A 56,027-nucleotide genomic window follows, 5' to 3' on the forward strand; every position below is an offset into this window, starting at 1 on the left:
GCGTTGACAGCATCCCGGCCAAAGGCAATAGCGAAGACCACGTCTCCAATTCGACCTGGTGCGCACGCAAGGCGGCAACGGTGGTCGCCAACACGCAATACATCATCGGTGTGGAAATGCTGCTGGCAGCACAAGCACTGACAATGACCGAAGACTTGTTACCGGGTGTGGTGCTGGGTCAGGGGACGCAGGCTGCCTATACTGAAATCCGCAAACAGATCCCAGCCTGCCTCGATGGTGATCGCTGGTTCCACAACGATATCGCGGTAGCGCAATCGTTTGTGGTCAGCGGTTCGGTGCGGAATGCGGTGATCAAGAAGATAGGCGAGTTCGTCTAAGCTGGTTTCGCCTGATGGTCGGAAGATGGAGTGCGTTTAGCGGCGCTTGATGCATTCTATGTAAGCCGCTCCGTCAGGCGGCAAACCACTGCGCTGCGAAGTCCAGATCATTTCTCCCAGGCATTCCATGATGTGATGGTGTGCTTCATGCTCGGAATCCAGGCGGCGCGCCAGTCCGGTATAGGCGGCGCGTATGCCGGGCGGCTGGTCGATCGAAATCTGTTCAGCGATCGATAAATGCATGGACAGGTGCAAGAACGGATTGGCCTGGCCAGATTCCACCGTGTAATCCTGTGCCAGCGCTGCTTCGACGTCTGTCAACGCATCCGCGTATTCCGGGTGCTGAATGATCCAGTCACGGGCGATAGCTTCCAGCGGAGTGAGGATTTCATTCGCACGTTGCTTGCGGAAAGTTTCGCAGAAAAAGCGACGTACGTCGTGTTGTGAAGGTGTAAACATGGATTCAGAAGCTGCTCAAGGTTGCATAAAAAGCTGCATAAAAGAGCCGGACATTAGGCACAGACCGACATTGTACGTGGCTTGGCGCTGAACTGCTGGCCTGGTTTCGGATACCATAGCGGCTATTGTCACCGATTTAGCCCCGATTGCAGTCCGTCAGGGCATGCCTTTTGAAACTTTGAAAATGAAAGTCGCCATGTTGAACCAGGAAGCGCTCGATACCCTCTTTACCAAAGCCCATACCAATACCGTCTGGACCGACAAACCGGTGACCAATGGTCAGTTGCGTGAGATCTACGAATTGATGAAGTGGGCGCCGACCTCGATGAATTCGCAACCGGCCCGTATCGCCTTCATCAAGTCGCCGGAAGCCAAAGCAAAACTGGCAGCCTGCGTCTCCGCTGGTAATGTGCAGAAAGTATTGACCGCACCTATCACCGCCATCATCGGCATGGATATGGCCTTTCCGCGCAAGATGCCGCAATTGTTCCCGCACATGGATGCGCAATCACTGTTCAATGCAGATGAAAAGCTGACTGCAGACACCGCCTTCCGTAACTCTTCATTGCAAGGTGCTTACTTCATCATGGCAGCACGCGCTATCGGCCTGGATTGCGGTCCGATGTCGGGCTTTGATGCAGCGAAAGTGAACGAGGCTTTCTTCGTCGGTACTAAAGTACAGGCCAATTTTATTTGCAGCATCGGCTATGGCGACCACGAAAAAATCAAACCGCGTTTGCCACGCCTGACCTTTGAAGCGGCTTGCGCGATCGTGCTGTAAGCAGGGATAAAGCCAGGGGCTTATACGCCCTTGGCAGGCAGCGGTGTCTTGGACTTGTATTCACACAAGTCCGAAATCACACAATTCCAGCATTTAGGCGTGCGCGCGATACAGGTGTAACGTCCGTGCAGGATGAGCCAGTGATGCGCATCTTGCTGGAATTCCGGTGCGACAAATTTCATCAGCTTTTGCTCGACAATGTCGACGTTCTTGCCCGGCGCCAGGCCGGTGCGATTCGAGACGCGGAAGATGTGTGTATCGACCGCGATGGTCGGTTCACCAAAAGCCGTATTCATCACCACGTTCGCAGTCTTGCGACCCACCCCCGGTAATGCCTCCAGTGCTTCGCGTGTGCGCGGCACTTCGCCGCCATGTTCGGCAATCAGGATGCGGCAGGTTTCAATGACGTTCTTCGCCTTGGTGCGATACAAGCCTATGGTCTGGATGTAAGGGATCAGGCCTTCGACGCCGAGCGCATAGATTTTTTTCGGTGTTCCTGCATGCGGATACAGTTTGCGCGTTGCCTTGTTGACGGAAACGTCGGTGGCTTGTGCCGACAGCAGCACGGCGATCAGTAACTGGAACGGGGTTTGGTATTCAAGTTCGGTAGTCGGGTGCGGATTGGCAGCGCGGAGTCGGGTAAATATCTCGCGTCGTTTTTCTGCGTTCATTTACTTGGCGTCCTTTTCCGCTTGTTCTTTTTTCAGGCGGGCGCGTTCTATCGCGGCCTGGATGATGGCTTTCTTGCGTGCCTGTTCGGCTTTTTCTTCTTCCGAGATCGGCGTTTCAGCTTGCACGGCCTGCAGTTTGGAGGCGGCCTTGGCGGCCAGCCGTGCGTCGTTTTCTTCTTTTTCGCGCTTCAGGCGCTGCGTGCGGAAATCGTGGCGTGCACGTGCGTCGTCAGCCTGCGCCTGTGACCATGCATCCCAACCCGTCCTGCCAGGGGTGACGTCGACCATTGCGATGCAATCGACCGGGCACGGTGCGACGCACAGGTCGCAGCCGGTACACAGGTCATTGACGATGGTGTGCATTTGTTTGGCAGCACCGACTATCGCATCCACCGGACACGCCTGTATGCACAGCGTGCAGCCTATGCACAGGCTTTCGTCGATGACGGCGACCGGGCGCGGGCGCTCATGGCCATTGACCGGATTGATGGGGATGACAGGCTTGCCGAGCAATTTCGCCATACGCGCCACGCCTTCTATACCACCAGGCGGGCATTGGTTGTAGTTGGCGCTACCGTCGGCTATCGCTTCCGCATACGGACGGCATGCGGGATAGCCACATTTCGTACATTGCGTTTGGGGCAGCAGATCTTCAAGCTGATCGGCGAGCGATTTTTGGCTAGGTGGAGACACAGCAGTCGTGTAAGGGATAAAACAAGATTATCGTCTTATCCGGGCGACTGCGCCAAATAGAAAAGGGCGGGAAGGGGTTTGCAGCCCGATTTTTTTGCCTCGGGCTGCGCTAATTAAGAATGCTTCGCAATAAAGTCGCTAATTTGCGGGCAAATGATCTCGCGCCATTTGCGACCCGAGAAAATACCGTAATGCCCACACTGCGGTGCGGTGAATTGCTGCTTGTTGGCTTTGGGGATAGACGAGCACAATTCCTGCGCCGCATGGGTCTGGCCCAGGCCGGAAATGTCATCGCGCTCACCTTCGATGGTGAACAGCGCAACAGTCTTGATATCTTGCGGCTTGACCAGCTTGCCTTCCACTTCCCAGGTACCTAGCGGCAAGCGATGTTCCTGGAACACGGTCTTGATGGTTTCGAGGTAGTACTCGGCAGGCATATCCAGCACCGCGTTGTACTCATCGTAAAACTTGCGATGTTCTTCCGCTGATTCGTTGTCGCCTTCGCGCAAGTGCATATAGAAGTCCCAGTGACTTTGTGCATGACGACCCGGATTCATCGCGATGAAGCCGGCGTGCTGCAGGAAGCCCGGATAGACCTTGCGGCCAAAGCCTGGATAGCTGGCAGGCACGCTGTGTATGACCTGGTTCTCAAACCACGAATATGGTTTCTCGGTAGCGAGGTTGTTGACTTGCGTCGGCGATTTGCGCGGGTCGATAGGGCCGCCCATCATGGTCATCGACTTGGGCAGGTGCGGATCACGTTCGCTCGCCATCAGTGAAATCGCAGCCAGTACCGGTACGGTAGGCTGGCACACTGAAATCACATGCAGGTTGGGTCCGAGTTGACGGATGAAATCCTGGATGTAATAGATGTAATCGTGCAGGTGGAACGGGCCTTCAGTCAGCGGCACCATGCGCGCATCGCGCCAGTCGGTGATGTAGACATCATGCTCGACCAGCAGGCTGCGTACGGTATCGCGCAGCAAGGTAGCGTGGTGGCCGGACAATGGTGCGACCAGTAATATGGTGGGTTGCTTGAGTGCGGCAAATGCCTTCGCGCTCAAATCCTTCTTGAAATGCAGCAGCGTGCAGAAGGATTTTTCTTCTGCCACTTCTTCAATAATCTTGACGTCCTTGCCCTTGACGCTGACCGAGCTGATACCGAAATGCGGCTTCTCGTAATCCTTGCCAAGGCGATACATCAATTCGTAACCAGCCGCGATAGGCTGGGCAAAAGGTGTATAGGCTAAAGGGGAAACGGGATCGCTAAACAGTTTGGACGATGCTTCCGCCCATTGGATCAGCGGATTGAGCAGGCTGCGGTTGAGCTCATGCAATTGATAAAGCATAGAGACTTCTTTCGTTGACAGTGGTCAATTGATTGTCGGGACAAAGCCATTATATTGCAATGCACCATTGATAACTATTCTACGTTAAACAACGTTTATCGGATGTAAAGCAGCATTATGTTGTTGCCAAGACAATAATTTTTGTTGCCAGGCCACACAAGAAAAAACGCCCTGTGGCGAACCAGAGGGCGTTTTTATCGGATAGCGGTAGCTTAGCGTTCCAGGTACTGCAGCTTGTCTGTTTTGTCTTTCCACTCTTCGGCTTCAGCCATAGGTGGTTTGGTTTTGGTGATCGATGGCCATGCGCGCGACAACTCGACGTTGAGCTGGATGAAGTGCTGCTGGTCAGCCGGCACATCTTCTTCTGCATAGATCGCGTTGACAGGGCATTCAGCTACGCATACTGCGCAATCGATACATTCATCCGGATCGATAGACAGGAAATTCGGGCCTTCGCGGAAGCAATCAACCGGACACACATCTACGCAGTCTGTGTAACGGCAAAGAATGCAGGAATCGGTTACTACGTGGGTCATACCAGTCCTAACTGTAAATATTTGAATTAAGCATCGGCTGCCTGGTCATGACAGCAGGTATTTAAGACCCGCCTTATTGCAGCCGCAAAGCGTTGTATTTTAAGGCAAATCGCTATTTCCCACAAACCACTCTTATACCGATTCCGAATAAGCAAATGCGTTGAGCGTCTTATGTCGCGGCACGGCGCGCGTTTTTTCCGGATCGCTGCGGCTGCAGCCTGGCCCGGGATTGCCGGGTGGACATGATTTTTCTGGGCTAAAATGGCATCCCCTCAATACGGAGTCCCCATGCGCGCAAATTTCCTCGTCGGCATGCTTGCCCTGAGCCCAGCCCTGTGCGGCGCGGCAGAGTTAAATGGTAATGGCCTGTCAGTTTTGTGGGGGATACCCTTTGCTGGACTACTGCTCTCCATCGCACTTTGTCCTTTGTTGACGCCTGCTTTCTGGCATCACCATTTCGGTAAACTGACGGCCGCCTGGTCACTGGCCTTTTTGTTGCCATGCGCTTATTTCTTTGGTGCGTCGACTGCGGTACATGGTGCAGTACATGCGTTTGTCGCTGAATTCTTTCCTTTCCTGATCCTGATTACTTCGCTGTTTGTGGTAGCGGGCGGGATATGCGTACGCGGTAATTTGCACGGTACGCCAGCGCTGAATACCGGCTTGCTGGCGATAGGCACTGTCCTCGCCAGCTTCATGGGTACCACCGGCGCGGCAATGCTCTTGATCCGCCCGCTGATACGCGCCAACGATAATCGCAAGCACGCAGCGCACATCGTGATTTTCTTTATTTTCCTGGTAGCGAATGCTGGCGGTGCGCTGACGCCGCTGGGCGATCCGCCACTGTTTCTCGGCTTCCTGAAAGGGGTCGATTTTTTCTGGACGGTTAAACATCTGTTCGCGCCCACCATCTTCCTGTGTGTAGCCTTGCTGATTATTTTTTACCTGCTGGATAGTCACTACTATCACAAGCGCGAAGAAGTGAAGCCGCCTGAACTGGACCCGACACCGGATTCAGCGATCCGTTTCGAGGGCAAGATCAATTTCGTTTTGCTGGGCATCATCGTCGTGATGGTATTGCTGAGTGGCTTCTGGAAGCCCGGTGTTTCCTATGTGCTGTTCGGTAATACGCTGGAACTGCAAAACCTGTTGCGCGACGGCGCATTGATCGCGGTGATTTTCCTGTCGCTGGCAGTGACGCCCAAGGGTGCGCGCAGTGGCAATGAATTTTCCTGGGGGCCGATACAGGAAGTCGGCAAGCTGTTTGCCGGTATCTTCATCACCATCATTCCGGTGATTGCGATGCTGCGTGCCGGCGAAGCGGGTGCTTTTTCCAGCATCGTGCGCGCCGTTACCGATGGCAGTGGCCAGCCTATCAATGCCATGTATTTTTGGGCGACCGGCATCCTGTCTTCTTTCCTCGATAATGCGCCAACCTATCTGGTTTTCTTCAACACTGCCGGTGGTGATGCGCAGATCCTGATGACGACTATGGCCGCCACGCTGGCTGCGATTTCTGCCGGTGCGGTGTTCATGGGTGCCAATAGTTATATCGGGAATGCACCGAATATGATGGTCAAGGCAATAGCCGAAGAACGCGGCATCAAGATGCCGTCCTTCTTTGGCTATATGGCCTGGTCGTGTGCGATTCTGATTCCCCTGTTTGTTTTAATGACGTTCATTTTTTTCACCTGAGGAGAGATATATGAAGGCGAAAGTACTCGTCGCGCGCGCAACGTTTCCCGACGTGATTGAACGCTTGCAGCAGAAGTTTGAAGTTGAATCGAATCAGGAAGACAAGATTTTTTCTCCTGCCGAGTTGCTGCAAAAAATGCAGGGCAAGGATGCTGTGGTGATCACCGCCAGCGAAAAAATGACGGCAGAAGTGATTGCCGCCAATCCGCAATTGAAAGCCATCTGTAACGTCGCCGTCGGTTATAACAATATCGATGTGGCAGCAGCAACCGCCGCCGGTGTGATGGTAACGAATACACCGGATGTACTGAACGAAACCACCGCTGATTATGCGTGGACGCTGTTGATGTCGAATGCGCGCCGTGTTTGCGAATCCGAGCATTGGCTGCGTGCTGGTCACTGGAAGCACTGGCGTTTCGACAGCTTCCTCGGTGCGGATATCCACGGCGCGACGCTGGGTATTCTTGGCATGGGTCGCATCGGGCAGGCGATCGCACGTCGATCGATGGGCTTTGATATGAACGTGATTTATCACAACCGCTCGCGCGCGACGCCAGAGCAGGAAGCCTATGCTAACAACGCACGTTATGTCAGCAAGGAAGAATTGCTGCGCGGTGCTGATCACCTGATCCTGGTCTTGCCATACTCGCCGCAAACGCATCACATCATAGGCGCGGCCGAATTGGCGCTGATGAAGCCGACCGCAACGCTGGTGAATATTGCACGTGGCGGCATCGTCGATGATGTAGCGCTGATCGCTGCCTTGCGTGAGAACCGCATCGCATCGGCGGGGCTGGATGTGTTTGAAAACGAGCCAGCCTTGCACCCTGATTTCCTGACCTTGTCGAATGTGGTGCTGACACCGCACATAGGCAGCGGCTCGGAAAAAACCCGCCGGGCGATGGCGGATTGCGCTTCGGCCAATCTGGCAGCAGCCATGAGCGGCCAGCAACCACCGAATTTACTCAACCCGGAAGTGAAAGCGAAGAAGTAAGCACATGGCAGATATCAGTATCACGCAGGAGCATCAGCTCCCGCTGCAACAGGCAAAAGACGCGGCCCAGAAAGTCGCGGACAGGATGGCGGCAGAATTCGATATGACCACGCAATGGGAGGGCGACACCCTGTCGTTCAAGCGCAGTGGTGTGGCCGGTACGCTGGCCTTGCGCGAGAAAGAAGCGCAAATCGATATCACGCTGGATTTCTTGTTCAAGGCTTTTGCCGGCCCGCTGCAGGAAAAAGTGGCGCGCAATATGAAGAAGTATTTTGCCGAAGCTGCCTGAGTATTTACTTGGTTCCAAATAAAAAAGCCCCGTCGTGACGGGGCTTTTTGTTGTGGTGGCAGATCAGCCTTTCAGATCATTTACCAGGTCTATGTACTGCTGCTTGGCATCGTCTTGCGACGTGCCTTGCAGATTGTTCCACGCATCCCATTTGGCACGAGCCACGAAGTCTGTCATCGCTGGCTGTTCGCCAGTTGCATCGCCACTGCTGGCCTGTTTGAACAAACCGTAGATTTTCAGCAGCGTCAGGTTGTCCGGACGCTCCGGCAAAGTCTTGGAGTCGGCTAATGCTTGCTCGAATTGCTCTTGCAGGCTCATATCTGTTCCTTTAAGAAAGTTGACAGGTGTATCCGTGGTGGAGCGTAGCGGAACGAGTCTTAAACGCCCAGCAATTCCACTTCAAAAATCAGGGTAGCGTGCGGAGGAATTACACCACCAGCACCGCGTGCGCCGTAGCCGAGCGACGATGGGATGATCAGGGTACGGGTACCGCCGATTTTCATGCCTTGTACGCCTTCGTCCCAGCCTTTGATCACATGACCAGCGCCGAGTGGGAATTGGAACGGATCGCCACGATCCTTGCTCGAATCGAATTTGGCGCCTGCGCTGCCGTCGTCGTTTTGCAGCCAGCCGGTGTAATGTACGGTCACGTGCGCGCCTGCAGTTGCTTCAGCGCCGTCGCCTACTACTTTGTCTTCGTATTGCAGGCCGGAGGAGGTCGAGGTGGTAGCCATGTGGTTCCTTTAAAAATGTAGTCAGAAAGTGGAGCAGATTGTAGCAGGTGGATTTGGTTTTAACAGTAGCTGGCCCGGCGCAGGCGCGCCGCAGGCCGACACGGTAAAATGGCTGACCCGTACGGTGTGGGCTTTTCCTGCCGCGGCAGGTCGGTACGGAATAGATTTTTCTAAGGATATTTTCATCATGCGCCCGGTATTCACTTCTTTCGGACGAGCACTTTTATCGCAATTGCATTTCAGGATGCTGATGCTGAGCGTGATTCCGTTCGTGCTGTCGATTATCGTCTGGGGTATAGGTTTGTGGCTGTACCTGCAAACCATGATTGACTGGCTGCAAAATTACTTTGTGGAAAATGACGGCTTCCGCGTCACCAACGAGTTACTGATGTGGCTGGGCATGGGAGCGCTCAAGACAGTGGTGGTGCCGCTGATTGCGATGTGGATTTTGTTGCCGCTGATGATACTGACGGCGCTGATCTTTGTCGGTGTGATGGCGATGCCGGCCATCGTTAAGCATGTAGGCAGTCGGCGTTACAAGGACCTGGAAGCACGCAAGGGCGGTACCTTCTTCGGCAGCCTGTGGATGTCGACTTCATCCTTCACCGTCTTCCTCGTGCTGTGGCTGATCACTTTGCCGCTTTCGCTGATACCGCCGCTGACCTTTGTGATCCAGCCGTTGCTGTGGGGCTGGCTGACGTATCGCGTAATGGCTTACGACGCACTGGCCGATCATGCTGATCCGGCAGAACGCAAAATCATCCTGCGCATACACCGCTGGCAATTGCTGGTGATAGGCGCGATCACTGGCGCGATGGGTGCTGCGCCCACTTTGCTGTGGCTGGGTGGCGCTTTGTCGGTGATCTTTTTCCCGGTGTTGGCAGCGGGTGCGATCTGGCTGTATGTGCTGGTCTTTATCTTCAGTGGCTTGTGGTTCCAGCATTACTGCATGGATGCACTGACCCAGTATCGCGCCGAACAGGCTGCGGCGGAGCAAGCGAAGGCAGCGACAGTAAGCGTGATCGCCTTGCCCGCATCTGAAAACACCGACCCTACAAATACACCTCATCCCTGACGCAAGAAGGAAGAACATGGCATTCGGACTCATCATCATCGGCGACGAAATCCTCTCCGGCAAACGCAGTGACAAGCATTTCCCCAAAGTGGTGGAGTTGCTGGCAGCACGTGGCCTGTCCTTGTCCTGGGCGGAAGTGGTGGGTGATGACCGCGCGCGTATTACCGCGACCCTGAAGCGTACCTTTGCCAGCGACGATATTGTTTTCAGTTGTGGCGGCATAGGTGCGACGCCGGATGACCATACACGCCAGTGCGCGGCCGCCGCGCTAGGTGTGCCTGTCGAATTACATCCGGAAGCCAAACAAAAAATCCAGGAACGCATGCTGGAGATGGCGCAGGAAGCGAACGTGCCGTTTGATCTGAATAAACCGGAAAACCTGCATCGCCTGAAGATGGGCGAGTTCCCGCAAGGTGCCGAGATCGTGCCTAACCCGTATAACAAAATCCCGGGTTTCTCTATCCAGCACGGCAAGGGCGGTGCGCATTACTTCATGCCGGGTTTCCCGGTAATGGCATGGCCGATGATAGAGTGGATACTGGATACCCACTATCCGCATCTGTTCCACCAGTTCGCACACTTCGAAAAATCGGTATTGGTCTATCAGGCGATGGAGTCTGCACTGACGCCATTGATGGAAGAGATAGAGAGCGAATTCCCACAGGTGAAAGTATTCAGCCTGCCTAGCGTCGGTGATGCGAATACGCGCCGACACATAGAGCTGGGCGTGAAAGGTGATGCAGAGCAGGGCGCGCTGGCCTTTGACAAACTGCTGGCAGAGCTGAAACAGCGCAAGCTGGAATTACAGCACGTCTAATCAAGCGCGGGCGAGCCTAGTCTTGCCGCGGGAAGGTCACAACGTGGTCGGCTTCGACGCGTATGCCTATGTGTTCACCCAATGCATGGTCATGATGTGACGGCACCAGCGCCAGTAATTGCTGGCCGCTAGGCAGGCGCAAGGTGTAGAGGAATTCTGCGCCGCGGAAAGCCTTGCGTATCACTTCGGCCTTGAGCGGACTGCTGTCATCGTGTATCACATCATCAGCGCGTAGCAAGACATCCACTTCTCCCTGTTCGTCGACCTCACAAACCGGCAAGCCCTGGCATAGCGGCAAGGTTCCGAGTTCTATTGCAACATCCAGCTGATTCACGGTGCCGGGTACGAATACGCCTTGTCCGATAAAATCAGCGACGAAGCGGCTGGCCGGTCTGTGGTAGAGGTTATAAGCCTGGTCCCATTGCACGATGACGCCGTCTTGCATCACACCGATCTGGTCGGCGATGGCAAATGCTTCATGCTGATCATGCGTCACCAGTACCGCAGTGGTACCGACTTCTTTCAGGATGTCGCGTACTTCGCTGGCGAGTCGTTCGCGCAAGTCCACATCGAGGTTGGAGAAGGGTTCATCCAGCAGCAAGAGATCAGGTTGCGGTGCGAGTGCGCGTGCCAGCGCCACGCGTTGTTGCTGGCCACCGGATAGCTCATGCGGGAATTTTTTGTCCTGCACCTGCAAGCCTACCAGTTTCAGTAATTTCTTAATCCGCACATTGCGTTCGCTGGTCGCCAGTTTGCGCAAGCCGAAGCCTATGTTGTCGCTCACCGACAGATGGGGGAACAGTGCGTAGTCCTGGAATACCACGCCGACATGACGCGCTTCCGGCACGGTGGTGTGCTGTGCGTTGCTGAGTTCCTTGCCGCCCAGTGCGATGCGGCCTGCAATCAGTGATTCAAATCCCGCAATCGCGCGCAGCACCGTCGTTTTGCCACAACCCGATTGGCCAAGCAGGCAGCCGATCTCACCACGTTGCAAGGCGAAGGACAAGCTGTGCACGATCTCATGCATCTGGGCACCGAGCTGGTAGCCCACGCGGATAGACTCAACTTGCAAATGCGCTGACGGAATAGGAATGGCTGACATGAGACGCAGGGTTCCGGAAATAATTGGCTGGGTGAAATGGGCTATTGATTATAATTCTCGTTTCGCTCATCGCGGCGTATTCATGCGTTTTTATATATAGGGCTATTTGCGTGCTTAAAGGACAAAGCGGATCACTGCATCCCTTGCTGCTGGTTACGCTTGTGATTGCGGTGCTGGTCGGCATGCCGGTCGCCGGTGTGCTGTCGAATCTGCTGTCCGGCGGCGCGGGCGCGGAGCTCAGTACCTTTGCGCATCTGTGGTCGACGGTATTGCCGGAGTACGTAGGCAATAGTGTGTTACTGGCCCTGATCGTGACGGTGCTGACTGCCGTGCTGGGTATAGGCTGTGCCTGGCTGGTCGCTGTCTTCAAATTCCCCGGTAAAAAATTCTTTGAGTGGGCGCTAATCCTGCCACTGGCGATGCCCGCTTATGTGGTCGCGTATGCGTACACCGATTTCCTGCAGTTCACTGGTCCCGTGCAAAGCGGCTTGCGAGCCTTGTTTGGCTGGCAGGGGCCGACTTACTGGTTCCCGCAGATACGCTCGGTCGGCGGTGCCGGTTTGCTGTTCGCCTTTGTCCTGTATCCGTATGTCTATCTGTTGGCACGCAATGCTTTCATAGAACGCAGTCCGCGCATGTGGGATGCGGCACGCACGCTGGGTGCGAGTCCGTGGCAAGCCTTCTTCCAGGTGAGCTTGCCTTTGGCGCGACCTGCTGCGGTGGCCGGGATTGCGCTGGCGCTGATGGAAACGCTGGCTGATTACGGTGCGGTCGCTTACTTCGGTGTGCCGACCCTGACGACTGGCATATACAAATCCTGGTACATCTTTTCTGATCGCAATGCGGCGGCGCAAATCGCGGGCGTGCTGTTGCTGGCAGTGATGGCATTGATGCTGATGGAGCAAAAGAGTCGCGGTCGCGCACGTTACTATGCGGTAGGTGCGCGTAGCGCGGCGCAAAGATTGACGACGCTGCAAGGTCGGCAGGGCTGGGCCGCGACGGCATTCTGCGCCTTGCCTGTGGTGCTGGGTTTCTTTGCGCCGCTGGCCATCCTGTTGCATCTGTTGTGGCAGGAAGAAGTCATCAGCTTTAGCGCACGCTATATCGGCTGGTTAAAAAACACCGTTGTCCTCGGCGGCATCACCGCCTTGCTCGCCGTCGCGATTTGCGTTTTGCTCGCATATGCAGCGCGCGTATCCAACAGCAAGGTACAAGCGCTCTGCAATCGTATCGTCAGCATGGGTTATGCAATTCCGGGTGCGGTGATCGCAGTCGGTATCCTGATTCCCTTGTCCTATCTCGATAACTGGAATGCACAACACGGCGTGACACTGGTTCTCAGTGGCAGCGTAATTGCATTGGTGTATGCCTACCTGGTGCGCTTCCTCGCGGTTTCTTTCCAGACCGTACAAGCGGGTTTGCTGAAGATCACACCAGCGATGGATGCGAGTGCGCGCAGCCTGGGCGAAGGACTGGGCGCGATGCTGATGCGCATCCATGTGCCTTTGCTGTGGCGCAGTGTGTTGACGGCTGGTTTGCTGGTCTTTGTCGATGTGGTGAAAGAATTACCTGCGACGCTGACGATACGCCCGTTCAATTTCGATACGCTGGCCGTGATTACCCATCAGCTGGCATCCGATGAGCGCTTGGGTGAAGCAGCGCTACCTGCTTTGACTATCGTGATGATCGCTATCGTGCCGGTCATCATCCTGGCGCGTGCGATTGCTGTCGGCAGGCGTTGATTCGCACAAAAAGCAGGATAAAAAAATGCCCCGCAGAAGGGGGCATAAACATGGCGCTGCAGTGTGAGTCTGCGGCCAGTGAGGAGACTCGGTGACGTATTACGATTTGCGTGAGCGTGTAGTGGTTTTTTCTGCTGCGCTGACAAACTGATTTGCCGCAGCATTCAAATTGCCTTCCAATGCTTCTACCGCTTGCTTGGTGGTTTTCGACAGTTGTTCGTAACCGGCGTTGGCATTGCCGATTGCCGACTTCAGGATAGAGATAGCGTTTTCCGAACCAGCTGGAGCGTTCTTGCTCAGCTCGTCGATCAGCGACAAGACCTTGCGATTGGTTTCAGCGATTTGTGTTTCTGCTGCCTTGGTAAATTCAGCCTGGGTGCTGGTCGCGATGCTGGCCAGGTGACGACCATATGCCAGTGCTTTTTCAGCATTCGGCTGTGCGTGCGAAGCGCTCAGCGAAAAGAATTCTTGTGGGTCTTTGGCGGTAGCCAGTTTTTGCGCAGTCGCGCTGGATTCCTGCAAAGAGGTTTTTGCCGCGTTCAGGTTAAGGTCGACGATTTTCTGTACGCTGTCGAAAGTGGTGCTGGCCAGCGAGTTCAGGATCGCGAGCTGTGCTTCAAACTGATGTTTGGTGGCCGCCGAAAATTGCTCAGGGATAGTAAACATGGGCTACTCCTTTATATGAAGGGCATATCTAACTACATGGGTTAAAATTCTGTTGTGCGTCGCAACATGAACTCATTTTTAGTCATTGCAAACGGCATGTCAAGCACTTTTTGTTGCGTTGCACAAAATAAATATCCAGCCTGGAAAACAAAGGTTTCAGCTGCAGTAAGGCCGTTTTCCCGGTAGGGGACGGCACCAAAGATAATGCAGGCGCACATAGACGCCGCACAGAAAGCAGAAATGTCCACAGAAGCACGCAGTACCCCTAGTCCCTGGCTCGCCGCCATGCCGTTTTTCTTCGTACTGATCTGGAGTACGGGCTTCATCGTGGCGAAATTCGGCCTGCCTTATGCGCCGCCGCTGACCTTCCTCGCCTTGCGCTTCATAGGCGTACTCATCATCCTGCTGCCGCTGGTCTTGCTGCTGCGTGCGCCGTGGCCGGTCGGCAGCATGCGGCACATTGCGGTGGCCGGCATCCTGGTGCAGGCGGGTTACCTGGCAGGCGTCTGGTGTGCGATCAAACTCGGCATGCCGGCCGGTTTATCGGCGCTGATCGTCGGCATGCAACCAGTACTGACGGCGTTTGCTGCGCCGCTGATCGGTGAGAAGGTGCGGCCGCGCCAGTGGATAGGCCTGATCTTCGGCCTGTGCGGTGTGGCGCTGGTGGTGGCTAACAAGATCACCGTGATTGGCCTGACCTGGGGCAGCATCGCACTGTGTGTGATGGCACTGCTGTCGATCACGATAGGTACCATGTACCAGAAGCGTTATTGCCCGCATTTCGATCTGCGTACCGGTACGATTATTCAATTCGCGGCGTCTTGCGCCGTGGTGGTACCGCTGGCAATGATCTTCGAGGATTTCTCGCCTGCCTTGCAGACCGTAGAGTGGACCCCCAGCTTCATCGGCGCCTTGCTCTGGTCTGTGGTTGCGCTTTCCATAGGCGCGATCTTCCTGTTGTTTGCCTTGATACGTAAAAGCGCAGCGACCCAAGTCACCAGCCTCCTGTATTTGACGCCGCCGACCACAGCCTTGATGGCTTGGGCGGCGTTTGGCGAGGTTTTCAGCCTGATCGGCATCGCAGGCATGTTGCTTGCTGTGATAGGGGTGGCTTTTGTAGTGAAAAAGTAGGTTTTTTCAGGCGTTTCTCCTATGAAATTCGTTGTTTCAAGGAAACTAATTTTTATCGAAAATCAGCTTATTTCTCATAAAAAATGCACCAAATGTGTGAAAAAAAAGATATCGATAGTTAGAAAATAGATTAATGAAAACAGCTAACTATCTAATTCTCTTGCACATTTTTAGAGATTTGCTAAACTGCAAGCCATATTTCATCGTACGTTTTGGGGAGTCGCAGATGCTTAAGTCCGCGCTGGGGATACTTTTTTCATCATTTATCGTTTTCAACGCCCCCACGGCGCTGGCTAAAGAGCCGAGTTCTGCTGCGACTAAAAAGTCTGCTGCCAAGAAGGCGGCACCAGCTAAAACAGCTTCCAAAGCGCCTGCTAAGACCGCATCCAAAAAGACCGCAGCGAGTAGCAAATCCGCAGCCAGCAGCAAAAAAACTGCAGCGCCAAAAAGTACTGCCAAAGCCAGCAGCAAAAACACCAAACAAGCACGCAACACCACTTCGCTTAACAGCAATGAAAAGCTGGTAAAGAAAGAAGTCGTCGTGCGAGGCAAAAAGAAAGTCATCTACCAACGCGTAGCGAAACCAGTCATGACCGTAGTGCCACCAGTGCTGACAGCTGGCGACATCGCTGGTCTCAACATGACGCGTGATTCCCTGGCACTCGCATCGAACGTAGCGCTGGTACTGGATCAATCGACATCGGCAGTATTGTTTGAAAAAAATGCGAACGTGACTTTGCCGATTGCATCGATCACCAAACTGATGACCGGCCTGGTCGTGGTTGAAGCACAGCAGGATATGAATGAAATCCTGGAAGTGACGGACGAAGATATCGATCGCGAAAAAAATAGCTCGTCGCGCCTGCGCGTAGGTTCGCAATTGTCACGTGCAAACATGCTGCACATTGCATTGATGAGCTCGGAAAACCGTGCTGCATCGGCACTCGGTCGTCACTACCCGGGCGGCATCCGCGCTTTCGTCGCAGCGATGAATGCAAAAGCACGTGCGCTCGGCATGAGCGGTACGCATTATGTGGATTCGACCGGCCTCTCCAGCAACAACGTGGCAAGCGCTGCCGACCTGGCCAAGCTGGTGATCGCAGCTTCCAATCACTCGATACTGCGCCAGTATTCGACCGATACCAAATATGTAGTCGAACCAGGTGGCCGTGCCCTGCAATACGCAAACTCGAATCGTCTGGTCAATAATCCTGATTGGGAAATCGGTATCCAGAAGACCGGCTACATCTCTGAAGCAGGTCGCTGCCTCGTGATGCAAGCCAACATCAATGGTCGTCCTATCGTCATGATCTTCCTGGATTCCAAAGGCAAGCTCTCCCGTCTGGGTGACGCAGCGCGCATACGCAAATGGCTGGAAACCCAGCATCCGCAACCGCAAAATATTGCGGGCAAGCGCAGAGCGGTTGAGAGCTGATTTTTGAATTAAAGAACTAGCTGATTTTTCTAACGGCAGGATTCGATTTCGGATCTTGCCGTTTTTACTTTTTGGGCGATTAAATGGAATTCAGTGCAGGCTATTGGGTTGTGCTGTTTGTGGGATTTATTGCGGTTGTGGTGCCGTCTGCTGTCGTTGCCATCCGCTTCTGGTCCGCGAGCAGGGCTAGTCGCGTTTGCGTACTTATTGGCATGTTGGTTGTACTGGTGCAGGGGGTACTCATGGTCTTCGCTGAAAGCGATTCATCTCCTTCTGATATACCACCATTTTCATTTGAGGTAGGGTCACTGGTATTTCTTCTCTTTTGGGGAGTTTGGTTTTATATGGCCATGTTTGTATATGGCGTAGTGCAGGGAGGCAAAGCTCTGATGCGAAGAAAGCTTGATTGAGCCTGACGTTTGATTAATAAAAAAGGCGAACTACGGTTCGCCTTTTTTTATTTGCCGCTCAATTCGCTGCGGTCTTTAGTTCGCTTCGCTATAGCCCAGTGCTGCTGAAATCTGCTTCGCAGTTTCCATCAGGTCAGCCAGCCATTCTTCCTGCAAGCGATCGGCCGGAGCAGAGATGGAGAGACCTGCGATCAGCCTGCCAGTGTCGTCATGGATGCCTGCCGCCATACAGCGCACGCCCAGCTCCAGCTCTTCATTGTCGCGTGCATAGCCGTGCAGACGTACCTGATTGAGTTCGCCTTCCAGCTTCTTCAGGTCGGTAATCGAGTTTTTGTTGTGACCGGCGAGACCGGTGCGGGTCGCATAGGCTTGCACCATGCGTGGCTCATCGATAGACAGGAAGAGCTTGCCGGTCGAGGTCAGGTGCAAAGGGGCACGTCCGCCGACTGCACGTACCACCTGCATGCCGGAACGCTCGGAGAAGGCACGGTCGATGTAGATGATTTCATCGTTCTGCCGTACCGACAGGTTCACGGTTTGATTGGTTTTGCGATGCAGGTGACGCATCAGGTCGAGTGCAGCTTCGCGCACATCGAGGCGACTTTTGACGATATTGCCCAGCTCAAGCAAACGCATACCGAGCCGGTAGGTGCCGGGCTCGGAACGATCGACAAAGCGTTTGATAACCAGGTCGTTGAGGATGCGATGCGCAGTGGAAGGATGCAAGCCAGTCACGCTGGAAAGCTCTTTCAGGCTGACTGGGTCCGGGTACAGTGCCAGGGCATCCAGTAGCGCCACCATGCGTTCTATGACTTGAATCGAGGTTTTGTCTGTCTCTGCATTAATTGCTGTTTTCATGTTCTGGTTTGTGCATTGCAGTCCAGACTTTATATCACATTGTGAAAGATGACAAAAGTCTACTTTCATTTAATTGCGTGGTAACAAGCTTGCTTAACGCCATGTTCACGTCCAGGCGGTGACAATTGACAACTTTGCGGCGCTTGTGCCCAATCTGGCTTGCACCGATAATCGCTGCAGTCTATTGCGCTGCATTATTCCGCCGCCTGGGCGTTTTTCCACCTACACCGTGTATCGCATGATCAATCAAGAACCACCAGTTAGTGAATTCAAAAGCAAAAGCGGCCTGAAGCGAATTTTTTCCGCGTTCGGCTATTCGATCGCTGGATTCAAGACTGCATGGAAGGGCGAGCATGCATTCCGCCAGGAGCTGATCGTCGTGGTGATCGCAACGATAGCAGCATTGCTGTTGCCGGTGTCCGCATTACAGAAGCTGGTGCTGATAGGTGTATTCGTGCTGGTGTTGATAGTTGAATTATTGAATTCGGCGATAGAGGCCGTCGTGGATCGCGTCTCGCTGGAGCGCAATCCTTTATCGAAGAATGCCAAGGATCTGGGCAGTGCTGCGGTGATGCTGGCCTTGTTGCTGGCGTGTGCAACCTGGCTGGTGATTTTGTGGCCGGTATTCGTTGGCGCATGAAGCGATTTTAAGCAGCCCCCCAATAAAAAACGGCGTAACGAGGCATCTGCCTTGTTACGCCGTTTTCAGTTTACGTATCAAATATTGCGTTCTATCCAGAGATCAAAAGCGATCAGGAATTTTTTCAGGAATTCAGCGGTCGAGGGCTCGGTGATATCACCTTTGTCGTCGAAGAGCTTGCCGCCGTTACCAATGTAGGCTTCTGGCTGCGGCATGGTTGGTACATTGACAGATGCCAGTACCTGACGCAAATGATGGTTGGCACCAAAGCCACCGACTGCACCCGGCGAGACGCTGACCACAGCACCGGGTTTGCCGGTCCACGCACTTTGACCATAAGGACGTGAGCCGGTGTCTATCGCGTTCTTTAGCACGCCAGGTACCGAGCGATTGTATTCAGGCGTTACGAACAACACGGCATTCGCCGATTTGATCTTGTTCTTGAAATCACTGACGGCTGGTGTAGGTGTGCCTTCATGATCCTGATTGAAAAGCGGCAGATCGCCGATTTCCACTATGGTCAGTTTCAATGATTCTGGTGCCAGCTTGGCGAGTGCCTGCGCCATCTTGCGATTCATCGAATCCTTGCGCAGGCTGCCGACAACAACAGCGACGTTATAAGTTTTGCTCATGACCTTCCTTTCGTGGGAGAAGTACTGCGTTGACTTATTTACTCATGCATGTCCGATATCATGCTGCGGGATTGGCATGTCGGTTATGAATTTCTTCGATACCGTCCAGTACTGCTGCATTGAGTTCGAGATTGATGCTATCCAGATTGCTTTGCAATTGCTGCAGCGTGGTTGCACCGATAATCGTACTCGTTAAAAACGGTCGTGTGTTGACATATGCCAGTGCCATCTGCGCCGGGTCCAGACCATGTTTGTGCGCCAGTGCGACGTAGGCTGCCACCGCGGTTTCCACTTGCGGTGCCTTGTAGCGCACGAAGCGCTCAAACAGGGTGATGCGGCCATCAGCAGGGCGTGCACCGTTCAGGTACTTGCCAGACAGCACACCGAACGCGAGTGGCGAGTAGGCGAGCAAGCCTATCTGTTCCTGATGCGAGAACTCCGACAGGGCGATTTCAAAGTAACGATTCACCAGGCTGTACGGATTTTGGATGCTGACTATGCGTGGCAAGTTCAATTGTTCCGATGCGCGCAGAAATTGCGCGAGTCCCCACGGTGTTTCATTCGAGACGCCGATGTAACGTATTTTCCCTTGTTTAACGAAGTCAGCCAGCACTGACAGCGTCTCGGCAATCGGTACCGTGTCTTCATCCGGGTGGTGTGTGTAATTCTGCCGACCAAAAATATTCACAGTGCGATCCGGCCAGTGCAGCTGATACAGGTCGATGTAATCCGTTTGCAGGCGTTCCAGGTTGCCGTGCAAGGCTTCGGTCAGGCTGGTACGGTCAAAACTGTTTTGGCCATTGCGTACATGTTGTGGCTGGTGGGGCAGTCGGGCAGGGCCAGCGGCTTTGGTGGCGATGATCAATTGATCACGCTTGCCGGATTTCTTGAGCCAGCTACCGAGATAGCGTTCGGTCAGGCCCTGTGTTTCCGGCTTGGGCGGCACCGGATACATTTCTGCGGCATCGATCAGGTTGACGCCAGCAGCGATTGCCATATCCAGTTGCGCGTGGGCTTCTGCTTCGGTGTTCTGTTCGCCCCAGGTCATGGTGCCTAGTGCGATATTGCTTACTTTGATATCTGTTTTTCCAAGTTGCTGATACTTCATTGCGTGCATTCCTTTCAGGGTGGTCTTTTTTAGTCTAGCAACAAATGAAGAATGGGGTGCAAGCTGGAAAAGACGGGATTCTTCAGCAGAAGGCGAGATATTCCTTATGCATAAAACGCATAAGGAACGAAGAAACAATTCGTTTTGTTTTTGTCGGCAGCAATTTAATCTTCAATCTCCAGAAACGAAATCGCTCAAGGGGAAGAAAATGTTGCTGAAGAAATTGCTAGGAACCGCATTCGCAATCGCGCTGGTTGCGCCTAGCGTACATGCTGCTGAAGTGTCGTTGTTGAACGTTTCGTACGATCCGACGCGTGAACTGTATCAAGAGTTTAACAAAGCTTTCGCCAAAGAGTGGAAAGCCAAGGCCGGTGACGACCTCAAACTGAAAGCGTCGCATGGTGGTTCGGGCAAACAGGGCCGTGCGGTGATCGATGGTCTGGAAGCGGACGTAGTCACCCTGGCGCTGGCATATGACATCGATGCGATTGCAGAGCACGGCTTGCTGGCCAAAGACTGGCAAAAACGCCTGCCGCACAATAGCTCACCTTACACTTCGACCATCGTGTTCCTGGTTCGCAAAGGCAATCCTAAAGGCATCAAGGACTGGAACGATCTGGTCAAACCAGGCGTATCAGTGATCACACCAAATCCAAAAACATCGGGCGGCGCACGCTGGAATCACCTGGCAGCATGGCTGTATGCATTGAAACAACCAGGCGGCACTGAAGCAACTGCGACCGACTTCATCTCGAAGCTGTACAAAAACGTACCAGTGCTGGATTCCGGTGCACGCGGTTCGACCACTACTTTCGTTGAACGCGGTATCGGCGACGTGCTGCTGGCATGGGAAAACGAAGCCATCCTGGCAATCAAGGAACTCGGCCCGGACAAGGTGGAAATCGTTGCTCCGTCTGCCAGTATCCTGGCTGAACCACCAGTTGCAGTTGTCGACAAAGTGGTCGATCGTCGTGGCACACGCAAAGTTGCTGAAGCTTACCTGAAGTACTTGTACTCGACCGAAGGTCAGGAAATCGCAGCGCAAAACTACTATCGTCCTATCGATGAAAAAGTAGCGAAGAAATATGCAGCGCAATTCCCGAAACTGAAGTTGTACACGATTGCGGACGTAGGCGGCTGGACAGCAGCACAGAAGAAACACTTCTCTGATGGCGGCGTGTTCGACCAGATCTATCAACCAGGTAAAAAATAATCTGCATCATTCTTTGGAACAGAAATGAATATTTTGTTGCTCGCGGGTAGTCCTTCAACACCATCACGTTCTACCCGCTTGCTGCATCACGTAGGCGAAAGACTGGCACTGCTGGGACATCGTTATGTGAAGCTGCATGTACGTGATTTGCCTGCCCAGGCACTGGTGCATGCAGATTTCAATGATGAGTTGTTGCGGGTGGCACGGGAACAAGTCGCGCAGGCGGATGCAGTTGTGATTGCTACGCCGGTCTACAAGGCGGCGTATAGCGGAATACTGAAAGCCTTCCTCGACTTGCTGCCACAGGATGGCTTGCGTGGAAAGCTGGTCTTGCCCCTGGCGACAGGTGGCAGCCAGTCTCATATGCTGGCCCTCGATTACGGTTTGCGTCCTGTGTTGTCGGCGCTGGATGCCAAGCATGTATTGCCGAGCATTTATGCGACAGACCTGCAGATCAACTGGTCTGCAGAGCAGGGCTTGACTCTGGACCCGGCGATAGCCAAGCGCGTAAGCGATGGCATAGAGAACCTCTCTGCCAGCTTGTCTGCGCTGAATGAAGTAGCACTCAACGAGTTCGACTCGATTCCTTTCTCCAGCGTGCGTTGCAGTGTTTGATCGAGCGTTAGTTTGAACGCTGCTGCGCAGTTAGCCAAAGCAGCAGTTTAGCCGCACAAATATCTATCCGGTAGTTTGAAAAAAATCGGTGCTACGGCACCGATGGGGAACTTTTTTCTCAAAATTTTGCATAACAAGGAAAACGACATGAGCAATGCGAACGATAAGCGTCAGGCCAAGCGGCGCACCCTGGGATATTTGTCGGCGGCAGCAGTAGGTGCACTCAGCATCGGTTTGCCTAACTTCGCGGGTGCACAAAACAAAACTGTGCTGCGCATCGGTTACCAGAAGTACGGCACGCTGGTCATCCTGAAAGGTCGCGGCTCGCTCGAGAAGCGCCTGGCAGCAGAAAACATAGAAGTGAAATGGACAGAATTCCCGGCCGGCCCTGTCTTGCTGGAAGGCCTGAATGTAGGCAGCATCGACTTCGGTACCGTCGGTGAAGCGCCACCTATCTTTGCCCAGGCTGCAGGTGCGGACCTGGTGTATGTCGGCAATGAGCCGCCTTCGCCTACCAGCGAAGCCATCATCGTGCCGAAGAACTCGACACTGAAAACCGTGGCCGATCTCAAAGGTAAAAAGGTCGCATTGAACAAAGGTTCGAACGTGCATTACCTGCTGGTCAAGGCACTGGAAAAAGCAGGTCTCGATTACAAGGATATCGAAACCATTTTCCTCGCTCCGGCCGATGCACGTGCAGCGTTTGAGCGCGGCAGCGTCGATGCATGGGTGATCTGGGATCCGTTCCTGGCCGCAGCAGAAAAGCAAATCGGCGCACGCGTACTGGCTGACGGTAGCGGCATCGTTGCGAATCACCAGTTCTTCCTGGCATCGCGTGGCTACGCAGAGAAGAACCCCCAAATTATCTCCATCTTGCTGCATGAGCTGGATCAAGTAGACCAGTGGAGCAGCAAGAACCTGAAAGAAGTCACGAATATCCTGGCAGCCCAGACCGGCCTCGACCAGCCTAGTGTGGAACTGGCAGCGAAACGTTATTCATATGGCGTAAAACCGGTAACCGCAGAAGTCATCGCCGAACAGCAAAAGATTGCCGATGTATTCAGCAATCTGAAACTGATCCCGAAAAAAATCACAGTCAAGGATGCGCTGGTTTCGGCCAAGCGTTAAGTAATGCAGCACGGCGCTAGCGCCAGTTTGTTTGAAGGAATGAGATCATGAGTTTGAATGTATTTTGGTTTTTGCCGACACATGGCGATAGTCGTTATCTGGGTACCTCCAAAGGTGCGCGTCAGGTTGATTTCGATTATTTGAAACAGGTCGCTGTATCGGCAGATACGCTGGGTTACGACGGCGTATTGCTGCCGACCGGTCGTTCGTGCGAAGACGCATGGGTGGCCGCATCGAGCCTGATCGGAGTAACCAAACAATTGAAATTCCTGGTCGCGGTACGCCCGGGTTTGAGTACACCAGGTCTGGCCGTGCGCATGGCCGCTACTTTCGATCGTTTGTCGAAAGGCCGTTTGTTGATCAATGTCGTGACCGGCGGTGATCAGGCTGAACTGGAAGCTGATGGCCTGCATGCGAGCCATTCCGAGCGTTACGAAATCACCGATGAATTCCTGAAAGTATGGCGCGCCTCCCTGTCTGGTGAGGGCGGTGATGCAGGCTACAATTTCGCCGGCAAGCATATACAGGTCAAGGGCGCGAAGACCTTGTACCCGCCAGTACAAAAACCATATCCGCCGCTGTACTTCGGCGGCTCGTCACCAGCAGCGCATGAATTGGCTGCAGAACAGGTGGATGTCTACCTGACCTGGGGTGAACCACCGGCTGCCGTGGCGGAAAAAATTGCCGACATGCGTGCACGTGCCGCTAAACACGGTCGTACCTTGAAGTTCGGCATACGCCTGCACGTGATCGTGCGCGAAACCAATGAAGAGGCATGGAAAGCCGCCGATGAATTGATCAAGTACGTCGATGACGATCTGATCGCGCGGGCACAGGCTTCGTTCAACAAGATGGATTCGGAAGGCCAGCGCCGCATGGCGGCATTGCATGGCGGTAAAAAGGACAAGCTCGAAGTATCACCTAATCTGTGGGCCGGGGTCGGACTGGTACGTGGTGGCGCAGGTACCGCCTTGGTGGGTGACCCGGAAACGGTCGCCGCACGTATGCAGGAATATGCCGATCTCGGTATCGAAACCTTCATCCTGTCCGGCTATCCGCATTTGGAGGAGTCATATCGCTTTGCCGAACTGGTATTCCCATTGCTGGGCAAAGGCAAGGCGCGTTCGGGGGAAGCGGTCTTGACCGGTCCATTCGGCGAAGTCATTTCCAATGACATCCTGCCTAAAATTTCACAGAGCTAAGGAATCCTGATGAGTGCCGTTCTCCCTAATCTCGCTACCGGCAGCACTGCCGCAGCCAGGACGCCATCAAGCTGGCGTGCCAGCGGTCTGAAAAAGCTGGTGCCGTGGATAGTGCCTGTACTGTTGATCAGTGTGTGGCAATTTGCTTCGCAAATCGGCTGGCTCTCCAGCCGCATCTTGCCGGAGCCGTTTGCAGTAGCGAAAGCAGCATGGGAGCTGGCACTGTCCGGCGAGTTGTGGACCCACGTCAAGGTTAGCTTGTGGCGTGCCACTACCAGCTTCGCGGTCGGTGGCGGACTGGGTTTGTTGCTGGGTTTGCTGACCGGTACCTTCAAGACGGCAGAGACATTGCTGGATACCACCTTGCAGATGATACGCAATATTCCGGCGCTGGCTTTGATACCACTGGTCATCCTGTGGTTCGGCATAGAAGAAACCTCGAAGATTTTCCTGGTCGCAGTGGGAGTGTTCTTTCCGGTGTATCTGAATACCTTCCACGGCATACGCTCGGTCGATAAAGGCTTGATCGAGATGGCCAAGAGTTATGGCTTGTCAGGCTGGTCGTTGTATCGCGATGTGATTCTGCCAGGTGCCTTGCCTTCGATCCTGGTTGGCGTGCGCTTCTCGCTGGGTCTGGTGTGGGTATTGCTGATCGTGGCAGAAACCATCTCGGCGCAATCCGGCATCGGTTACATGACGATGAATGCGCGTGAGTTCCTGCAAACCGACATCGTGCTGGTAGGCATCCTGCTGTATGCCTTGCTGGGCAAGCTGGCTGACGTGGTATCGCGCGCGCTGGAAGGTTACTGGTTGCGTTGGCATCCTGGTTACCGTCATTAAGAATGAGACAGCTTATGCAAATTAATCAAACAGAACAGCAGGCATTGTCCGCTGCGCCGGACACGCGACGTGGCATCCGCGTTGCGGTTGAGAGCCTGTACAAATCCTATGGCGGTCGTGAAGTACTGAAAGCGATCGAACTGACATTGGAGCCGGGCGAATTCGTCGCCGTGGTTGGTCGCAGTGGTTGCGGTAAAAGTACCTTGCTGCGCCTGGTGGCGGAACTGGAAACAGCAGACAGCGGCACGCTGACTTTTGGCGATGGCAAGACCGCGCCGGAAACCCGCATCATGTTCCAGGACTCGCGCCTGCTGCCATGGAAGCGTGTGCTCGACAACGTCGCACTCGGTCTGCCGAAGAAAGACGATGCGCTGCAAGCCTTGCGTCAGGTCGGTCTGGAAGAGCGTGCTGGTGAATGGCCAGCAGTCCTGTCCGGTGGCCAGCGTCAGCGCGTGGCGCTGGCACGAGCGCTGGTGCATGACCCTGAATTGTTATTGCTCGATGAACCGCTCGGCGCACTGGATGCACTGACGCGTATCGAGATGCAGCAATTGATCGAAACCTTGTGGCAAAAGCGCGGCTTTACCGCCTTGCTGGTGACTCACGATGTGCAGGAAGCGATTGCCCTGGCGGATCGCGTGGTGCTGATCGAGGATGGCCGCATCACGCTGGATGAACGCATACCGCTGGCACGACCACGCGCACGTGGCAATGCCACGTTTGCACAGCTGGAAGAAAGAATTCTGGCGCATGTATTGCAGATACCGCCTTCGGCTGACGCTGATGAATCTTCCCTGGGCGATGTTTCACTGCTGAAAACAGTGAACCAGTTTGCCTGGGCCGTTTAACTTGTTTGATCGAAATACATTTTTAACCCACACGAAGGAAATAGCATGAGCATCGAAAAAATCAACGCACGTAATCAATTCAAAGGAAAAATCAGCACCATCATCGAAGGCCCGGTCGTCTCGGAAGTCGATGTGGAAACACCAGCCGGTATCGTGACTTCGGTCATCACCACACGCTCGGTCAAGGATCTGGAATTGAAGATCGGTACCGAAGTGGTGGCACTGGTGAAAGCGACTGAAGTGTCGCTCGCCAAACTGTTATGAACCTAAGGCGCTTCTGAAAGCGTGCCTGCGATGGACGCAGGCGCTTTCAGATGTCTCCTTGATGATCAAGGAACAGCAGTATGACTTTCCCCGCCTTGCAACAATATTTATCGCGCCTGCATGTTTCCCCCCAGGCTGACAGTAGCTTGGGGCTGGACCAGCAGGGACGTGCCCACGGACGCTACTTCAACTCGACGCTGACCAGTGCCTTCCAGCCGATACGCTCGCCAGAATCAGGCGGCATCATCGGTGTGCAGGGTTTCATGCGCAGCTATTCCAAGAATGACACCGGCCTGAGTATCTGGAAATTGCTGGATACTGGCGCCACCGATGAACAATCGATAGAACTGGATAGATTGTGCCGCCTGCTGCACGCGGTCAATTTCTATCGTCAGCCGGAAATGGTGGATTACGACCTCTACCTCAGCGTGCACGCGCGCCTGCTGGCAGCGGTCGATAGCAATCACGGCATGTCATTCCGCCGCATACTCGATGTACTCGGTTTGCCGCACAAGAAAATCGTTTTGCAATTGCCGCTGATCCAGCCGGACCAGGCCTGGCTGCTGAACTATGTTGCTGACAACTATCGCCGCAATGGTTTCCGCCTGGCAGTGAATGCTGCGAATGCGCGCCAGGGGCTGGATCTGCTGGAGCAGGTGCAGCCGGATGTGATCAAGGTTGACGTGCGAGAAATCACCGATGAAGCCGCTACCCTGGACTTGCTCAGCGTGGCCGGTGAGAAGAATGTGAAGCTGGTTTTCAAACGTGTAGAATCAAGCCAGATTTACGACAAGCTGCGCAAGCTGGGTGCCCAGGCACATCAAACCATACTGGCGCAGGGTTATTTGTGGGATCAACCCAAGGCTAGCTTTGCGCAGGATGCGAGCGAGCCGGAAGCAATTGCGACGGCAGGCCTGGAATCATGACTCTCCCTTATCTATCTGATTATCGTGTATTGGTGGTGCCGGGTCTGCATGGCAGCGGCCCTGACCATTGGCAATCGCGCTGGGAGCGTTTGTATCCGAGCTTCCAGCGCGTCGTGCAGGACGATTGGTCGCAACCCGACCTGACACGCTGGGCGCAGCGCATGACCGAAGTCCTGAGTGAGTCGGATCAGCCTACGCTGATCGTCGCGCACAGCTTTGGTTGTCTCACCACCATGCAGGCAGCGAGTCATGGTCGCTTTGACCTGGCAGGAGCCTTGTTGGTCGCACCGGCCGATCCGGAAAAGTTCGGGGTCGATGACATCTTGCGCGATGCGCGCCTGCCATGTCCGTCCATCGTCATCGGCAGCAGCAATGATCCGTGGATGGCAAGCAATCGTGCGGCTTACTGGGCTGATGTCTGGGGTTGCGGTTTCCTCAGTGCGGGTGCACTCGGACATATCAATGCGGAATCCAATCTGGGCGATTGGGAGCAGGGCTTGCGCCAGTTACAGACCTTGCTGGACATGGTGCATCCCAGCTGCAACTAGTTTGCTGACGTCTGTTTATTTGAAGGTTTGCAGATAAGCCAGCAAGTCGGTCAGCTGCTTCTCATCACTGATGCCGAAAAAGCGCATCTTGTTACCCGGCACTACATCATCTGTCGATTTAATGAAGGCACGCAGGTTGGCCTCAGTCCATACCACGCGCGAAGAACTCATCGCCTTGGAATACTTATAGTCTTTGGTCGTGCCTGCAGTACGTCCCACGATGCCATTCAATTGCGGACCAAAGTTGCCGCGTGCAGATGGTCCTACCTGATGGCAATTCGCACATTTGGCAAATACGCGTTTGCCAGCGGCGACGTCACCTGCTGCGTGGCTGGTGGAAGCCAGTACGCTGAGCGCGAGCGACATCAATAAATTCTTGTACATGTTTGGATGGGAACTATCGCATGCGTGATGGCTGAATTCCATCACGCATGATCGATAGGGAGATACGCAGGTTTTAGCCTAAGGTGTCCAGAGCTTTGGACAGATTGGCTACCGTGCGCTCGATGTTGTGCAGCTTGTCGAGGCCGAACAGGCCGACGCGGAAGGATTTGAAGTCTGGGCGTTCATCGCATTGCAATGGCACGCCAGCTGCGGTTTGCAAACCGGCTGCGACAAATTTCTTGGCCGACTGGATGCCGTCGTCGTTGGTGTAGCTGACGACTACGCCTGGAGCCTGGAAGCCTTCGGCTGCCACGCTCTTGTAGCCTTTGGAGGTCAGCAGTGCGCGTACCTTGTCGCCCAGCTCCTGTTGTTCGGCACGGACTTTGTCGAAACCATATGCAGCGGTTTCTTCCATCACGCCACGCAGGATGGTCAGTGCATCGGTCGGCATGGTGGTGTGGTAAGCCACTGCACCTTGCTCGTACGATTCCATGATTTGCAGCCATTTGCGCAGATCGCAAGCGAAGCTGGTGCTTTGCGTGGATTCGATTTTTTCGCGGGCGAGGGAGCTCAGCATGATGAAGGCGCAACCAGCGGAAGCGCTCCAGCCTTTTTGCGGTGCGCTGATCAGGACGTCAACGCCGGTCGCTTGCATGTCGACCCAGATGGTGCCGGAAGCGATGCAGTCGAGTACGAACAAGCCGCCTACCGAATGCACGGCATCCGAAACCTGGCGCAGGTAGTCGTCTGGCAGCATGATGCCGGAAGCGGTTTCTACGTGCGGTGCAAATACGACTGCCGGTTTGATTTCTTTAATGGTCGCAACGACTTCAGCGATAGGTGCCGGTGCGAATGGTGCTTGTGCCGAATCTTCCAGCTGGCGTGCTTTCAATACTGTGGTCGCGGCAGGGATGCTGCCGGTGTCCAGGATCTGGGTCCAGCGATAGCTGAACCAGCCGTTGCGCAGGATCAGGCATTGCTGCTTGGTTGCGAACTGACGGGCAACCGCTTCCATGCCGAAGGTACCGCTACCTGGCATGACGATGGCGGATTGCGCCTTGTAGACATGTTTTAAAGTCTTGGAAATGTCACGCATGACGCCTTGGAAGCGTTCGGACATGTGATTGATCGCGCGATCTGTGTAGACGACGGAGTATTCAAGAAGACCGTCGGGATCGACGTTGGGTAATAGACCTGGCACGTTTGCTCCAGCAATAATAAAGAAATTCGGCCTGAACAGGGATTACCTGGCCAGGCCACAAAAGGCATGAAATGCCGAAAAGGAGAGATTTTACCAAAGTAGCGCGCTGAACTCTGGTTAATGCTCAGAATGTCCGCCGAATTACAACTTAATTAGTTATTTGGCATGTCGGAATGCCAATCCGGCGGATTTCAGTCTCAGGCTGCTGCAGGCTTCTCACCGAGGGCGATATCGACTGTCATTTCATGGGCCAGTGCGCCCAGTTCCTGACGCAGCTCATCGATGGACAGCTTGCCTGGTACCAGCAGGTGCGCGCCGATTTTAAAGGTTTGCTTGCCGGAGACACCACTGCGTACGATTTCGGTGTGGATGCTCTCGATGCTGATATTGCGCTCGGCCAGCATCTTGGTCAGGCTGCTGACGATGCCGACGCGGTCGTCGCCGACCAGCTCAAGCTCGACGCTCTTGATCGAGTCGGACAGATTGGCACCATCGCTCTTCGCCACGACTACTTGCAGGCCGCTGGAATCCAGGCTGCGCAATGCGTTGGTCAAGGCTTCAGCATTTTCGCGTGGCACTTCGAAGTGCACCATACCGGCGAATTCACCGGCCAGGCGTGTCATACGGCTGGCGGCCCAGTTTGCGCCGTAGCGTTCTGCACGTTCTGCCAGCGAACGCACGATGCCGTGACGATCGGTGCCGACGATGGAAACGATGAGGGCTACGGTATTGGATTCGACTTCTTCTGCCAATACGACCGAGCGACGGATCATCGGTGCCTTGGTGGCGAAGCGCTGGTCTTGTTCAAACGCTGGCAGTGCATTGTGTTCCGCTGCGTAGTGGATGACCTGGCTCAACAGTTTCAGGCCCATAGGTGCGAGTGCACGCTCCCACAGTTCACGTGCGCTTTCGCCTTTTTCGACGAAGCACCAGTCTTGCGCCGCGATCGCACCTGCATCCCAACCGTCGGCCAGGTGATAGATGGAGCCGCCAGCGATAGGGTCGCCTTCGAGTATGGTCCATTCGACTGCGGCTATGCCACGGTGTCTAGGCAACAGGGAAGGGTGATAACCGATACCGCCGAGGCGGGCGCGGGCCAATGCTTCATCGCTGACGCGGGCATGGGTGTGGGCGGCGAGGATGACGTCGGTACCTTCGGCAATGGCTTCACCCGGCACGAAGCGCGGGTTTTCCATGATATGCAGCGGTACACCGGCAGCGCGCGCTGCTTGTGCCAGGCGGTCATCTTCCGACGGCGCGACGACGCTGGTGAATTCGATACCTTCTTCCTTGCGCAGCGTCTCAAATACCAAGGCGCCGAAATAGCGCGAACCTACCAATGCACATTTCATTTTTATCTATTCCTCAATTTATCTAAAAGCGTTAAATACAAATTTGAAACACGGGCGTGCAAGGTGTGATGCACAGCCTTTAAAACGGTAGTCGTATGACGATATGAACTGGTGCCTGAGATTGCTGGATTTGCGGCGAATTTTCACTATACAGCGCGCAAGGATACCAGAAAGGGATCGCCGGTAAGCCACGTCATAGTTGACCATACGGCAAGCAGCCTTACGATTTTTTGCCTTTATTAAACGACGCCACCGGCTCCCGCGCTTGCGCAATAAAGGCTTGCAGGTAGTCGGTATCGAGGTCGGCTTCACGTGCGCCGAGGAAAATCTGTTTGGCAATACCGTCCGCTCCCAGACGTACCGGTACCACGTCCATTTTGCTGGCGTATTCCTGCACCAGCCAGCGTGGCAATGCCGCCACACCACGACCGCTGGCCACCATCTGCAGCATGATGTCGGTGGTCTCTATGGTCTTGTGACGCTTCGGTGTGATGCCCGCAGGCAGCAGGAACTGGTTGTAGATGTCGAGCCGGTCGGTGGCAACCGGATAGGTGATCAGGACTTCGCTCATCAGTTGCTCAGGTTCGACATACTTTACTTTGGCTAGCGCGTGCTTATGCGGTACCACCAGCACTTGTTCGTAGTCGAACACCGGTTCGAAGTGCAGGCCGGGTTTGTACAGCGGGTCTGGTGTGACCAGCAAATCGATTTCATATGCAAACAAGGCACCGATGCCGCCGAACTGGAATTTCTGTTTCACGTCGACATCGACATCCGGCCAGGCCGTCAGGTAAGGCGACACCACTTTCAGCAGCCATTGATAGCAGGGGTGGCATTCCATCCCTATGCGCAAGGCGCCGCGTTCGCCTTGCGAAAACTGACGCAGCCGTTCCTCGGCCAGCGTCAGTTGCGGCAGCACGCGATTGGCGACCGCCAGCAAATATTGCCCCGCTTGCGTCAGGCGCAGCGCACGTCCTTCGCGCACCCAGATATCGGTGCCGAGTTGCTGCTCCAGTTTCTTCATGCTGTGGCTCAGCGCGGATTGCGTGACGTGCAGCACGTTGGCGGCTCCGGTCAGGGAGCCTTGTTTTTCTACTTCGAGGACGACGGCGAGGTGGATGCGCTCTAACATGGTCTAATTCAATGCATGAGTGAAATTCATGTATGTCTGAGATAATACCATTTTACTTCATGGATTGCGCATCCTATTATTCTCGTTCTTGTTTTCTGGAGCGAACCATGACCACCATACACAACCTCGGCTTTCCCCGTATCGGCGCAAAGCGTGAATTGAAATTTGCACTCGAATCCTACTGGAAGGGCGAGTCCTCGCGCGACGCCCTGAAAGATCTGGGTGCACAACTGCGCCAACGCCACTGGGACAACCAGGTCGGTCTGGATCTGGTGCCGGTCGGCGACTTTGCGTTCTACGATCAAATGCTCGACATGAGCTTCACGCTGGGCAACCTGCCTGAGCGTGTGCGTGGTTTCCACGGCGACGCGCTGGACAACTACTTCCGCGTTGCGCGTGGCCGTTCGACACAAGGTGCAGAAGACCACAGTGCTTGCTGTGGCGGTGTCGCGGCAGGTGAAATGACCAAATGGTTCGATACCAACTATCACTACATCGTGCCTGAGTTCACAGCTGCAACCGAATTCAAACTCGACACCACACGCTTGCTGGAACAACTGGCAGAAGCCAAGGCGCAAGGCGTCAAAGGCAAGCCAGTCATCATCGGCCCTATCACTTACCTGGCGCAAGGCAAGGCCAAAGACGATCTGTACAAACTGGCTTTGCTGCCACGTTTGTTGCCGGTGTATGCGCAATTGCTGGATGCACTCGCAGCACAAGGTGTGGAATGGGTACAGATCGATGAACCTATCCTCGTCACCGAGCTGGACACCGATTGGCAAAACGCATTCAAGGCTGCCTACGATCAATTGAAAAACAGCCGCGTCAAATTGCTGCTGGCGACTTACTTCGGTCAATTGCTGGAAAACCGTGCGCTGGCTGCGAGCCTGCCGGTTGCGGGTTTGCACGTCGATGCGATCAATGGCCGCGATGACGTATTGCCGCTGATCGATTTGCTGGGCGCTGACAAAGTGCTGTCGCTGGGCGTGATTAACGGCCGTAACATCTGGAAAACTGATCTGACTGCCGTGCTGGACTGGGTAGAGCCACTGGCCAAGCGCCTGGGTGAACGCCTGTGGATCGCACCGTCGTGCTCCTTGTTGCACGTGCCGGTCGATCTGAACAGCGAACAAAAACTGGATACAGAGATCAAGTCCTGGCTCGCCTACGCAATCCAGAAGCTGGCTGAATTGCGTGTACTTGGTAAAGCACTGCGCACTGGCCGTGACTCGGTGCAAGCAGAGTTGGCTGAGAACAAGGCAGCATTGGCAGCACGCCGTGCATCGCCACGTGTCAACAATCCGGCTGTGCAGGCAGCGATCGCCAAGATCGATGCGGGCCTGGGCAAACGTGACAGTACTTATGCACTGCGTGCGAAGAAGCAGGCTGCATTGCTGAAATTACCTGCATACCCGACCACGACCATCGGTTCCTTCCCGCAAACTGCTGAAATTCGTCACGCCCGTAGTGAATTCAAGGCCGGTCGTCTGGATGATGCGAGCTACAAGACTGCGATGCAGGCTGAGATCGAACGCAGTGTGCGTGAACAGGAAACACTGGGTCTCGACGTGCTGGTGCACGGTGAAGCAGAGCGTAACGACATGGTCGAATACTTTGGCGAACAACTGCAAGGCTACGCCTTCAGCCAGTTCGGCTGGGTCCAGTCCTATGGTTCGCGTTGCGTGAAACCGCCTATCCTGTTCGGTGATATCAGCCGTCCACAAGCGATGACAGTCGAGTGGAGCACCTATGCGCAATCGCTGACCGAGAAACCGATGAAGGGCATGCTTACCGGCCCGGTCACCATGTTGAACTGGTCTTTCGTGCGTGACGATCAGCCACGTTCGGTATCGTGCAAACAACTCGCGCTGGCGATTCGTGACGAAGTGCTGGATCTGGAAAAAGCCGGTGTACATGTGATCCAGATTGACGAAGCTGCGTTGCGCGAAGGTTTGCCGCTGCGCAAGTCGCAATGGCAGGATTACCTGGACTGGGCGGTGGAATCGTTCCGTATTACTGCAAATGGCGTGGAAGATGAAACCCAGATCCATACCCATATGTGCTATTCGGAGTTCAACGACATCATCGCGTCTATCGCTGATATGGATGCCGACGTCATCACCATCGAAACATCGCGTTCGGATATGGAGTTGCTCGATGCATTCGACAACTTCAACTATCCGAACGAGATCGGACCTGGTGTTTATGACATCCACTCGCCTAACATTCCGACCCAGGAGCACATGGTGCAACTGATGAAGAAAGCGGCAGAGCGTGTACCGGCAGAGCGCCTGTGGGTGAATCCGGATTGCGGTTTGAAAACACGTCAATGGGCTGAGGTGTTGCCAGCACTGAACAATATGGTGGCAGCAGCGAAGACACTGCGCGCTGCAGCCTGATCGTAGGTGTTCGATTGTAGTTCTTACAAAAAGCCCGCTGACAGCGGGCTTTTTTCTTTCTAGCTAAATTTAACGGAGATTTAATTCCGCCAGGACGCCGGACAATATAAGATCTAGGCATAGCCTGCTTTGCGAACTCTGCTGCACACTGTGTGGTCAGAGAGCTTATCCCGGTTCGATGAAATCAGAAGGAGTCTCCATCATGAACTTCCCAGTTAGTTTGCGTCTTGCTTGCCTTGCTGCAATAAGCGGTCTCGCCTTCACAGCACATGCCGAGAGTCTGCCGTCATCGGCGTCGAGTGCGGGTTCCGCTTCCAGCGGCAGCGTCTCTGCATCGCTACATGAATCCAGCGACAGCTCGAGCAAGGATGAAAAGCGCGCCGACGGTGACTACCGCATCATCGACGTGGCCGAAGCACCGGAACGCGCTGATTTACGTCGCGTCACCATGCAGGCCGATGCCTCACAGCAACGCATCGTGCTCGACCTGCCAGCCAATATCCTTGACAAGCAAGGTCTGGGTCGCGGCGACCTGGTCTATGCACAGAACCGTGTATATGGACTGGAATTTGCGCGCAGCGATACGCGTGAAGCTTTCTATCTGGTGCTGGCCGACAAATGGCATGAAGAACTCACACCGCGCATAGTAGGTCTGTGAGGTTCAGGCTATCCCTTGTAAGCGCGTTAACCCTTATTAGCGCGCTTATAGTTACCAGCACCGTTACCAGCGCCGCATATGCCGCTTCCGGCTCATCCGCCGCATCCAATTTCTGTGATCGCGCACATCAACTCACGGCAGCACAGCAAGACCGCATCCTGCGCTTTGCTGGTGTTGTACGTGAAGAGTTAGCTGCTGTTAATTCCGATACGGTCCTGATCAGCCGTTCCGGCCTCGACCTGTCACGCTTCCAGATACGCTATTCGCATGCCGCCATCGCCTGGCGCGATGAAGACAAGGTATGGACTGCGCGTCAGCTTTACTATGCCTGCGAAGAAGAGCGTCCTCGTATCTTTGACCAGGGCATGGCTGGCTTCGCGATGGGCATAGACAATCCATCGCTAGGCTACATCTCCATCGTCAAGCTGCCAGAGCAGGCGGCACAGAGCTTGCGCCAGGCGGCACTGGATAAACCACGCGCATTGCGTTTGCTGGCAGCGACCTATAGCGCCAATGCGTATGTCTATGCATTGAACTACCAGAACTGTAATCAGTGGGTAATGGAAACCATGGCGGCGGGTTGGGGCGATCTGCCTGACGGTGAGGACCTGCGCGCCCGTGCACAGCTCTGGTTGCAGCAGGCGCACTACGCGCCGGAGCCGACAGCTGTCAATTCACATTGGCTGATGTTTGCCTCCAGCTTCGTCCCCTTGTTACATCTGGATGATCATCCGGCCGAGGATAGGTACGCACTTAAGCTGAAAATCAGTTTGCCTGCCACCGTCGAAACCTTTGTGCATCAACAGTATCCGGACAGCGAGCGGGTAGAGATCTGTCACGACGGCAAGCAAGTTGTAGTACATCGTGGCTGGACGCCTATCGCCGATGGTTGCGTACCCGCAGCGGGTGACCGCGTCGTCCCGCTCGATAGTTAGGTTTATCATTTCGCATGCACATACTTATTACCGGTGCCGCCGGTTCAGGCACCTCGACGCTGGCTGCAGCCGTAGCTGAAGCGACGCAAGCCACATGTATAGAGACCGACGATTATTTCTGGTTGCCCAGCGATCCGCCGTACCAACACAAGCGTGATGTAGCGGAGCGCGCTGCAGTCTTGTTGCACGATATACGCAGCCATCAGAATACGGTGGTCGCAGGTTCTCTGATCGATTGGGGGCTGGAACTCGAACATGCATTCGACCTGATCGTATTCCTCTACATCCCGACCGAGCTCAGGCTGGCGCGTCTGAAGGTGCGCGAAGAACGTCGCTTCGGTAAAGCTGATCCGGCATTTCTGGCCTGGGCAGCACAATATGATGCTGGTACTGCAGAAGGTCGCAGTCTCGAGCGGCATAATTTATGGCTGGGTACGCGCAAGTGCGAGGTGCTGCGACTGGAAGGTGACCTGTCACCAGAAACGCGCTTGCAACGGGTGTTGACGGCAAGCGCAGAAAAATAAAAAAGCGAACCCGCGGGTTCGCTTTTTTAACGTACTTACTGCTTGAATTAAAACATGTACTTCACTCTTTTTCCGTTGCGAAGTACAACAAGCCTATCACCGGCAACGACAATCCGACCCACGAAGCCAGTTCCCAGCCGCCGTGTGCATATGCCCATGCACCAACTGACGAACCCAGTGCGCCGCCGAAGTACCAGATGATCATGTACACGCCGCTGACACGGCCGCGTATCTCACTACCTAGGCCGAAGATCACACGCTGACCCAGTACCAGGGTCGCGGTAGCGCCAAAGTCCAGCATGATGGCAGCGACGACCAGCAAGGTCAGCGCCAGTGGCGATCCGGCTTCTGCAATATGCGTGATCAGGAATGCGATGGCGACGGCCAGCATGCCCAGCGCGGTTGCAGGTTTGGTCCAGCCGCGATCGGAAGCACGTCCGGCAATCGGTGCTGCGATGGCACCGGCGACGCCAGCCAGCGCGAACAAGGCAACACCTGTTTGCGACAAGTGGAAGACCGGGCCGGTCAGTAGCAGAGGCGTGACGGTCCAGAACAGGATGAACGCGGCGAACTGGAAGAAGTGATAAATCGCGCGTCTGCGCAAGACCGGGGTTTGCCGTGCCAGCGTCAGCATCGAGCCGAGCAAATGTCCGTAGCTGAATTTCCCCTGTGGCCTGCGTGTCGGCAAAGCGAAGTGCAATGAAATCGCCAGCAGTGTCATCACCGCAGCCGACACAATGAATACCGTATGCCATGAACTGTGGTCAGCGATCAGGCTGGATATAGGACGCGCCAGCATGATGCCCAGCATCATGCCGCTCATCAGGTTGCCGACAGTACGACCACGAACACTTTCCGCTACCAGGTGTGCGGCGTGCGGTACCAGGATGGGGACGGTGACGGAGCCTAGTCCGAGCAATATGCATGCGAACAAAAATCCTTCTGCCTTGGTCGCCAGTGCCGCACCGATCAGGGCAAGTATGCTGACCGCCATCACGCTGATGGTGAGGCGCTTGGTTTCTATCAGGTCGGCCAGCGGCACGACGAAGATGAGGCCGGTGATATAACCCAGTTGTGTCAGGGTCACGATCAGACCCGCTGCCTGCAAGGAGAGACCAAGATCCACGCTGATCAGGCGTATCAGCGGTTGTGCGTAGTAGACATTCGCGGCGATCAGGCCGCAGGCCAGCGCCAGTAAAAATGTCAGCCACGAGGGCAGGGCTTGGGCGGTGACAGGTATCGTGCCGGGTAATGTTTTGCTTAACATGCTCATCCTATCAAATACTTTAAATAAGGAAATAAATATTTCCTAAATTGTCAAAAAAAATTAATCGAGGGTTTTCATCGCTGCATCGACCACAGCCATTAACTCTTTGCGGGTACGACCTGCCTTGCCGATCACGATGAGACCCTGCATCAGGCACAACATCAGTCGCGCGGTTGCTGCATTGTTGCTGCTGGCGGCGATGCTGCCATCTGCCTCACCTGTCTTGAGTAACTCGGCGATGATGACTTCACGTCGTTTGAAGGAGTCTTTGGCACGATTGGCGATTTCGTCGTCGAAGGTGGCCAACTCTACCGTGGTGCTGACGATGAGACAGCCTTGCTGTATGTCTGCATCGCAATTCGACACGCCTGCATAAAACATCAGCGCGGCGCGCAATTTATCGCGGCCGGATTTTTGCGCGGCGATCATGTCACGCAAGGCGGCTTGCCGTATCGATAGTTGCCGGTCGATCGCAGCGAGGAAGACTCCGCGCTTGTCCTTGAAAGCTTTGTAGATACTGCCTACCGTCAGCTCCATGGATTCCGCGATGTCATTGATGGACGCGCCGTGGAAACCCCGCGCGCAAAACAAAGGGATGGCTTTGTCGAGTGCGTCATCCATATCGAATTCGCGTGGGCGGCCGCGCGGATTGGACAAGTTGCTGGAGTGGGTCGATGGTTTCATGATGCGATTATGGAAGTGATCGTTTCCGAAGTCAATATTTTGTGACAAATATTTTTTGATGATTGTTGAAACAGTAACGATCCGTATGGGCAACTGCCCGTGTTCGCTGCGGAATTACTTTGCGACATCGTCGTGCCTGTGTGTAAACTACCGCCTTACTCATTTTTTGCTGAACCATGACCACCATTACCGTCAACGAAGAACTGAAAGCCTATATAGATCCATTGACCAGCGACGAATATGCGGCGCTGGAGCGTAGTTTGCTGGCGGAAGGTTGCCGTGATGCGCTGGTGTTATGGGGTGATTTGCTGATCGATGGTCACAATCGTTACGGTATCTGCCAGAAACACGGCATTGCCTTTAACACGAGACAAAACGAAACCTTCAAGTCGATGGACGATGTCCACCTGTGGATGATAGATAATCATCTGGGGCGACGCAGCGTATCTGACTTCCAGCGCGGCATACTGGCTTTGCGCAAGAAGGAGATCCTGTCGGCGCGCGTGGTGCAGGTGAAGGAAGCCGCGCCTGCTGAGGCAGATGCGGAAGCCAGCGCTGCAAGCGCAGCCGAGCCACCGTTGAAACGTGATGTCATCGCCAAGGAAGCACGTATCAGCAGCGTGACGCTGGGCCAGATAGAAAAAATCCAAAAGACTGCAACGCCAGAACTGGTGCAGGCGGTAAAGACCGGCGTGGTGTCCATCAATGCCGCCGCCGCGATTTCTTCGCTACCGGAAGAGAAGCAAAAAGAAGCGGTCGCCGGTGGCAAGAAGGAATTGCGTCAGGTTGCGCGCCAGGTACGTGAAGCAAAACTGCCACCCAAGCCTGAGCCGGTGCCACCGCCGGATGATGCGACACCAGATCAAATCACCATTCATAAACTGAATCTGAAAATCGCTGAACTGAACGAAGAACGCGATCAGTTGAAAAAGAAAGTGCAGCACCTGACCATCGCACTCGCTGAAGCACGCGGCGGACAGTAAGCAAATCAGGGCGCAGGCATAGTTCCAATTAAGCGATAATGCGAGTCAGCTAAGGCCAGCGCAAGCCAAGGAGACGCCAGTGTCATCTGTATTACTGATCGACGATCATGCTATGTTCCGCGAGGGACTGACGCTGGCATTGGTGCAGGCTGATCCGACGCTGCAGATACATAGCGTTGCCAGCGGCAACGAAGCCCTACAGCTGGTACAAACGGAAACGGCAATCAGCACCGTGATGATGGATTACTACCTGCCGGATATCGGTGGTGGTGCGCTGCTACAGCGTTTGCGTCAACTCCGGCCCGGCTTGCGCATACTCGCGCTGTCCGCCTCGGAAGATCCGGATGATGTGCGACATGCACTGGCCAGCGGTGCGCATGGCTTCATCCATAAATCAGCAGATAGCAAAACCCTGTTTGCCGCACTGAGCAGTGTGATGCAGGGGCACGGTTATTTGCCGCCGACTTTTGACAGCCTCGCGACTGCGGATAACACGCATGGCAACAACAACGACGATGATGCATCCCTGCTGAGTCGGCTGACGCCACGTCAGACCGAAGTACTAAGACTGATGTGTGATGGTTTGCGTAACGGCGAAATTGCCGAACAACTTGGTATGACGGAAAAAACCGTGAAAGCGCATGTCACTGCGGTGCTATCCGGACTCGGTGTACTTAACCGTACGCAGGCGACGCTGGTTGCACGTCGCGCAGGTTTGCTCGGCAAGCCGCGCTAAATATTCGCAGATTCAGAGCGGTGTATTAACGGCGGCTTCAGTCGCGCCGTGTTCCAGCATTTGTGCCAGCACGCGCCGCAGATGCGCAGCATCCACCGGTTTATGCAGCAAGGGCCAGGCGCGTGCCGAGGCTTCGATCAGGCGTCGCGGGTCGGTATCACCCGTCAACAGCACCGCCGGGATAGTGTCATCCGCATATTCCTCATGCAGGCGGTCTATCACTTCTATGCCGGTTTCATGTGCACGCAGGCGGAAATCACTCAGGATCAAATCAGGCTTGTGCGGGCAATGCGCTGCCGCTTGCAGGATGTCGTCGCCACTATGGCCGGTCACTACTTTGTAGTCCCAGGTTTCCAGCAGCAGGCGCAAGCCTTGCAGATTGTCTGCATCGTCATCAATCACGAATATCCATTGGCCGTCGGCTTTCGGTACTTCCGCTTTATGCGCGACCGGATCTGCAGTGTGCGCATCACCCAGCGGCAGGCTCAGGCTGAATACGCTGCCGCGTCCGGGGCGTGAGCGTAGTGTCAGTGGGTGCTTGAGCAGGTCAGCGGTACGACGCACGATCGCCAGGCCCAGGCCCATCCCTTTGCTGCGATCCCGTTCCGGATTGTCGACCTGGTGAAACTCCATGAAGATGTTTTCCTGTTCGGCTGCTGCAATACCGACGCCGCTATCCCACACTTCTATGCGCAACGTGTTGCCACGGCGACGGCATCCTATCAGCACTCCACCGTTGCGGGTATGACGTATCGCGTTGTCGACCAGATTGCGCAGGATGCGGTCGAGTAAAACCGGATCAGATTGCACCACCGGCCACGGCCCTCTATGCAGGCGCAGTCGCAAGCCCTGTGCGCTGGCTTGCGGGGTGTACTCGAGCAGCAGTTGTTCGAGTATGGGTGCAAGGCGAAAGTGACGGCGTTGTGGCCGGATCACACCTGCGTCCAGCCGCGAGATATTCAGCAAGCCATCAAACAGACCACCCATCGCCAGCGTGGCGCGACCTATGTGATCGACCAGCTGACGACTTTTTGGATTCAAATCCTGTTCACGCAAGACGCCAAGGTAAAGACTGAGCGCGTGCACCGGTTGGCGCAGGTCATGGCTGGCAGCGGCGAGGAAGCGTGATTTCGCCAGGTTGCTGCGCTCGGCTGCTTCCTTTTCGATGGCGAGTTTTTTCAGCAGGTCGGTATTTTCAAAACGCATGCGCAGCGAATCGAGCTGGGTGCGATACATGCGATGCGCAAATGCCAGTGTCACCAGCAGATACAAGGCACCGGCTACTGCCAGGATATGGTGCACGCTACCCGGCAACAGCGCCAGGATCACGAAGGGTGGCGCGAAGTATGGAATCTCGAATGCGTACAGCAGGCGCAGGTGGATGCAGTAGGCGTAGATCGCGCCGGTACCCAGCGTCAGCAAGCCGACGATCAAAAACATTTGTTGCTCGAACGGAGCGTAGTACATCCAGTAGGCGTAGGGCAGGCCCCACAGCAAGCCTGCCGCTGCCGTGCTCCATAACGTCCATCGTTCCCAGCGTTGCAGTGCGCTTACGTCCTGCTCGTCGGCGCTGGCACTGCGATAGCGCAGCACGATGCCGAAACGGCAAGCCAGCAACAGGCAATTGAGTCCCAGCCACAGCAATAAATCGCGCATGGGGAAGACATCATGCAAAACCAGCACGATTAAAACAGCCGTCAACAAGGCGCCCAGTAACGAGAACGGGAAGTTATGGCGCAGCACCGCCATCTGGGCGCGGTAGATCTGATCGGCCTGCAGGCTGTTGTTATTGGTGGCGGAGGGCTGGGTCATGAATAGGAATATGGGTAGCGACCGGGATCGAGCTTGTCACAATATTATTTAGATTGCATGAGACTTTAGTCCAATGTGGATATAAAGAAAGTTTTTTATCATGCCAGCCATTACACCACTAAGCGAGGCCGGCATGAACCACATCTATCGCGTGATCAGAAGCAGAACGCACGGCGCGTTGGTTGCCGTCTCTGAACTGTCTGGCGGCGGCCGTCGCAACAAGCGTCGCAGCGCACGGCGACTGGCGGCACTGCTATCCGGCCTGCTGCCCGCAGCTCTGGCCTGTGCTGCTCCGGCAGGAGGTCAGGTCAGCGCCGGCAGCGGCAGCATCGCACAAAGCGGCAATACCACCACCATCCAGCAAAACAGCGATCGCCTGGCGATCAACTGGAATAGCTTCAATATCGGTGCCAACGAAAGTGTGCGTTTCAACCAGCCGGGTGCGCATGCGATTGCGCTGAACCGTGTGCTGGGGCAAGACCCATCGCAAATCCTCGGCAATCTGTCGGCCAATGGCCAGGTGTTCATCCTGAATCCGAACGGCGTCCTGTTTGGCAATGGCGCACAAGTGAATGTGGGTGGCCTGGTCGCCACGACCATGAAGCTGAGCGACAACGATTTCATGAACGGCAATGGCAAGTATGTATTTACACCGGGTGGTGTGGCCGGAGCTAGTGTCGTGAACCAGGGTGAGATCAACGCTAACGGTGGCTACATCGCCTTGCTGGCACCGAAAGTCATCAACGAAGGTAAGCTGCTTGCGGATGGCGGCAATGTGACGATGGCGGCTGGCACCGAAATGACTTTGACGCTGGCGGAGCATAGTTTGCTGACACTCAGCATAGACCAGGGCGCGGTAGATGCACTGGCAGCCAATCACCAATTGATACAGGCCGATGGCGGCGTGGTACTGCTCAGCAGCAAAGGGCAGGATGCGGTGCTGTCCGGTGTGGTTAACAATACCGGCGTGATCCAGGCGCGTACGGTCAGCAATCAGAATGGTGAAATCCGCCTGATGGCACATGGCGGTACTGCCATGGTCGACGGCAAGTTGGATGCATCTGCCAGCGCCGGTGGCAATGGCGGCTTCATCGATACCTCCGGTGGCAAGGTCAAGATAGCGGACAGCGTGCAAGTCACGACCGCAGCAGCCAACGGCAAGACTGGCATGTGGCTGATAGACCCGAACGACTTCATCATTGCCAACAGCGGCGGCGACATCACGGCCAGCACCCTCAGCACCATGTTGGGTGGCACCAATGTGACCTTCAAGACAGTGAACGATGGTCATGCCGGTAATGGCGATATTTTCGTCAATGACGCCGTGAGCTGGAACTCGGCGAATACCCTGACACTGGAAGCGGAGCGCAACATCAACCTGAATGCCGCGATCAACGCGGGTCAAGGTGGTTTGACGCTGAATGCCGTGAACACCATCAGCGCACCGGCAGCGGTGAACGTCAAAACCTTTACGCTGAATGGTGGTAACTGGATACAAAACAGCAGCAAACTGGCTGCCTTCAGTGCGCAGGACTTCCGTATCAACAACGGCAGCTTCTTACGTGCCGCCGGTGGTGATGGCAGCAGCGGCAATGCGTATCGGATTACAGATGTCTACGGTTTGCAGGGCGTGGGCAGCAGTACCGCCTTGCTGGCACGCAGCTATCGCCTGACGAATGATATCGATGCCACCGGCACCGCGAACTGGAATAGCGGTGCCGGCTTTGTCCCTATCGGTAATCTCGGCAATTCTTTCAAAGGTAATTTCGACGGCCAGGGATATGTAGTCGCGAACATGACCATCAATCGCCTGTCGCAGAACTATGTCGGCTTGTTTGGCCAGGTAGAAAACGGCAGTCTCAGCAACATCGGCGTCATCGGCGGTAACTTCGTCGGCGCTGCATATGTCGGCGCGCTCGCTGGTTCCTTGTTGAATTCGTCGGTGCACAATGCACACGCCACCGGCAGTGCGAGTGGTAATGAAGGCGGTAGTGACTTTGTTGGTGGTCTGGTGGGCGTCAACTATCAGGGCAGCAGCATCACGAAATCCTTCGCCACCGGCACAGTGAGTGGTATCAATAACGTTGGTGGTCTGGTCGGCTGGAACTATGGGCAGATAGACCAGGCGTATGCCAGCGGCAATGTGAACGGACAGTTTGGTGTTGGCGGTCTGGTTGGGTTGAATGATGGAGGACAAATCCGCAATGCATATGCCACTGGTGCGGTTAGCGGCAATACGGGTGTCGGTGGCCTCATAGGCAATATCCAGGATGGCGGGCAAGTGCGCAATACCTATGCAACTGGAGCTGTCACCGGTAGCGGCAGCAATATCGGTGGACTGATAGGCAGTAACGAAATCCTGACGCCTGGAGCGTCACTTGCCACTATCGATGCCAGCTACTGGAACACACAGACCTCCGGACGTAGCGGCAGTGCAGGTGGTGAAGGTCGCAGCACGCTTGAAATGCAGGGCGGCGGCTCGCGTCCTATTTTTGCGGGATGGGATTTTGCCAGTATCTGGAAACAGGAAGCTGCGGCTCCGGTCTTTGCCTGGAATTTTGTTCCCAAGACGGTTGCATCTGTCACACAGAATCAAGCTTTGACAGAAAACATCAACGCAGTGCAGGCGGCATTGGCACCCGATTTAAAAGGAAACATTAAGCCGATAGACATAGACAGCTTTATAAAGTCCGTTGATCCCAAGATCATTGAAACTATATTAAAAAGCCAGGCTGAGATAATTGCAGAGAATATGAAATTGCTCACAGAGCAGTTGGCGAAATTCAAGGACTCGGTAGACATTAGCGATGCTCAGGCCCTCGCGAGTATTAACGGCATGATCGATAGTTTGATGGGTGATTTTGTGAAAACCGCGTTGGCAAATAGTGCAGTAAGCCCGGCTCAGTTGGCAGCCATGATTGCCGACCTAAACAAAAAAATGCCTGACGGCGTGCCTCCTGATTTGAGCAAAGCCCAGCCGCTGGATAAAACTCAGCCTAACTCATCTGCAGAGGCTGCCAAAGCGGCCAAGCAGGCAGAACTGGATGCCAGAAAAAATGCCCTCGGCGGGCGTAACGCGGAGCGCGATAAAGCGGTCGCCGAGCTAAAGGCGCAAGGCGCAACCATGACGGCTGCGGCTGATCAGATGATGTCGGATGCGGTAGCTAAGCTGTTGACGAGCATTGCAGACGCGAGATCAAAATTCCTGAATGCACAGGCCGCAACCCAGAAACCGGAAGTGGACAAGGTCGCTACCAATGGCACGACTAATGGGGCTGTTCCCTCCTCGCAGACTGATTTGGCACGACTGGATGGCCTTAATCAGAAGAGCAGGGATTCGTACAATCAGGCGACGAGCTTCATCGCCGAAATGAGTGAGGTGATGAAAAAAATAATAGCTGGAATGGGTGACGTTGCACCTCCAGGCGCAACGACCGCAACTCCGACACCAAGCCCGGCCGTTACTGATGGGACTGCCGTGTCAACCATGATAGCGGACATGATGGCAAAAGTGCAGGCAATGCGGCAAGCTGAGATTGCCCAAAAGCTGGGCGACACGAAGGCAATGCTAGATGCGGGAACCGCAGCTGCTGATCAGGCAATGGCTGCAGGGCAGCAGAAGTTTCAGAATGCAATCACCGCGGCAGCAGCCAGCATCGCAAACGGAGCAGTCAGTGCGTCCGGGGCAGCTACAGGTGCAGCGCTTGCAGCGACGAACGCCGCAGCTACGCAGGGCAGCAGAGCTAATGCCGTCCGGCCTAATCTGCGCGATGTCATGACTGCTCAGGCTACGAGCCCATCTACAGGCAGACCGGCGACTGGTGCAGGCTCGACAGCTAATGCGGTGGCTAGTGGATTGCAAGAGGCCGCCGCTTTAATCCAAAAAGGCCGGGTAATGGAGGCAGAAGCTGCGCAACGCCCGAACCGGGTTTCAGATTTGCTGGGTAAGTAGGCCTCCCTGTATATCCAGACGAGGATGAAAATGTTTAAGTGTGTATGTCTATCTGTATGAAGAAAACCCGTATGTCGTTTGATCGTGCTTATGCACCATCCGGTCTGGTCCTGGCCTTGTGTTTAAGCAGTAGTGCAGTTGCGCTAGCGCAGGTCTTGCCGAATGCGGGCAGCACCTTGCGCGAGTCGCAGCAATCAGCTCCGGCCTTGCCCATGCCAGCGACCGGCACGATACAACTGCCACCGGAGCCGCAGGCACCCGTGCCTGCGGTCGATAGCATACGCTTCCAGGTACAGGCATTTCGCATCACTGGGAATCTATCCATAGATAGCGCGCTGCTGCTGCCGCTGGTGCAGGATGTCATTGGTCCCGAGCGCAGCCTGAGCGAACTGGAGTCTGCGGCGGAACGCATCACCAGCTACTACCGCAAGCACGGTTATCTGGTAGCGCGTGCCTATATTCCGGCACAGGACATACAGAACGGCGTGGTCGAAATCGCGGTGCTGGAAGGGCATTACGACAAGGTCAGGCTGGAGAACCAGTCTGGTTTTTCCGACGCCATCCTGCAGCGCTACCTGACACCGCAACAGCTGGGTGAGACCGTCAGCGACGCAGAGCTGGAGCGTGCGATCCTGCTGATACAGGACGTCACGCAGGCGTCCCAGGCTGGCGGTAATTTGCAAGCGGGTGCTGTACCGGGCACTACCGATCTTACCGTCAAGGTAGGTGCGGCACCGCGTGTATATGCACGACTGGAAGCCGATAACTATGGTGTGCGCAATACCGGCCGCAACCGTTTCGGCGGTGCCGTGCAGTGGAACAATCCTACTGGTAATGCCGATCGCCTGGACGCACGCGTATTTACTACAGCCGACGGACAGGACTATGCACGCCTCGGCTATAGCATCGCAGTCGGTGGTGATGGCTTGCGCGTGGGTCTGGCCTATGTCGAATCACGCTATCAGGTGGGCGGCAATTTCGCGTCGCTGGATGCATACGGCCGCGCTGGCGTATGGTCAGCGACTGCCAGCTATCCGTTGCGACGTTCGCGCGATTCCAATCTGAACCTGGAAGCCGGACTGGATCAAAAGTCCTTGCAGGATAATGTCGGTGCCTTTGCCAGCAGCACGCGCAAAACCAATCAGGTCGCGGGCCTGGGCTTGAGCGGTGATGTGCGCAATCGCATAGGTTCATCGGAAGGTACGACCACGTTCAGCCTGCGTGCCGAAAGCGGACAACTTGATATCGAGACGCCGCTGGCGCGCGAGATAGATGATTTGTCGGCGCGTACCAATGGTGCTTACCAGCGCTACACCTATACGCTGGCGCAATATCAATGGCTCAGTAACAGCACTATGTTGCTGCTCTCGGTCAACGGCCAGCAAGCGTCGAAGAATCTCGATTCGGCCGAAAAGATGTCCTTGGGCGGGCCCTTCGCAGTGCGCGCTTATCCCAGTGGCGAAGCATCGGGCGACCAGGGCTATGTGGCAACGGCTGAAATCCGCCACACCCTGGATCAACAACTGTTACCAGGTCAATTGATGCTGAGTGGCTTTATCGATAGCGGCATGGTGAAGACCAACGCGCAGCCGTTTATCCAGGGCGACAATCAGCGTCGCTTGTCGGGTGCAGGTGTCGGCGTTATGTTCGCGATGCCAAGCCGGCTGGAACTGCGCGTGATGTACGCGCATAAAATCGGCAGTGAACCGGCGCGCAGTGATACCGATCGCTCCGGTCGCCTCTGGGGCATGCTGGCCCTGACCTTTTAAGCGTCGTTCTGACATAGCAGTTGATCATCCGGTTTCCGTTTTTTCTTGCTGTCAACATTGCTCCGGCGTAGACTTTTCTCCAATCGGCCTTGAATTCAAACTGGGAGCCGGACAGGGAGAAGCTATCTATGGATATGTCGGCCAACTTCATCAGCAAGCAGTCGCTACGCATGCGCCGTGCCTTGCTGCTGAGTTCCCTGGTGCTGGCTATCATTTCCGTGGTGTGGGGCGTGTATTTTGTCGCGCGGGGTAACTGGGATGTCTGGCCGCTGAATGTCGTTTCGGTTGCCGTTGCTGCTGCCACTGCGGCGCTGACATTGCGCGGCCATATACGCGCGGCTTCCATCACCATGTTTTGCGCGGTCTATCTCATCCTCTGTGTGTTTTGCACATTTCTCGATGTGCCGACGCCGGACGCTCCGCGCTCCAATCAAAATTACTTCCTCGTAGTTGCCTTGTTTGCCTGGCTGGTATTTAAGGGTGACAAGCGCTGGCTCAGGCATGGCATGGTATTCATGGCCTTGCTGGGCTTTGTCTTCTTTGCCAGCACTTCCTGGGTGCCGACGACCGCTTATGCGCTGGGGCCGGATGTCCGGATAGCGGGCACCTGGATACACAACATCCTGGTGACCGGTTTGCTCTGGACCCTGCTGTGGGTGATGCAAGCCGATCTGTCTGAGCGCAATGTGATGGAAGCAGATTTGCGCAAGGCCGTGACAGCGAACCAGTTGATGCTGTATTACCAGCCACAGACCGGCAATGATGGCCGCATCGTCGGTGCTGAAGCGCTGCTGCGCTGGCAGCATCCGGTCAAGGGCATGGTGTCACCGGCAGACTTCATTCCACTGGCCGAGCAGACTGGTTTGATCCTGCCGATAGGGCATTGGGTGCTGGGCATGGCTTGTGCGCAGTTGCGTAGCTGGGCAGAAAATCCGGAAACCGCGCATCTGTGCCTGGCGATCAATGTCAGTGCACTGCAGTTCAAGCAACCGGATTTCGTCAGTCAGCTGGTGTCGGTACTGGATAGATCCGGTATAGACCCGACCCGGCTCGAACTTGAATTGACCGAAAGCATGCTGGTCAACGATGTGAACGACATCATCAGCAAAATGCATGCGATCAAGGAAAAAGGCGTACGCCTGTCACTCGATGATTTCGGTACCGGTTATTCATCGCTGAGTTATCTGAAGAAGCTGCCGCTGGACCAGCTCAAGATCGATCAATCCTTCGTACGCGATATGTTGTTTGATTCAAATGATGTGACCATCGTACGTACAGTCGTCGAACTGGCACGCGGCATGGGTTTGCATGTGATAGCAGAGGGCGTGGAAACACAGGAACAAAGACAGTTCCTGGCTGCGCTGGGCTGTCTTTCCTATCAAGGCTATTTGTTGAGTCGGCCGGTGCCGAATGCCGAGTTTGAGGTAGTGGTGCGGGCCCATAATGCAGCAGCCCGTCTCGCAGATCAGGGCCCGCTTACTGCGACATTAATCAGTTGACCTGCTGCGGCAGGTGTTCCTGTTCTGTCACCGTCCACAATGGTATTTCGATTTCATCTTTCGCTGCTGCCACGCTCATCTTGTCCGGCAGGGCGACATCATTCCGTATCGCGGTCAGTTCGGCGAGGATAGAGATCGCGATTTCTGCCGGTGTCTTGCTGCCTATATACAGCCCGATCGGGCCGTGCAGACGCTGCAATTGTGTATCGCTGAGATCGAATTCCTTCAAGCGTTCACGACGGCGCGCATTGTTGATGCGAGAACCAATAGCGCCTACATAGAATGCTTCCGATTTCAGTGCTTCCATCAATGCCAGGTCATCCAGCTTGGGATCATGCGTGAGTGCGACCACCGCAGTGCGGCTGTCCATTTTCATTTCCAGTACCAGGTCGTCCGGCATCGCATGGATGACTTCTACATCGGGCACTTGCCACGCCAGGCGATACTCTTCACGGGGATCACACACCACCACCTGGTAATCCAGGCCGGTCGCGATCTGCGCCAGGAATTGCGACAGCTGTCCGGCACCTATGATCAGCAAGCGCCAGCGCGGACCGTGGATGGTAGTCAGCACACCGAGTGTGAGATCCAGTGTCGCGCCAGTTGTGGCCGGGGCGAGGCGTACGGCGCCACTGTGCAGGTCGAGCTGACGCATGACCAGTTCGTGGCGCGTGACGTGTGCCAGCAATTGCTTGATCTTGCTCTTTTCCGCCAGCGGTTCGATGGCCAGTTTGATAGTGCCACCGCAGGGCAGGCCGAAACGGTAGGCTTCTTCCGCGCTGATGCCATAGGTGACCAGCTCGGGTGCGCTGCGTTTTACTTCAGCACCGCGCACCCGTGCGATCAGGTCGTCTTCGATACAGCCGCCGGAGACCGAACCTATGATGCGTCCATCCTGCCGTATCACCATCATGGCGCCGACCGGGCGCGGACTGGAACCCCAGGTCTGCACAACGGTGACCAGTTCGCAGGCATGACCTTCATCCAGCCACGCATCGGCAGCCTTGAGTACTTCGAGATCGATGCTATCCATAGCTATTCCTTATCTGCTCAGGATGTTTTTGCCTGCAGCTGATTCCGCACAGGCAGGTCGCGTATGCGTTTGCCGGTAGCCGCAAAAATGGCATTGCACAGCGCCGGAGCGATCGGTGGTGTTGCAGGTTCGCCGACACCGCCCAAAGGCACGTCAAAATCATGTTTGACAAAGTGCACACGGATTTCACGTGGTGCATCCATCGAGCGTATGACTTCATACTCATGGAAGTTACCTTGTTCGGCACGGCCATCCTTGAAGGTGATTTCACCCGTCAATGCCAGGCTGAGTCCCATGATGCAGGCGCCTTCCAGTTGCGAACGGATGCGATCCGGATTGATTTGCGGGCCGCAGTCAACGGCGATGTCGACACGCGGGATCGATAGCTCACCCTTGGCGTTGACGACTGCTTCGATGACGACAGCGACATAGGTGACGAAGCTGTAACTGACAGCGAGGCCGAGTCCATGTCCTTTCGCCAGTTTGCGGCCCCAGCCTGCTTTTTCGGTGGCGAGCGTAATGGTTTTACGCATGCGGCCGGTATCCAGTGGATAGCGCTCCGGCGATTCACCGTAGTTCCATTCATCGGCCATATCCTTGGGATTGATTTTGCGCGACGGGCCGATCAGGTCCAGCAGGTAATCGCGATGGTCACGTTTGGCCGCTGCCGCCAGTTCGGCGACAAAGGATTGAATCGCAAACACGTGCGGGATGTTGGAAACCGAGCGGAACCAGCCGATGCGGGTATGCGCTTCGACTTCCGGTGCTTCAACCCGGAAGTTGGGTATGACAAACGGGATGTTGACAGCGGACATGCCGAGTTCGAATGGTTGTTCGCCTTTGGCTCCTTCTGCAAAGATGGAAGCAATCGTCGGTGCGGCAGTGCGGTGCAGCCAGGCCGTCGGTTTGCCCGCTGCATCCAGTGCTACTTCCAGTCGTTCGACCGAGACAGTGTGGAAGTAATCATTGTGGATGTCGTCTTCGCGGGTCCATGTCACTTTGACCGGCACACCTTTCATCGCTTGTGACAACAAGGCCGCTTCTGCCGCGAAGTCGGGTTTAGACTTGCGACCGAAGCCACCGCCCAGCAGCGTGACGTGCACAGTGACATCTTCCGGTTTGATTTTGAGATGAGTAGCGATGATTTCACGCGTTGCCTGCGGTGCCTGTACACAGGCCCACACTTCACACTTGCCATTGCTGACTTGTGCGGTTGCGGCTGGCGGCTCCATCGTCGCGTGTGCGATATGCGGCAGATAGTATTCCGCTTCCATACGACGCGCTGATTTGGACAGCGTGCTCATGGTGTCGCCATTGTTGCGCACTACCTTGGCCGGTTTGCGCGCGGCTTCCTGCAATGTCTTTTTATATTCCACCGAGTTGTAGCTGGCGTGCTTGCCATCATCCCAGGTGATCTTCAGTGCTTCGCGCCCCTTCATGGCCGCCCAGGTATTGCTGGCGATGACCGCGATGCCGCCGAGCGGATGGAAGCCGGCGGGTGCCGGGCTGCCTTTCAGTTCGACGACCTGGATGACGCCAGGTACTTTGAGTGCTGCCGATGCATCGTAGCTGCTGACTTTGCCACCCATCACCAGCGGGCGTGCGATGACTGCATACAGCATGCCGGGCAGGCGTGTGTCTATGCCGTAGTGTGTGTTGCCGGTGACGATGTTTTTGAAATCGATGCCGCGTGTGCTTTCCTTGCCGATGTAACGGAATTCGGCAGGTTTTTTCAGGCGTAAATCCTTGGTTGCTGGCGGCGTGATCTTGGCTGCGGCTTCGGCCAGTGCGCCATAGCCGAGACGACGGCCGGATTTGGTGTGTACCACTTCATGGTTTTTCGCACGGACTTCATCCGGTTTGACATTCCATTGCTGCGCTGCTGCGATTTCCAGCATCTGGCGTGCGGCTGCACCGACCCGGCGCATAGGCTCAAAGGAGTGACGCATGCTGCGTGAACCATCGGTGTTCTGGTTGCCGTATTTCTCTTCTAGCCCCAGCGCCTGGACGACCTTGACCTTGCTCCAGTCGGCTTCCAGTTCATCGGCCACCACCATAGGCAGGCTGGTGCGCACGCCTTGTCCCATTTCGGAACGATGCGCGACGATGGTGACGATGCCATCTGCACCTATCGATACAAAAGCCAGTGTGTCATCGACCAGACCGCCGGGCATGGCATCGCCGCCGTATTTCTTGATCTCATCGCTGGTAGCGGCACGTACTATGCCGGAAGTGCCTATCGTCAGCGCCAGACCGGTGAGCGCACCGACGCCTTTGAGCCAGGTACGGCGGCTCATCGATGGCAGGGCAGGCAGCTGGGCTTCGTTGTTGTCGTTTTCAAATATGGTGCTCATCTTATGAACCCTTCTTGGCTGAGGCTTGTTTGATTGCAGCGCGTATGCGTGTGTAGGTACCGCAGCGACAGATGTTTCCGCTCATGGCCGATTCAATTTCGGCATCGGTAGGATGCGGCGTGGTTTTCAGCAGGGCGGTGGCGGACATGATTTGTCCCGACTGGCAGTAGCCGCATTGCGGTACGCCCAGATCTGTCCACGCCTGTTGCACGCGCTGGCCTACGCTGTCTTCCGCCATCGCTTCGATGGTGGTGATCTTTTGCCCGACCGCAGCAGAAACCGGTGTGATGCAGGAGCGTATTGCCTGACCGTTGAGGTGGACGGTGCACGCACCGCACAAGGCCATGCCACAACCGAACTTCGTTCCCGTCATTCCCAGGTGGTCGCGTAATGCCCACAGCAAGGGGGTGTCGTCAGACAGGTCCATTTGATGTTGTTTGCCGTTGATAGTGAGAGTCGCCATGATTTTTTGGAGTGAGGTGGGATGAAATGCGGGTGACCAAAATTGCGCTATTAGTATCTGCAGTCCTGAACGCACAATAAATGAAAATGTTAAGATTTGAGAATTCCAAAATGTGGAATTCGCGTCAGCGCTATCTGAAAAGCGCATAACGAACAAAAAAGGTGCAAAAGTGCTGAATCGCCTCGAAATGCTTAGACTTTTTTGTGCCGCAGCAGATTCAAGCAGTTTCAAGGAAGCAGCCGCCCGCCTCGGCACTTCGCCGCAGGCGATTACACGCGCGGTGAAGGAGTTGGAAGAAGCGGTAGGCGAGGTACTGTTCCATCGTAATACGCGCGGTATGCAGATTACGGAGTTCGGTACCCAGCTGGCCGAGCATGCGCGTGAGATGGTGACGGGTGTGGACAGCCTGTTTCGCCCCAGTGACAGCCATTCTGATCGTGACCTGGCCGGGGTGGTGCGCATTACCGCGCCGAGCACGATAGGGCGGCGCTATCTGTTGCGCTCCCTGCTGCCTTTATTAAGCCAGCATCCCGGCATCAAACTCGAGTTGAGTGTGACCAATCTGGTGACACATGTGGTCGATAAAAAGATCGATATCGGTGTGCGCATAGGCTTGCCGCGAGATAACCGCTTTGTCGTGCGTCCGGTCGCAAAAGTTGATTTCTTTGTGGTCGCTACGCCGGAATTTATCGCCAAGTGGGGCGTGCCGCGCAATCCGCAGGATTTATCAGCAGTGCCGACGATAGAGTTGACGGATGGTAATACCGGACGGATATGGCCGTGGTATTTCTCGCGAGGCATGCAATTTACACCCAGCATGCCGGTACTGGTGACCGATGATCCGGAAGTGGAGTGCGACGCCGTACTGGCCGGCATGGGCTATGGACAAATATCGAATCACCTGGCCGAGCATCACATAGGTGCGGGTCGCCTGATGACAGTATTGGATAGCTATCAGCCTGAGCCGTGGGAACTGTATGTCTACCGTCCACAGCGCGGTCCGGTACCGGCGCGTATCAGGCTGGTGTTTGACCGCATCGTAGAGATATTGTCAGACCCGGATACGTTCAATGAGGGGCGTTAAACCGCGGCCTTGAGGTCGGCCGAGGTATCGATGTCGTGATGTATGCCGGGATCGTCGACTTCAATTTGGGTGAGCGGATGCGCTTTTAATAGGGTGCGCGCACCCTGATCACCGCCCAGCAACAGTAGTTCAGCTATGTGTTTGCTGCTGAAAGCAACCGGATTGCCGCGTTGTCCCTGATAAAAGGGCGCGACCATATCGGCTCCTTGCTTCAACGCCTCAGCCAGTGCGGCTATCGTCGTTGCCTGCACATGCGGCATATCCGCCAACGCGATGACCCATCCCGCTGCATGTCGACGTTGCGTCAACGCGCATACCAATGACACGCCCATACCCTGATCAGCGTCCGGGCAGATCGCAAGCTGACAACCCAGTTCCGCCAACTCGTGCGCGACGGCGTCATCCGCATTGCGTACAACGGCCGTGACTTGCGGTAACGCGGCGAGCAGCTTGCTGGCCGCTGCTACGACGACCTTGTCGCCCTGGCGGGTAGTTTGCAGCAATTTGTTTTGCGCACCGGACGGATCAAAGCGCTTGCCCCGGCCTGCTGCCAGCAGGATGCCGACGATCTGATCGTGATCTGGGGATCGCTTCATATCTTGAGCTTCTCGGAAATCTTGACGAGGTCGGCCAGCGATGAAGTTTCCATCTTGCGCATGGCAGCGCCGCGGCGCACCTTGACTGTCACCTCGCTGATGTTCAGGGCTGCTGCAATTTGCTTATTCAGCTGGCCTTGCACGACCAGTTGCACGACTTGCTTTTCACCTGCAGACAGCGAGTTCCAGCGTTTTTGCAGTTGTGCGCTGATCGCATGCTCGGCACGTGCCACGCGATTGATTTCTATACCGTGCTGGATCGCATCGAGCAAATCCTGGTCACGGAAAGGTTTGGTCAGGAATTCGATCGCGCCATTTTTCATCGCCTGCACACCCATCGCGATGTCGCCGTGGCCGGTGATGAAGATGGTAGGTAGTTGTATGCCCAGCTCTGTCATCTGGCGATGGAAATCCATGCCGCTTTGACCCGGCATGCGGATATCCAGTACCAGGCAGCCCGGTGCATCTGCCATTTTGTGTTTGAGGAATTCCATGGTCGAGCCAAAGCAGGCTGACTGCAATCCTACCGATGCCAGCAAATCCTCCAGTGCGGCGCGCACCGAACTATCGTCATCGATGATGTAGACGATGGCTGCTTCCATCCCGCTTGTCGATGCCGTTGCATTCATGCTGCGTTCCCTTCTGCGAGCGGCAGGCTGAATTTAAAAATGGCACCGCCGTCAGTATGCTCTTCGGCCCATATGCGGCCGCCGTTGGCTTCTATGATAGTGCGGCTGATCGCCAGTCCGAGTCCTATGCCTGTGCCTTTGGTGGTCCAGAACGGATCGAATATATGTGCAATGCTGCCTGCGGCAAATCCGCCGCCGCTATCGATGATGCTGAACTGTACTGTGTGCGGCGTACTCAGTTCTGACTGTATCCTGATTTCTTTCTTTTTGTCCTGATAGTCTGCCATCGCTTCACTGGCATTGAGCACCATATTAACGATGACTTGCTGGATCTGCACGCGGTCTGCCAATACCTGTGGCAGGTTTTCATCGAGACTGAGGTCTATGCTTATGCCTTGTGCCTCGACATCCGTGCGCGAGATGGCGACGACTTCGTGTATCGCCTGATTCAGGTCAAAGTGACTCTTGTGTGGCTGTTCGCCCTGAGTCAGGCCACGCACACGCGCAATGATGTCGCTGGCTCTGTGTGCGTCACCGAGTATGCGTTCGACTGCCTGTTTTGCCTTATCCAGATTAGGTGGTTGCTGATCGAGCCAGCGCTGGCAGGCATTGCCACTGGTGGCGATCGCAGCCAGCGGCTGATTGACTTCGTGCGCGATCGACGTGCTCAATTCGCCCAGACTGGTGACGCGGGCGATGCGCAGCAGTTGTGCCTGTGCCTGCTGCGCGGCAGCTTGTGCCGCATTCATTTTCAGCGCCAGGTAAGTGGTGATGGCGATTGCCACTATGCTGATGCAGGAATTGATCAGGCCAACCTGGTAGGAACCGAATTTGGTCAGGGC

The 56,027-nt window shown here is 55.2% G+C and carries 56 protein-coding genes (1 of these 56 running past the window's edge); 31 read left to right on the forward strand and 25 right to left on the reverse strand.

The annotated features are described in order from the left end of the window. A partial coding sequence (locus tag H7U06_RS05610; RefSeq protein ID WP_175625225.1) for an aromatic amino acid lyase occupies positions 1–338 on the forward strand: 338 nt, incomplete at its 5' end. A gap of 36 nt (positions 339–374) precedes the next feature. On the opposite strand, the gene H7U06_RS05615 is transcribed toward H7U06_RS05610, so the two are convergent. Beyond that, positions 375–797: a DUF1841 family protein gene (locus H7U06_RS05615; RefSeq protein WP_124573400.1), complete on the reverse strand. Its 423-nt coding sequence runs from the start codon at positions 795–797 to the stop codon at positions 375–377. 163 nt (positions 798–960) lie between these two features. On the opposite strand from H7U06_RS05615, the gene H7U06_RS05620 reads away from it, so the two are divergent. Beyond that, positions 961–1,578: a malonic semialdehyde reductase gene (locus H7U06_RS05620; RefSeq protein WP_254873141.1), complete on the forward strand. Its 618-nt coding sequence runs from the start codon at positions 961–963 to the stop codon at positions 1,576–1,578. Positions 1,579–1,598: 20 nt separating this feature from the next. Here the strand turns inward: H7U06_RS05620 and nth are convergent, their stop codons facing one another. From nth to fdxA, 4 genes are all read right to left on the reverse strand, one after another. Further along, positions 1,599–2,249 (reverse strand): endonuclease III, encoded by a 651-nt coding sequence (gene nth, locus H7U06_RS05625; protein WP_175625226.1) that lies wholly within the window; start codon positions 2,247–2,249, stop codon positions 1,599–1,601. Beyond that, positions 2,250–2,960: an electron transport complex subunit RsxB gene (rsxB, locus tag H7U06_RS05630; protein WP_175626043.1), complete on the reverse strand. Its 711-nt coding sequence runs from the start codon at positions 2,958–2,960 to the stop codon at positions 2,250–2,252. 95 nt (positions 2,961–3,055) lie between these two features. After that, entirely contained in the window at positions 3,056–4,291 is a 1,236-nt protein-coding gene (locus H7U06_RS05635; protein ID WP_175625227.1) for a polyhydroxyalkanoate depolymerase, read from the reverse strand. A 212-nt stretch (positions 4,292–4,503) separates the two neighbouring features. Beyond that, positions 4,504–4,827, reverse strand: coding sequence for a ferredoxin FdxA (gene fdxA / locus H7U06_RS05640; RefSeq protein WP_175625228.1), 324 nt, complete (start codon positions 4,825–4,827; stop codon positions 4,504–4,506). Positions 4,828–5,115: 288 nt separating this feature from the next. Here fdxA and H7U06_RS05645 point away from each other — a divergent pair, with 288 nt between their 5' ends. The 3 genes from H7U06_RS05645 to H7U06_RS05655 are packed head-to-tail and all read left to right on the forward strand — an operon-like array spanning position 5,116 to position 7,805. Continuing rightward, positions 5,116–6,522 (forward strand): sodium:proton antiporter, encoded by a 1,407-nt coding sequence (locus H7U06_RS05645; protein ID WP_175625229.1) that lies wholly within the window; start codon positions 5,116–5,118, stop codon positions 6,520–6,522. Between the two features lie 10 nt (positions 6,523–6,532). Continuing rightward, positions 6,533–7,516 carry a D-glycerate dehydrogenase gene (locus tag H7U06_RS05650; RefSeq protein ID WP_175625230.1) on the forward strand — a complete coding sequence of 328 codons (984 nt, stop codon included), beginning with the start codon at positions 6,533–6,535 and terminating at the stop codon, positions 7,514–7,516. A 4-nt stretch (positions 7,517–7,520) separates the two neighbouring features. After that, complete coding sequence (locus tag H7U06_RS05655) at positions 7,521–7,805, forward strand: polyhydroxyalkanoic acid system family protein (RefSeq protein ID WP_175625231.1); 285 nt, start codon at positions 7,521–7,523, stop codon at positions 7,803–7,805. Between the two features lie 63 nt (positions 7,806–7,868). On the opposite strand, the gene H7U06_RS05660 is transcribed toward H7U06_RS05655, so the two are convergent. Together H7U06_RS05660 and H7U06_RS05665 are read right to left on the reverse strand one after the other, a co-directional pair. Then, positions 7,869–8,123 (reverse strand): acyl-CoA-binding protein, encoded by a 255-nt coding sequence (locus H7U06_RS05660; RefSeq protein WP_175625232.1) that lies wholly within the window; start codon positions 8,121–8,123, stop codon positions 7,869–7,871. A gap of 59 nt (positions 8,124–8,182) precedes the next feature. After that, positions 8,183–8,539 (reverse strand): FKBP-type peptidyl-prolyl cis-trans isomerase, encoded by a 357-nt coding sequence (locus H7U06_RS05665; protein WP_012078588.1) that lies wholly within the window; start codon positions 8,537–8,539, stop codon positions 8,183–8,185. A gap of 187 nt (positions 8,540–8,726) precedes the next feature. On the opposite strand from H7U06_RS05665, the gene H7U06_RS05670 reads away from it, so the two are divergent. Both H7U06_RS05670 and H7U06_RS05675 read left to right on the forward strand, forming a co-directional pair. After that, positions 8,727–9,614, forward strand: a complete 888-nt coding sequence (locus tag H7U06_RS05670; RefSeq protein WP_254873143.1) for an EI24 domain-containing protein — start codon at positions 8,727–8,729, stop codon at positions 9,612–9,614. Positions 9,615–9,630: 16 nt separating this feature from the next. Continuing rightward, on the forward strand, positions 9,631–10,431 hold the full coding sequence (locus tag H7U06_RS05675) for a molybdopterin-binding protein (protein ID WP_175625233.1): 801 nt from the start codon (positions 9,631–9,633) through the stop codon (positions 10,429–10,431). Between the two features lie 16 nt (positions 10,432–10,447). Here H7U06_RS05675 and H7U06_RS05680 read toward each other — a convergent pair whose 3' ends face one another. Beyond that, positions 10,448–11,533 carry an ABC transporter ATP-binding protein gene (locus H7U06_RS05680; RefSeq protein WP_175625234.1) on the reverse strand — a complete coding sequence of 362 codons (1,086 nt, stop codon included), beginning with the start codon at positions 11,531–11,533 and terminating at the stop codon, positions 10,448–10,450. Positions 11,534–11,643: 110 nt separating this feature from the next. On the opposite strand from H7U06_RS05680, the gene H7U06_RS05685 reads away from it, so the two are divergent. Then, complete coding sequence (locus tag H7U06_RS05685; protein WP_370458605.1) at positions 11,644–13,275, forward strand: ABC transporter permease; 1,632 nt, start codon at positions 11,644–11,646, stop codon at positions 13,273–13,275. Positions 13,276–13,374: 99 nt separating this feature from the next. On the opposite strand, the gene H7U06_RS05690 is transcribed toward H7U06_RS05685, so the two are convergent. Beyond that, positions 13,375–13,941, reverse strand: a complete 567-nt coding sequence (locus tag H7U06_RS05690) for a phasin family protein (RefSeq protein WP_175625235.1) — start codon at positions 13,939–13,941, stop codon at positions 13,375–13,377. Between the two features lie 240 nt (positions 13,942–14,181). Between H7U06_RS05690 and H7U06_RS05695 the strand changes: the two genes are divergently transcribed. From H7U06_RS05695 to H7U06_RS05705, 3 genes are all read left to right on the forward strand, one after another. After that, the gene (locus H7U06_RS05695) at positions 14,182–15,072 is read left to right on the forward strand and encodes a DMT family transporter (RefSeq protein ID WP_175625236.1); all 891 of its coding nucleotides are present in this window, start codon (positions 14,182–14,184) and stop codon (positions 15,070–15,072) included. A 226-nt stretch (positions 15,073–15,298) separates the two neighbouring features. Further along, positions 15,299–16,507 carry a D-alanyl-D-alanine endopeptidase gene (pbpG, locus tag H7U06_RS05700; protein WP_370458606.1) on the forward strand — a complete coding sequence of 403 codons (1,209 nt, stop codon included), beginning with the start codon at positions 15,299–15,301 and terminating at the stop codon, positions 16,505–16,507. Positions 16,508–16,590: 83 nt separating this feature from the next. After that, positions 16,591–16,917, forward strand: a complete 327-nt coding sequence (locus H7U06_RS05705; protein WP_175625237.1) for a hypothetical protein — start codon at positions 16,591–16,593, stop codon at positions 16,915–16,917. Positions 16,918–16,992: 75 nt separating this feature from the next. On the opposite strand, the gene H7U06_RS05710 is transcribed toward H7U06_RS05705, so the two are convergent. After that, positions 16,993–17,775 (reverse strand): IclR family transcriptional regulator, encoded by a 783-nt coding sequence (locus H7U06_RS05710; RefSeq protein WP_175625238.1) that lies wholly within the window; start codon positions 17,773–17,775, stop codon positions 16,993–16,995. Positions 17,776–18,013: 238 nt separating this feature from the next. Between H7U06_RS05710 and H7U06_RS05715 the strand changes: the two genes are divergently transcribed. Beyond that, on the forward strand, positions 18,014–18,415 hold the full coding sequence (locus tag H7U06_RS05715) for a diacylglycerol kinase (protein ID WP_175625239.1): 402 nt from the start codon (positions 18,014–18,016) through the stop codon (positions 18,413–18,415). A gap of 77 nt (positions 18,416–18,492) precedes the next feature. On the opposite strand, the gene H7U06_RS05720 is transcribed toward H7U06_RS05715, so the two are convergent. Next, complete coding sequence (locus tag H7U06_RS05720) at positions 18,493–19,047, reverse strand: NADPH-dependent FMN reductase (RefSeq protein ID WP_175625240.1); 555 nt, start codon at positions 19,045–19,047, stop codon at positions 18,493–18,495. 58 nt (positions 19,048–19,105) lie between these two features. Beyond that, the gene (locus H7U06_RS05725; RefSeq protein ID WP_175625241.1) at positions 19,106–20,155 is read right to left on the reverse strand and encodes an NADP(H)-dependent aldo-keto reductase; all 1,050 of its coding nucleotides are present in this window, start codon (positions 20,153–20,155) and stop codon (positions 19,106–19,108) included. Between the two features lie 208 nt (positions 20,156–20,363). Between H7U06_RS05725 and H7U06_RS05730 the strand changes: the two genes are divergently transcribed. From H7U06_RS05730 to H7U06_RS05770, 9 genes are all read left to right on the forward strand, one after another. Then, positions 20,364–21,368, forward strand: a complete 1,005-nt coding sequence (locus H7U06_RS05730; RefSeq protein WP_175625242.1) for a sulfate ABC transporter substrate-binding protein — start codon at positions 20,364–20,366, stop codon at positions 21,366–21,368. Positions 21,369–21,392: 24 nt separating this feature from the next. Next, entirely contained in the window at positions 21,393–21,983 is a 591-nt protein-coding gene (ssuE, locus tag H7U06_RS05735) for an NADPH-dependent FMN reductase (RefSeq protein WP_124573421.1), read from the forward strand. A 147-nt stretch (positions 21,984–22,130) separates the two neighbouring features. Then, on the forward strand, positions 22,131–23,111 hold the full coding sequence (locus H7U06_RS05740; RefSeq protein WP_175625243.1) for a sulfonate ABC transporter substrate-binding protein: 981 nt from the start codon (positions 22,131–22,133) through the stop codon (positions 23,109–23,111). Between the two features lie 53 nt (positions 23,112–23,164). After that, positions 23,165–24,313: an FMNH2-dependent alkanesulfonate monooxygenase gene (gene ssuD / locus H7U06_RS05745; protein WP_175626046.1), complete on the forward strand. Its 1,149-nt coding sequence runs from the start codon at positions 23,165–23,167 to the stop codon at positions 24,311–24,313. A gap of 9 nt (positions 24,314–24,322) precedes the next feature. Next, the gene (gene ssuC, locus H7U06_RS05750) at positions 24,323–25,153 is read left to right on the forward strand and encodes an aliphatic sulfonate ABC transporter permease SsuC (RefSeq protein ID WP_175625244.1); all 831 of its coding nucleotides are present in this window, start codon (positions 24,323–24,325) and stop codon (positions 25,151–25,153) included. Between the two features lie 14 nt (positions 25,154–25,167). After that, positions 25,168–26,001 (forward strand): ATP-binding cassette domain-containing protein, encoded by an 834-nt coding sequence (locus H7U06_RS05755; protein WP_175625245.1) that lies wholly within the window; start codon positions 25,168–25,170, stop codon positions 25,999–26,001. 45 nt (positions 26,002–26,046) lie between these two features. Beyond that, entirely contained in the window at positions 26,047–26,265 is a 219-nt protein-coding gene (locus H7U06_RS05760; protein WP_124573425.1) for a molybdopterin-binding protein, read from the forward strand. Between the two features lie 80 nt (positions 26,266–26,345). After that, complete coding sequence (locus H7U06_RS05765; protein ID WP_175625246.1) at positions 26,346–27,191, forward strand: EAL domain-containing protein; 846 nt, start codon at positions 26,346–26,348, stop codon at positions 27,189–27,191. Further along, positions 27,188–27,739 (forward strand): alpha/beta hydrolase, encoded by a 552-nt coding sequence (locus H7U06_RS05770; RefSeq protein ID WP_175625247.1) that lies wholly within the window; start codon positions 27,188–27,190, stop codon positions 27,737–27,739. The genes H7U06_RS05765 and H7U06_RS05770 overlap by 4 nt, the downstream gene beginning before the upstream one ends. A 15-nt stretch (positions 27,740–27,754) precedes the next feature. On the opposite strand, the gene H7U06_RS05775 is transcribed toward H7U06_RS05770, so the two are convergent. The 4 genes from H7U06_RS05775 to H7U06_RS05790 all read right to left on the reverse strand — a co-directional run bounded on the left by H7U06_RS05775 (position 27,755) and on the right by H7U06_RS05790 (position 31,808). Beyond that, entirely contained in the window at positions 27,755–28,123 is a 369-nt protein-coding gene (locus tag H7U06_RS05775) for a cytochrome c family protein (protein WP_175625248.1), read from the reverse strand. 73 nt (positions 28,124–28,196) lie between these two features. After that, positions 28,197–29,324, reverse strand: coding sequence for an aminotransferase class V-fold PLP-dependent enzyme (locus H7U06_RS05780; RefSeq protein ID WP_175625249.1), 1,128 nt, complete (start codon positions 29,322–29,324; stop codon positions 28,197–28,199). Between the two features lie 197 nt (positions 29,325–29,521). Next, a complete protein-coding gene (locus H7U06_RS05785) occupies positions 29,522–30,676 on the reverse strand; it encodes a formyltransferase family protein (RefSeq protein ID WP_175625250.1) in 1,155 nt (384 codons plus the stop codon). A gap of 220 nt (positions 30,677–30,896) precedes the next feature. Continuing rightward, the gene (locus H7U06_RS05790) at positions 30,897–31,808 is read right to left on the reverse strand and encodes a LysR family transcriptional regulator (RefSeq protein WP_175625251.1); all 912 of its coding nucleotides are present in this window, start codon (positions 31,806–31,808) and stop codon (positions 30,897–30,899) included. Positions 31,809–31,915: 107 nt separating this feature from the next. Here H7U06_RS05790 and metE point away from each other — a divergent pair, with 107 nt between their 5' ends. The 4 genes from metE (at position 31,916) to H7U06_RS05810 (ending at position 36,324) form a co-directional block, all read left to right on the forward strand. Next, positions 31,916–34,207: a 5-methyltetrahydropteroyltriglutamate--homocysteine S-methyltransferase gene (gene metE, locus H7U06_RS05795; RefSeq protein WP_175625252.1), complete on the forward strand. Its 2,292-nt coding sequence runs from the start codon at positions 31,916–31,918 to the stop codon at positions 34,205–34,207. Positions 34,208–34,409: 202 nt separating this feature from the next. Next, the gene (locus H7U06_RS05800) at positions 34,410–34,865 is read left to right on the forward strand and encodes a hypothetical protein (RefSeq protein ID WP_175625253.1); all 456 of its coding nucleotides are present in this window, start codon (positions 34,410–34,412) and stop codon (positions 34,863–34,865) included. Between the two features lie 35 nt (positions 34,866–34,900). Then, positions 34,901–35,800 (forward strand): DUF2145 domain-containing protein, encoded by a 900-nt coding sequence (locus H7U06_RS05805; protein ID WP_175626047.1) that lies wholly within the window; start codon positions 34,901–34,903, stop codon positions 35,798–35,800. Between the two features lie 14 nt (positions 35,801–35,814). After that, a complete protein-coding gene (locus tag H7U06_RS05810; protein ID WP_175625254.1) occupies positions 35,815–36,324 on the forward strand; it encodes an AAA family ATPase in 510 nt (169 codons plus the stop codon). A gap of 61 nt (positions 36,325–36,385) precedes the next feature. Here H7U06_RS05810 and H7U06_RS05815 read toward each other — a convergent pair whose 3' ends face one another. Together H7U06_RS05815 and H7U06_RS05820 are read right to left on the reverse strand one after the other, a co-directional pair. Then, the gene (locus H7U06_RS05815) at positions 36,386–37,597 is read right to left on the reverse strand and encodes an MFS transporter (protein WP_217703438.1); all 1,212 of its coding nucleotides are present in this window, start codon (positions 37,595–37,597) and stop codon (positions 36,386–36,388) included. A gap of 54 nt (positions 37,598–37,651) precedes the next feature. Further along, positions 37,652–38,275, reverse strand: coding sequence for a TetR/AcrR family transcriptional regulator (locus H7U06_RS05820; RefSeq protein WP_195874568.1), 624 nt, complete (start codon positions 38,273–38,275; stop codon positions 37,652–37,654). 176 nt (positions 38,276–38,451) lie between these two features. Between H7U06_RS05820 and H7U06_RS05825 the strand changes: the two genes are divergently transcribed. Further along, positions 38,452–39,258 (forward strand): hypothetical protein, encoded by an 807-nt coding sequence (locus H7U06_RS05825; RefSeq protein WP_175625256.1) that lies wholly within the window; start codon positions 38,452–38,454, stop codon positions 39,256–39,258. 79 nt (positions 39,259–39,337) lie between these two features. Then, a complete protein-coding gene (locus H7U06_RS05830; protein ID WP_175625257.1) occupies positions 39,338–39,994 on the forward strand; it encodes a response regulator transcription factor in 657 nt (218 codons plus the stop codon). 12 nt (positions 39,995–40,006) lie between these two features. On the opposite strand, the gene H7U06_RS05835 is transcribed toward H7U06_RS05830, so the two are convergent. After that, on the reverse strand, positions 40,007–41,806 hold the full coding sequence (locus H7U06_RS05835; protein WP_175625258.1) for a hybrid sensor histidine kinase/response regulator: 1,800 nt from the start codon (positions 41,804–41,806) through the stop codon (positions 40,007–40,009). Positions 41,807–41,906: 100 nt separating this feature from the next. Here H7U06_RS05835 and H7U06_RS05840 point away from each other — a divergent pair, with 100 nt between their 5' ends. From H7U06_RS05840 to H7U06_RS16365, 3 genes are all read left to right on the forward strand, one after another. Further along, positions 41,907–45,758: a filamentous hemagglutinin N-terminal domain-containing protein gene (locus tag H7U06_RS05840; RefSeq protein WP_175625259.1), complete on the forward strand. Its 3,852-nt coding sequence runs from the start codon at positions 41,907–41,909 to the stop codon at positions 45,756–45,758. Positions 45,759–45,814: 56 nt separating this feature from the next. After that, positions 45,815–47,527 (forward strand): ShlB/FhaC/HecB family hemolysin secretion/activation protein, encoded by a 1,713-nt coding sequence (locus H7U06_RS05845; RefSeq protein ID WP_175625260.1) that lies wholly within the window; start codon positions 45,815–45,817, stop codon positions 47,525–47,527. 128 nt (positions 47,528–47,655) lie between these two features. After that, a complete protein-coding gene (locus H7U06_RS16365) occupies positions 47,656–49,026 on the forward strand; it encodes an EAL domain-containing protein (protein WP_217703440.1) in 1,371 nt (456 codons plus the stop codon). Here H7U06_RS16365 and H7U06_RS05855 read toward each other — a convergent pair. From H7U06_RS05855 to H7U06_RS05865, 3 genes are read right to left on the reverse strand one after another with little or no spacing between them, the layout of a single operon-like run. Then, complete coding sequence (locus tag H7U06_RS05855; RefSeq protein ID WP_175625261.1) at positions 49,019–50,059, reverse strand: XdhC family protein; 1,041 nt, start codon at positions 50,057–50,059, stop codon at positions 49,019–49,021. The genes H7U06_RS16365 and H7U06_RS05855 overlap by 8 nt on opposite strands. A gap of 17 nt (positions 50,060–50,076) precedes the next feature. Next, complete coding sequence (locus H7U06_RS05860) at positions 50,077–52,413, reverse strand: xanthine dehydrogenase family protein molybdopterin-binding subunit (RefSeq protein WP_175625262.1); 2,337 nt, start codon at positions 52,411–52,413, stop codon at positions 50,077–50,079. A 1-nt stretch (position 52,414) separates the two neighbouring features. Continuing rightward, entirely contained in the window at positions 52,415–52,876 is a 462-nt protein-coding gene (locus H7U06_RS05865) for a (2Fe-2S)-binding protein (RefSeq protein ID WP_175625263.1), read from the reverse strand. A 187-nt stretch (positions 52,877–53,063) separates the two neighbouring features. Here H7U06_RS05865 and H7U06_RS05870 point away from each other — a divergent pair, with 187 nt between their 5' ends. Next, positions 53,064–53,960: a LysR family transcriptional regulator gene (locus H7U06_RS05870; RefSeq protein WP_370458607.1), complete on the forward strand. Its 897-nt coding sequence runs from the start codon at positions 53,064–53,066 to the stop codon at positions 53,958–53,960. On the opposite strand, the gene H7U06_RS05875 is transcribed toward H7U06_RS05870, so the two are convergent. The 3 genes in view from H7U06_RS05875 to H7U06_RS05885 are tightly spaced (each overlapping or abutting the next) and all read right to left on the reverse strand, a layout consistent with a single transcriptional unit that may run on beyond the window. Next, positions 53,957–54,556: an NTP transferase domain-containing protein gene (locus H7U06_RS05875; RefSeq protein ID WP_175625265.1), complete on the reverse strand. Its 600-nt coding sequence runs from the start codon at positions 54,554–54,556 to the stop codon at positions 53,957–53,959. The two genes, H7U06_RS05870 and H7U06_RS05875, sit on opposite strands and share 4 nt — an antisense overlap. Beyond that, positions 54,553–55,185, reverse strand: a complete 633-nt coding sequence (locus tag H7U06_RS05880) for a response regulator transcription factor (protein ID WP_217703441.1) — start codon at positions 55,183–55,185, stop codon at positions 54,553–54,555. Before H7U06_RS05880 ends, H7U06_RS05875 begins: the two co-directional genes overlap by 4 nt. After that, positions 55,182–56,027 carry the 3' portion of a sensor histidine kinase gene (locus H7U06_RS05885; protein ID WP_175625266.1) on the reverse strand. 225 nt of this gene lie beyond the right edge of the window, so the window shows 846 of its 1,071 coding nt (coding positions 226–1,071); the start codon falls outside the window, past its right edge; it ends in the stop codon at positions 55,182–55,184. Before H7U06_RS05885 ends, H7U06_RS05880 begins: the two co-directional genes overlap by 4 nt.

Source organism: Herminiimonas sp. Marseille-P9896 (assembly GCF_903993245.1).
Lineage (GTDB): Bacteria > Pseudomonadota > Gammaproteobacteria > Burkholderiales > Burkholderiaceae_D > Oxalicibacterium > Oxalicibacterium contaminans.

Excerpts from the sequence above, each read along its gene's own strand:
- H7U06_RS05880 (WP_217703441.1), bottom strand. The coding sequence starts at position 55,185 with ATGAATGCAACGGCATCGACAAGCGGGATGGAAGCAGCCATCGTCTAC.
- H7U06_RS05820 (WP_195874568.1), bottom strand. The coding sequence starts at position 38,275 with ATGAAACCATCGACCCACTCCAGCAACTTGTCCAATCCGCGCGGCCGC.
- H7U06_RS05695 (WP_175625236.1), top strand. The coding sequence starts at position 14,182 with ATGTCCACAGAAGCACGCAGTACCCCTAGTCCCTGGCTCGCCGCCATG.
- H7U06_RS05785 (WP_175625250.1), bottom strand. The coding sequence starts at position 30,676 with ATGAAATGTGCATTGGTAGGTTCGCGCTATTTCGGCGCCTTGGTATTT.
- H7U06_RS05810 (WP_175625254.1), top strand. The coding sequence starts at position 35,815 with ATGCACATACTTATTACCGGTGCCGCCGGTTCAGGCACCTCGACGCTG.
- H7U06_RS05650 (WP_175625230.1), top strand. The coding sequence starts at position 6,533 with ATGAAGGCGAAAGTACTCGTCGCGCGCGCAACGTTTCCCGACGTGATT.
- H7U06_RS05760 (WP_124573425.1), top strand. The coding sequence starts at position 26,047 with ATGAGCATCGAAAAAATCAACGCACGTAATCAATTCAAAGGAAAAATC.
- H7U06_RS05865 (WP_175625263.1), bottom strand. The coding sequence starts at position 52,876 with ATGGCGACTCTCACTATCAACGGCAAACAACATCAAATGGACCTGTCT.
- H7U06_RS05755 (WP_175625245.1), top strand. The coding sequence starts at position 25,168 with ATGCAAATTAATCAAACAGAACAGCAGGCATTGTCCGCTGCGCCGGAC.
- H7U06_RS05875 (WP_175625265.1), bottom strand. The coding sequence starts at position 54,556 with ATGAAGCGATCCCCAGATCACGATCAGATCGTCGGCATCCTGCTGGCA.
- H7U06_RS05645 (WP_175625229.1), top strand. The coding sequence starts at position 5,116 with ATGCGCGCAAATTTCCTCGTCGGCATGCTTGCCCTGAGCCCAGCCCTG.
- H7U06_RS05720 (WP_175625240.1), bottom strand. The coding sequence starts at position 19,047 with ATGAGCAAAACTTATAACGTCGCTGTTGTTGTCGGCAGCCTGCGCAAG.
- H7U06_RS05675 (WP_175625233.1), top strand. The coding sequence starts at position 9,631 with ATGGCATTCGGACTCATCATCATCGGCGACGAAATCCTCTCCGGCAAA.
- H7U06_RS05730 (WP_175625242.1), top strand. The coding sequence starts at position 20,364 with ATGTTGCTGAAGAAATTGCTAGGAACCGCATTCGCAATCGCGCTGGTT.
- H7U06_RS16365 (WP_217703440.1), top strand. The coding sequence starts at position 47,656 with ATGGATATGTCGGCCAACTTCATCAGCAAGCAGTCGCTACGCATGCGC.
- H7U06_RS05845 (WP_175625260.1), top strand. The coding sequence starts at position 45,815 with ATGAAGAAAACCCGTATGTCGTTTGATCGTGCTTATGCACCATCCGGT.
- H7U06_RS05635 (WP_175625227.1), bottom strand. The coding sequence starts at position 4,291 with ATGCTTTATCAATTGCATGAGCTCAACCGCAGCCTGCTCAATCCGCTG.
- H7U06_RS05620 (WP_254873141.1), top strand. The coding sequence starts at position 961 with ATGCCTTTTGAAACTTTGAAAATGAAAGTCGCCATGTTGAACCAGGAA.
- H7U06_RS05670 (WP_254873143.1), top strand. The coding sequence starts at position 8,727 with ATGCGCCCGGTATTCACTTCTTTCGGACGAGCACTTTTATCGCAATTG.
- H7U06_RS05615 (WP_124573400.1), bottom strand. The coding sequence starts at position 797 with ATGTTTACACCTTCACAACACGACGTACGTCGCTTTTTCTGCGAAACT.
- H7U06_RS05770 (WP_175625247.1), top strand. The coding sequence starts at position 27,188 with ATGACTCTCCCTTATCTATCTGATTATCGTGTATTGGTGGTGCCGGGT.
- H7U06_RS05740 (WP_175625243.1), top strand. The coding sequence starts at position 22,131 with ATGAGCAATGCGAACGATAAGCGTCAGGCCAAGCGGCGCACCCTGGGA.
- H7U06_RS05660 (WP_175625232.1), bottom strand. The coding sequence starts at position 8,123 with ATGAGCCTGCAAGAGCAATTCGAGCAAGCATTAGCCGACTCCAAGACT.
- H7U06_RS05835 (WP_175625258.1), bottom strand. The coding sequence starts at position 41,806 with ATGACCCAGCCCTCCGCCACCAATAACAACAGCCTGCAGGCCGATCAG.
- H7U06_RS05765 (WP_175625246.1), top strand. The coding sequence starts at position 26,346 with ATGACTTTCCCCGCCTTGCAACAATATTTATCGCGCCTGCATGTTTCC.
- H7U06_RS05725 (WP_175625241.1), bottom strand. The coding sequence starts at position 20,155 with ATGAAGTATCAGCAACTTGGAAAAACAGATATCAAAGTAAGCAATATC.
- H7U06_RS05655 (WP_175625231.1), top strand. The coding sequence starts at position 7,521 with ATGGCAGATATCAGTATCACGCAGGAGCATCAGCTCCCGCTGCAACAG.
- metE (WP_175625252.1), top strand. The coding sequence starts at position 31,916 with ATGACCACCATACACAACCTCGGCTTTCCCCGTATCGGCGCAAAGCGT.
- pbpG (WP_370458606.1), top strand. The coding sequence starts at position 15,299 with ATGCTTAAGTCCGCGCTGGGGATACTTTTTTCATCATTTATCGTTTTC.
- H7U06_RS05665 (WP_012078588.1), bottom strand. The coding sequence starts at position 8,539 with ATGGCTACCACCTCGACCTCCTCCGGCCTGCAATACGAAGACAAAGTA.
- H7U06_RS05800 (WP_175625253.1), top strand. The coding sequence starts at position 34,410 with ATGAACTTCCCAGTTAGTTTGCGTCTTGCTTGCCTTGCTGCAATAAGC.
- H7U06_RS05710 (WP_175625238.1), bottom strand. The coding sequence starts at position 17,775 with ATGAAAACAGCAATTAATGCAGAGACAGACAAAACCTCGATTCAAGTC.
- H7U06_RS05790 (WP_175625251.1), bottom strand. The coding sequence starts at position 31,808 with ATGTTAGAGCGCATCCACCTCGCCGTCGTCCTCGAAGTAGAAAAACAA.
- H7U06_RS05690 (WP_175625235.1), bottom strand. The coding sequence starts at position 13,941 with ATGTTTACTATCCCTGAGCAATTTTCGGCGGCCACCAAACATCAGTTT.
- H7U06_RS05715 (WP_175625239.1), top strand. The coding sequence starts at position 18,014 with ATGATCAATCAAGAACCACCAGTTAGTGAATTCAAAAGCAAAAGCGGC.
- fdxA (WP_175625228.1), bottom strand. The coding sequence starts at position 4,827 with ATGACCCACGTAGTAACCGATTCCTGCATTCTTTGCCGTTACACAGAC.
- nth (WP_175625226.1), bottom strand. The coding sequence starts at position 2,249 with ATGAACGCAGAAAAACGACGCGAGATATTTACCCGACTCCGCGCTGCC.
- ssuC (WP_175625244.1), top strand. The coding sequence starts at position 24,323 with ATGAGTGCCGTTCTCCCTAATCTCGCTACCGGCAGCACTGCCGCAGCC.
- H7U06_RS05775 (WP_175625248.1), bottom strand. The coding sequence starts at position 28,123 with ATGTACAAGAATTTATTGATGTCGCTCGCGCTCAGCGTACTGGCTTCC.
- H7U06_RS05855 (WP_175625261.1), bottom strand. The coding sequence starts at position 50,059 with ATGGATAGCATCGATCTCGAAGTACTCAAGGCTGCCGATGCGTGGCTG.
- H7U06_RS05705 (WP_175625237.1), top strand. The coding sequence starts at position 16,591 with ATGGAATTCAGTGCAGGCTATTGGGTTGTGCTGTTTGTGGGATTTATT.
- H7U06_RS05680 (WP_175625234.1), bottom strand. The coding sequence starts at position 11,533 with ATGTCAGCCATTCCTATTCCGTCAGCGCATTTGCAAGTTGAGTCTATC.
- H7U06_RS05860 (WP_175625262.1), bottom strand. The coding sequence starts at position 52,413 with ATGAGCACCATATTTGAAAACGACAACAACGAAGCCCAGCTGCCTGCC.
- ssuE (WP_124573421.1), top strand. The coding sequence starts at position 21,393 with ATGAATATTTTGTTGCTCGCGGGTAGTCCTTCAACACCATCACGTTCT.
- H7U06_RS05870 (WP_370458607.1), top strand. The coding sequence starts at position 53,064 with ATGCTTAGACTTTTTTGTGCCGCAGCAGATTCAAGCAGTTTCAAGGAA.
- H7U06_RS05825 (WP_175625256.1), top strand. The coding sequence starts at position 38,452 with ATGACCACCATTACCGTCAACGAAGAACTGAAAGCCTATATAGATCCA.
- H7U06_RS05840 (WP_175625259.1), top strand. The coding sequence starts at position 41,907 with ATGCCAGCCATTACACCACTAAGCGAGGCCGGCATGAACCACATCTAT.
- H7U06_RS05815 (WP_217703438.1), bottom strand. The coding sequence starts at position 37,597 with ATGAGCATGTTAAGCAAAACATTACCCGGCACGATACCTGTCACCGCC.